Source organism: Pseudosulfitobacter pseudonitzschiae (genome assembly GCF_002222635.1).
In the GTDB taxonomy this organism is placed as follows: Bacteria; Pseudomonadota; Alphaproteobacteria; order Rhodobacterales; family Rhodobacteraceae; genus Pseudosulfitobacter; species Pseudosulfitobacter pseudonitzschiae_A.
The window spans coordinates 170866-228341 of the sequence record NZ_CP022418.1 but is presented as its reverse complement, the minus strand read 5'-3'; the positions used below and the strand labels follow the sequence as shown (position 1 = coordinate 228341).

Annotated in this window: 49 protein-coding genes and 3 pseudogenes (1 of these 52 running past the window's edge); 15 read left to right on the top strand and 37 right to left on the bottom strand. The window is 59.4% G+C overall.

The genetic code is table 11. The annotated features are described in order from the left end of the window. Positions 1-217: 217 nt before the first annotated feature. Positions 218-410: pseudogene (locus SULPSESMR1_RS21970) on the bottom strand (IS5/IS1182 family transposase); the annotation flags it as partial. 263 nt (positions 411-673) lie between these two features. On the opposite strand from SULPSESMR1_RS21970, the gene SULPSESMR1_RS21965 reads away from it, so the two are divergent. From SULPSESMR1_RS21965 to SULPSESMR1_RS21945, 5 genes are read left to right on the top strand one after another with little or no spacing between them, the layout of a single operon-like run. Continuing rightward, entirely contained in the window at positions 674-2659 is a 1986-nt protein-coding gene (locus tag SULPSESMR1_RS21965) for a TonB-dependent receptor domain-containing protein (RefSeq protein ID WP_089423195.1), read from the top strand. A 26-nt stretch (positions 2660-2685) separates the two neighbouring features. Then, positions 2686-3576, top strand: coding sequence for a siderophore ABC transporter substrate-binding protein (locus tag SULPSESMR1_RS21960; RefSeq protein ID WP_089423194.1), 891 nt, complete (start codon positions 2686-2688; stop codon positions 3574-3576). A gap of 3 nt (positions 3577-3579) precedes the next feature. Next, positions 3580-4527, top strand: a complete 948-nt coding sequence (locus SULPSESMR1_RS21955) for an ABC transporter permease (RefSeq protein ID WP_089423193.1) — start codon at positions 3580-3582, stop codon at positions 4525-4527. Further along, positions 4517-5461 carry an iron chelate uptake ABC transporter family permease subunit gene (locus SULPSESMR1_RS21950; RefSeq protein WP_089423192.1) on the top strand — a complete coding sequence of 315 codons (945 nt, stop codon included), beginning with the start codon at positions 4517-4519 and terminating at the stop codon, positions 5459-5461. The genes SULPSESMR1_RS21955 and SULPSESMR1_RS21950 overlap by 11 nt, the downstream gene beginning before the upstream one ends. After that, complete coding sequence (locus SULPSESMR1_RS21945) at positions 5458-6210, top strand: iron ABC transporter ATP-binding protein (RefSeq protein WP_089423191.1); 753 nt, start codon at positions 5458-5460, stop codon at positions 6208-6210. Before SULPSESMR1_RS21950 ends, SULPSESMR1_RS21945 begins: the two co-directional genes overlap by 4 nt. Positions 6211-6877: 667 nt before the next feature. Here SULPSESMR1_RS21945 and SULPSESMR1_RS21940 read toward each other — a convergent pair. The 13 genes from SULPSESMR1_RS21940 to SULPSESMR1_RS21880 all read right to left on the bottom strand — a co-directional run bounded on the left by SULPSESMR1_RS21940 (position 6878) and on the right by SULPSESMR1_RS21880 (position 21521). Beyond that, complete coding sequence (locus SULPSESMR1_RS21940; RefSeq protein ID WP_089423190.1) at positions 6878-7279, bottom strand: RcnB family protein; 402 nt, start codon at positions 7277-7279, stop codon at positions 6878-6880. Positions 7280-7452: 173 nt separating this feature from the next. After that, positions 7453-8850, bottom strand: a complete 1398-nt coding sequence (locus SULPSESMR1_RS21935) for an FAD-binding oxidoreductase (RefSeq protein ID WP_089423189.1) — start codon at positions 8848-8850, stop codon at positions 7453-7455. Between the two features lie 29 nt (positions 8851-8879). After that, positions 8880-10547 (bottom strand): acyl-CoA synthetase, encoded by a 1668-nt coding sequence (locus tag SULPSESMR1_RS21930; protein ID WP_089423255.1) that lies wholly within the window; start codon positions 10545-10547, stop codon positions 8880-8882. Between the two features lie 26 nt (positions 10548-10573). After that, the gene (locus SULPSESMR1_RS21925) at positions 10574-10969 is read right to left on the bottom strand and encodes a rhodanese-like domain-containing protein (RefSeq protein ID WP_089423188.1); all 396 of its coding nucleotides are present in this window, start codon (positions 10967-10969) and stop codon (positions 10574-10576) included. Between the two features lie 3 nt (positions 10970-10972). Continuing rightward, positions 10973-11542 carry a peroxidase-related enzyme gene (locus tag SULPSESMR1_RS21920; protein ID WP_089423187.1) on the bottom strand — a complete coding sequence of 190 codons (570 nt, stop codon included), beginning with the start codon at positions 11540-11542 and terminating at the stop codon, positions 10973-10975. A 12-nt stretch (positions 11543-11554) separates the two neighbouring features. Beyond that, entirely contained in the window at positions 11555-13861 is a 2307-nt protein-coding gene (locus tag SULPSESMR1_RS21915) for a molybdopterin-dependent oxidoreductase (protein WP_089423186.1), read from the bottom strand. Between the two features lie 14 nt (positions 13862-13875). Beyond that, the gene (locus tag SULPSESMR1_RS21910) at positions 13876-15429 is read right to left on the bottom strand and encodes an acetolactate synthase large subunit (protein WP_089423185.1); all 1554 of its coding nucleotides are present in this window, start codon (positions 15427-15429) and stop codon (positions 13876-13878) included. After that, on the bottom strand, positions 15426-16934 hold the full coding sequence (locus tag SULPSESMR1_RS21905; protein ID WP_089423184.1) for an FGGY family carbohydrate kinase: 1509 nt from the start codon (positions 16932-16934) through the stop codon (positions 15426-15428). The genes SULPSESMR1_RS21910 and SULPSESMR1_RS21905 overlap by 4 nt, the downstream gene beginning before the upstream one ends. A 3-nt stretch (positions 16935-16937) precedes the next feature. Further along, a complete protein-coding gene (locus SULPSESMR1_RS21900) occupies positions 16938-17615 on the bottom strand; it encodes a class II aldolase/adducin family protein (protein ID WP_089423183.1) in 678 nt (225 codons plus the stop codon). Positions 17616-17625: 10 nt separating this feature from the next. Continuing rightward, positions 17626-18684: a 2-hydroxyacid dehydrogenase gene (locus SULPSESMR1_RS21895; RefSeq protein WP_089423182.1), complete on the bottom strand. Its 1059-nt coding sequence runs from the start codon at positions 18682-18684 to the stop codon at positions 17626-17628. 9 nt (positions 18685-18693) lie between these two features. Next, positions 18694-19890 carry a CaiB/BaiF CoA transferase family protein gene (locus SULPSESMR1_RS21890; protein ID WP_089423181.1) on the bottom strand — a complete coding sequence of 399 codons (1197 nt, stop codon included), beginning with the start codon at positions 19888-19890 and terminating at the stop codon, positions 18694-18696. 48 nt (positions 19891-19938) lie between these two features. Further along, positions 19939-20709 carry a CoA transferase gene (locus tag SULPSESMR1_RS21885; protein ID WP_089423180.1) on the bottom strand — a complete coding sequence of 257 codons (771 nt, stop codon included), beginning with the start codon at positions 20707-20709 and terminating at the stop codon, positions 19939-19941. Further along, positions 20706-21521, bottom strand: a complete 816-nt coding sequence (locus SULPSESMR1_RS21880) for a CoA transferase subunit A (protein WP_089423179.1) — start codon at positions 21519-21521, stop codon at positions 20706-20708. The genes SULPSESMR1_RS21885 and SULPSESMR1_RS21880 overlap by 4 nt, the downstream gene beginning before the upstream one ends. Before the next feature lie 227 nt (positions 21522-21748). Here SULPSESMR1_RS21880 and SULPSESMR1_RS21875 point away from each other — a divergent pair, with 227 nt between their 5' ends. The 4 genes from SULPSESMR1_RS21875 to SULPSESMR1_RS21860 all read left to right on the top strand — a co-directional run bounded on the left by SULPSESMR1_RS21875 (position 21749) and on the right by SULPSESMR1_RS21860 (position 26678). After that, positions 21749-22891, top strand: a complete 1143-nt coding sequence (locus SULPSESMR1_RS21875; protein ID WP_089423178.1) for an ABC transporter ATP-binding protein — start codon at positions 21749-21751, stop codon at positions 22889-22891. Continuing rightward, entirely contained in the window at positions 22888-24681 is a 1794-nt protein-coding gene (locus tag SULPSESMR1_RS21870) for an ABC transporter permease subunit (protein WP_089423177.1), read from the top strand. The genes SULPSESMR1_RS21875 and SULPSESMR1_RS21870 overlap by 4 nt, the downstream gene beginning before the upstream one ends. A 35-nt stretch (positions 24682-24716) precedes the next feature. Continuing rightward, positions 24717-25805, top strand: coding sequence for an extracellular solute-binding protein (locus tag SULPSESMR1_RS21865; protein WP_089423176.1), 1089 nt, complete (start codon positions 24717-24719; stop codon positions 25803-25805). A gap of 117 nt (positions 25806-25922) precedes the next feature. After that, a complete protein-coding gene (locus SULPSESMR1_RS21860) occupies positions 25923-26678 on the top strand; it encodes an IclR family transcriptional regulator (RefSeq protein ID WP_089423175.1) in 756 nt (251 codons plus the stop codon). Between the two features lie 773 nt (positions 26679-27451). Here SULPSESMR1_RS21860 and SULPSESMR1_RS21855 read toward each other — a convergent pair. The 10 genes and pseudogenes from SULPSESMR1_RS21855 to nadA form a co-directional block, all read right to left on the bottom strand. Further along, on the bottom strand, positions 27452-28672 hold the full coding sequence (locus tag SULPSESMR1_RS21855; RefSeq protein ID WP_240311378.1) for a type II restriction endonuclease: 1221 nt from the start codon (positions 28670-28672) through the stop codon (positions 27452-27454). Beyond that, the gene (locus tag SULPSESMR1_RS21850) at positions 28647-29078 is read right to left on the bottom strand and encodes a very short patch repair endonuclease (protein ID WP_250161492.1); all 432 of its coding nucleotides are present in this window, start codon (positions 29076-29078) and stop codon (positions 28647-28649) included. The genes SULPSESMR1_RS21855 and SULPSESMR1_RS21850 overlap by 26 nt, the downstream gene beginning before the upstream one ends. Positions 29079-29119: 41 nt before the next feature. Next, entirely contained in the window at positions 29120-30349 is a 1230-nt protein-coding gene (gene dcm / locus SULPSESMR1_RS21845) for a DNA (cytosine-5-)-methyltransferase (RefSeq protein ID WP_240311394.1), read from the bottom strand. 167 nt (positions 30350-30516) lie between these two features. Continuing rightward, positions 30517-30754, bottom strand: a pseudogene (locus tag SULPSESMR1_RS25115) (integrase core domain-containing protein); the annotation flags it as partial. Between the two features lie 41 nt (positions 30755-30795). Further along, positions 30796-31215 (bottom strand): tyrosine-type recombinase/integrase, encoded by a 420-nt coding sequence (locus tag SULPSESMR1_RS21835; RefSeq protein ID WP_114284729.1) that lies wholly within the window; start codon positions 31213-31215, stop codon positions 30796-30798. A gap of 182 nt (positions 31216-31397) precedes the next feature. Continuing rightward, on the bottom strand, positions 31398-32285 hold the full coding sequence (gene panC, locus SULPSESMR1_RS21830; RefSeq protein ID WP_089423172.1) for a pantoate--beta-alanine ligase: 888 nt from the start codon (positions 32283-32285) through the stop codon (positions 31398-31400). Continuing rightward, positions 32282-33109 (bottom strand): 3-methyl-2-oxobutanoate hydroxymethyltransferase, encoded by an 828-nt coding sequence (gene panB / locus SULPSESMR1_RS21825; RefSeq protein WP_089423171.1) that lies wholly within the window; start codon positions 33107-33109, stop codon positions 32282-32284. The genes panC and panB overlap by 4 nt, the downstream gene beginning before the upstream one ends. A 104-nt stretch (positions 33110-33213) precedes the next feature. Next, positions 33214-34062 (bottom strand): carboxylating nicotinate-nucleotide diphosphorylase, encoded by an 849-nt coding sequence (gene nadC / locus SULPSESMR1_RS21820; RefSeq protein ID WP_089423170.1) that lies wholly within the window; start codon positions 34060-34062, stop codon positions 33214-33216. Further along, the gene (locus SULPSESMR1_RS21815) at positions 34059-35621 is read right to left on the bottom strand and encodes an L-aspartate oxidase (protein WP_089423169.1); all 1563 of its coding nucleotides are present in this window, start codon (positions 35619-35621) and stop codon (positions 34059-34061) included. The genes nadC and SULPSESMR1_RS21815 overlap by 4 nt, the downstream gene beginning before the upstream one ends. 4 nt (positions 35622-35625) lie before the next feature. After that, positions 35626-36678: a quinolinate synthase NadA gene (nadA, locus tag SULPSESMR1_RS21810; RefSeq protein ID WP_089423168.1), complete on the bottom strand. Its 1053-nt coding sequence runs from the start codon at positions 36676-36678 to the stop codon at positions 35626-35628. A 288-nt stretch (positions 36679-36966) separates the two neighbouring features. Between nadA and SULPSESMR1_RS21800 the strand changes: the two genes are divergently transcribed. The 3 genes and pseudogenes from SULPSESMR1_RS21800 to SULPSESMR1_RS21795 form a co-directional block, all read left to right on the top strand. Then, complete coding sequence (locus SULPSESMR1_RS21800; protein ID WP_089423166.1) at positions 36967-37251, top strand: Dabb family protein; 285 nt, start codon at positions 36967-36969, stop codon at positions 37249-37251. A gap of 254 nt (positions 37252-37505) precedes the next feature. Next, the gene (locus tag SULPSESMR1_RS25765; RefSeq protein ID WP_275888363.1) at positions 37506-37640 is read left to right on the top strand and encodes a hypothetical protein; all 135 of its coding nucleotides are present in this window, start codon (positions 37506-37508) and stop codon (positions 37638-37640) included. A 383-nt stretch (positions 37641-38023) separates the two neighbouring features. Continuing rightward, positions 38024-38341: pseudogene (locus SULPSESMR1_RS21795) on the top strand (IS110 family transposase); the annotation flags it as partial. A gap of 77 nt (positions 38342-38418) precedes the next feature. Here SULPSESMR1_RS21795 and SULPSESMR1_RS21790 read toward each other — a convergent pair. The 4 genes from SULPSESMR1_RS21790 to SULPSESMR1_RS21775 are packed head-to-tail and all read right to left on the bottom strand — an operon-like array spanning position 38419 to position 42110. Beyond that, positions 38419-39198, bottom strand: a complete 780-nt coding sequence (locus tag SULPSESMR1_RS21790; protein ID WP_089423165.1) for a GntR family transcriptional regulator — start codon at positions 39196-39198, stop codon at positions 38419-38421. Beyond that, positions 39195-40700 carry a tripartite tricarboxylate transporter permease gene (locus SULPSESMR1_RS21785; protein ID WP_089423164.1) on the bottom strand — a complete coding sequence of 502 codons (1506 nt, stop codon included), beginning with the start codon at positions 40698-40700 and terminating at the stop codon, positions 39195-39197. Before SULPSESMR1_RS21785 ends, SULPSESMR1_RS21790 begins: the two co-directional genes overlap by 4 nt. Positions 40701-40707: 7 nt before the next feature. Then, positions 40708-41181: a tripartite tricarboxylate transporter TctB family protein gene (locus tag SULPSESMR1_RS21780; RefSeq protein ID WP_089423163.1), complete on the bottom strand. Its 474-nt coding sequence runs from the start codon at positions 41179-41181 to the stop codon at positions 40708-40710. Then, positions 41178-42110 carry a tripartite tricarboxylate transporter substrate binding protein gene (locus tag SULPSESMR1_RS21775; RefSeq protein WP_157729094.1) on the bottom strand — a complete coding sequence of 311 codons (933 nt, stop codon included), beginning with the start codon at positions 42108-42110 and terminating at the stop codon, positions 41178-41180. Before SULPSESMR1_RS21775 ends, SULPSESMR1_RS21780 begins: the two co-directional genes overlap by 4 nt. A 262-nt stretch (positions 42111-42372) precedes the next feature. Here SULPSESMR1_RS21775 and SULPSESMR1_RS21770 point away from each other — a divergent pair, with 262 nt between their 5' ends. Next, a complete protein-coding gene (locus tag SULPSESMR1_RS21770; RefSeq protein WP_089423161.1) occupies positions 42373-44670 on the top strand; it encodes a DUF3604 domain-containing protein in 2298 nt (765 codons plus the stop codon). A gap of 316 nt (positions 44671-44986) precedes the next feature. Here SULPSESMR1_RS21770 and SULPSESMR1_RS21765 read toward each other — a convergent pair whose 3' ends face one another. From SULPSESMR1_RS21765 to SULPSESMR1_RS21725, 9 genes are all read right to left on the bottom strand, one after another. After that, positions 44987-45901: a choline kinase family protein gene (locus SULPSESMR1_RS21765; RefSeq protein WP_089423160.1), complete on the bottom strand. Its 915-nt coding sequence runs from the start codon at positions 45899-45901 to the stop codon at positions 44987-44989. Continuing rightward, complete coding sequence (locus SULPSESMR1_RS21760) at positions 45901-46752, bottom strand: phosphotransferase family protein (RefSeq protein ID WP_157729093.1); 852 nt, start codon at positions 46750-46752, stop codon at positions 45901-45903. The genes SULPSESMR1_RS21765 and SULPSESMR1_RS21760 overlap by 1 nt, the downstream gene beginning before the upstream one ends. A gap of 103 nt (positions 46753-46855) precedes the next feature. Next, positions 46856-48217, bottom strand: coding sequence for an amidase (locus tag SULPSESMR1_RS21755; RefSeq protein ID WP_157729092.1), 1362 nt, complete (start codon positions 48215-48217; stop codon positions 46856-46858). A 43-nt stretch (positions 48218-48260) separates the two neighbouring features. Beyond that, the gene (locus SULPSESMR1_RS21750; protein ID WP_089423157.1) at positions 48261-49547 is read right to left on the bottom strand and encodes a Zn-dependent hydrolase; all 1287 of its coding nucleotides are present in this window, start codon (positions 49545-49547) and stop codon (positions 48261-48263) included. Between the two features lie 13 nt (positions 49548-49560). Then, positions 49561-51393 (bottom strand): ABC transporter ATP-binding protein, encoded by a 1833-nt coding sequence (locus SULPSESMR1_RS21745; protein ID WP_089423156.1) that lies wholly within the window; start codon positions 51391-51393, stop codon positions 49561-49563. A 1-nt stretch (position 51394) separates the two neighbouring features. Continuing rightward, positions 51395-52306, bottom strand: coding sequence for an ABC transporter permease (locus SULPSESMR1_RS21740; protein WP_089423155.1), 912 nt, complete (start codon positions 52304-52306; stop codon positions 51395-51397). Then, on the bottom strand, positions 52306-53286 hold the full coding sequence (locus SULPSESMR1_RS21735; protein ID WP_089423154.1) for an ABC transporter permease: 981 nt from the start codon (positions 53284-53286) through the stop codon (positions 52306-52308). Before SULPSESMR1_RS21735 ends, SULPSESMR1_RS21740 begins: the two co-directional genes overlap by 1 nt. Before the next feature lie 79 nt (positions 53287-53365). Next, entirely contained in the window at positions 53366-54943 is a 1578-nt protein-coding gene (locus SULPSESMR1_RS21730; protein WP_198362917.1) for an ABC transporter substrate-binding protein, read from the bottom strand. 90 nt (positions 54944-55033) lie between these two features. Further along, positions 55034-55843 (bottom strand): inositol monophosphatase family protein, encoded by an 810-nt coding sequence (locus SULPSESMR1_RS21725; protein WP_089423153.1) that lies wholly within the window; start codon positions 55841-55843, stop codon positions 55034-55036. A gap of 441 nt (positions 55844-56284) precedes the next feature. On the opposite strand from SULPSESMR1_RS21725, the gene SULPSESMR1_RS21720 reads away from it, so the two are divergent. Together SULPSESMR1_RS21720 and SULPSESMR1_RS25625 are read left to right on the top strand one after the other, a co-directional pair. Next, complete coding sequence (locus tag SULPSESMR1_RS21720) at positions 56285-57067, top strand: DeoR/GlpR family DNA-binding transcription regulator (RefSeq protein ID WP_089423152.1); 783 nt, start codon at positions 56285-56287, stop codon at positions 57065-57067. 48 nt (positions 57068-57115) lie between these two features. Beyond that, positions 57116-57476: the 5' portion of a glyoxalase/bleomycin resistance/dioxygenase family protein gene (locus SULPSESMR1_RS25625; RefSeq protein ID WP_250161491.1), read on the top strand. It continues 2 nt past the right edge of the window; the window shows 361 of its 363 coding nt (coding positions 1-361); the start codon lies at positions 57116-57118; the stop codon is cut by the window's right edge — 1 of its three bases falls inside, at position 57476.

The window sequence follows — 57476 nt, the reverse complement described above, 5'->3', positions numbered from 1 at the left end:
GTGGCGGCACCGGACACACCCGGCTAATTCCAGCCACTCCGAAAAAGTGACGTGCGGCAGTGTGGCAGCACCGGAGCGACTGTCATACTTGCTGATCCGAAGTTCACTGGGCGTCGTTGGCGTGGCGGACTTGGCCACTATTTTGCTACCGTTACATTGGATCGGCGTTGGTGCATTACCCCGGCCTGAGGTGTGATTGTCTCTTTCCCCGCTGACGTCAGGCCACGCGGACGATCTCGGCTTTGCCGAGGGCGTTGAAGCGGTTCATGAGGGCGATACGGATGTGGATTTGGGCGGTCCGGGTCTCTCGCGGCGATGCGCTCGCCGAAGGATTTCAGACGGCGCATCCTCGCCTCAATCCGGCTGCGGGCATGGTAGCCTGTCCAGCGTTTCCCGAACGCCCTGCCGTACCCTGTAAAGTTGAGCTGTCCACGGCCACGTGGACTGTCAACTCAAAGCTCAAGCGACTGACGCTTTCGCAAGTGTCGGCCTGACGCGGATCTGTTGATGGCGTGGGTGCCCTTCCGACGGCATCCACGCCATCAACAGAGTCTATCAAAGCCGTTAGAGATATTTCCTTGAAATTCCCGACAGTTTCACTAAGAGAAGGGGCAGGCAGCGATGGAGTATTCCCGGCAACCTAAAAATCTATTACTTTTTCGGGAGATACGGGGTGAAGAAATCGCATGCATTGGCCTGTCTGGCTGTCGGACTGGCACCGGCCGCGGCCGTCGGGCAAAGCAACGAAGACGGGGCATTTTTGGGCACGATCGTGTTGACGATGCCGACGGTTCCTGGTCTTGAAGAAGATGAGATATCGGTCACCAGTGAAGGCCTTGCGCTGAGCAATCCCGCAGATCTGTCGGAGATGTTTGTCGCCGAGCCGACGATTTCGGTCGGCAGTTCCATCCCGATGTCGCAAAAGGTTTATGTCAACGGGATCGAGGAAAACAACCTTGCCATCACGATTGACGGCGCGCGCCAGAACAACAGGGTCTTTCACCATAACACGACAACGCTGATTGACCCCGCATTGCTGAAATCGGCACGGATCGATCCAGGTGTTGCGCCTGCAGATGCAGGTCCGGGTGCATTGGGCGGCGCGCTGGCGTATGAGACCAAGGACGCGGCCGATCTGCTGTTGCCAGGTCAGAACTTTGGCGGACGCTACAAATTCGAATACGATAGCAACGGCGACATCTTTTCCAACGGCATCACGCTTTACGGGCGCGAGGGTGGGTTTGAATACCTTGGCTTTTTCAAAGTCGCCCAAGGCGGGTTGCGCGAAGATGGCAACGGGATAAACATCGTGGGATCGGGCACCGATCTGCTGAGTGGTCTGGGCAAGATTGCTTATGAAACTGAATCAGGTGATCGGGTCGAACTATCCTACGAGCGGGTGATCGACGACGAAAGCCGCCCCTATCGGGCCAATATCGGCGCAATCGTCGGAGGCAGACCCGTCCCGCCAACCCGGCCCTATGAACTGGACCGGACCAATATCATCCTCAGCTACAGCACCACGTCGCCCACAGCCATGTGGGACCCCACCTTCCGGCTTGCCTATAGCGGGACCGAGCTTTTCAACGACGAAAGCAAGCTGTCCACCGCCCAGACCATCCGGGGCGAGACGACAAGCCTGAACGGAGAAATTTCCAACCGTTTCCAGCTTGGCTGGGGCGAGCTGAACGCCGGTCTCGATTTCTACTCGGACAAAGGCGATATGGACTATATGGATCTCGCGGGCGGTGGACTGGACGAGTTTTCCGAGGAGAAGCTGAGCAGTATCGGCGTGTTTGCACAGGTCAGAATGGACGCCGGGCCCCGTTCGCGTCTGTCCTTTGGTGCGCGCGCGGATTTCCAGAACTTTGAAGGCACGGACGGGTCCGAGCAATCGGAGTCGGGCGTATCAGGCAACATTTCCGGTGAGTTCGACGTGACCGACCGGTTCACAGTAAGCGCAGGGTACTCGCATGTGTGGGGCGGTCTGGAACTGGCTGAAAACTACATTCTCAACTCCGGCTGGACCTATCCGACAGAAGGGATCACGCCCACGACCGCAGACAACATCTACCTGGCGGCAAACTATGCGATCGGAGCATGGATCGTCGACGGCAAGGTGTTTGCCACCGACATTGATGACGCCCGCGCCGCAAGCTACAGCGTCGGGCCTGCGGAATCAGTGGACGTCGCATCACGCGGCTTTGAGTTAGGCATCGGTACGGCATGGGAAGGCGGGTTTTTTCGCGCTGGGTTCGCGCGTATCGACACCGATATCAACGGACGTCCGGCAGATTCCTACACGGGCAACTACCTGACCATGCCGATGGGTGATTTCCTCAAATTTCAGGTGGCGCACCGGTTGGACAACGGTCTGCTACTGGGTGGTGATGTCGAAGTGGCCTTTGACTTCAAGGACACCTACGATTCCACCACCGGCGGACGAGGTCCGGTCATTGATGGTTATACGGTCGCCAATGCGTTTATGGAATACTCTCCATCTCAGGTGAAGAACCTGACCCTGCGCGCAGAGGTCAACAACATCTTCGATGAGAATTACGCCAGCCGCGCGACCTATGGTCAGGAATTCGTGGGAGAGGTCGAGCCTCTGTTCGAACCCGGTCGTTCCATCCGGTTGAGTGCAGAGATCGTATTTTAATCAGGCGGATCACAAGGAAGCGTTTCATGCTCAGAGCGATTGGTTTTCTGATGTTTCTCCTCTCGGTTCCGGCCAATGCCGAAACCGTCGCGGTAGAAACTTTTGCGGGGCGCATCGTAGCACCGGTGCTGCCGGACAGGATCGCCGTGTTCGATCTGGCAGCACTGGACAGTCTGACCGCGTTGGGCGTGCAACCTTTTGGCTTGATCAGCCGTGTCTATCTTCCCTATCTGGAAGACGCGGCAGTTGGCACAGTGCCAGTCGGATCATTGTTCGAGCCCGATTTCGAAGCGGTCTTTGCAATGTCGCCCGACCTTATCATTGCTGGCGGGCGCAGTTCCGAACAGGTGCCTGAACTTGCGCGCATCGCGCCAACGCTGGACATGACGATCTGGGGCAATACCGTCGAAGAGGGTCTGGCGCGGCTGGCGGCCTACGGCCAGATTTTTGACAAACAGGCAGAAGCCGAAAGTCTGATCACCGACTTCAACAACAAACTATCCAAGGTCCGCGCAGCCGTTTCAGGTAGCGGTCGGGCGTTGATCGTGATGACCAACGGGCCGAAGATCAGCGCTTATGGTGCGGGCGGGCGGTTTGGCTGGCTGCATGATGCTTTGGAGTTGCCCGAAGCGGTCGAGAGCGTGGAAAAGGCAACACACGGAGAAGCCATCAGCTTTGAGTTCATTCGCGAAGCCAACCCCGACATCCTGTTCGTGATCGACCGCATCGCGGCCATAGGGCAGGACAGCGAAAGCGCCAGTGCAACACTGGATAACGTGCTGGTTCACGAGACGACCGCGTGGAAAACGGGGCAGGTCATACACCTGAGTGCCGGCCCGATCTATCTTGCAGGGGGAGGCATTCAATCCATGACCCTGACACTGGACGAAATTCTGGCCGGCCTCAAAGATAGGTAGACGATGGCAATTGCACTTGGCCTGACGCTGATCGTGTTGTCGCTGGCATCTCTTTTTGTCGGCGTCATCGACATCTCTTGGGCGGCACTGGGATCAGACCCCGAAGCTCTGCAACTGATGGCGATCAGCCGCGCACCACGGACAATTGCGGTGGTGATTTCGGGCGGGGCGTTGGCGGTGAGTGGTGCGATCATGCAGATGCTGGTGCGCAACAGATTTGTAGAGCCGATGACAGCGGGTACAGGGCAGGGGGCCGCGTTGGGTATCTTGCTGGTGACCTTATATGTGCCTGCCGCCTCTATTCTGGTGAAAATGGTAATGGCGTCGTTTACGGCACTGGTCGGGGGTGCGGGATTTCTGGCCATCGTCCACCGATTGCCGCCTACGCAACCCCTGCTGGTTGCACTTGTCGGGTTGATCTATGGCGGGATTATCGGCGCTTGTGTCACGTTTGTCGCCTATCAGGCCGATTTATTGCAATACGTCGAAATATGGATGAATGGAGAATTCTCCGGTGTCTTGCAGGGGCGGTATGAATTGCTTTGGCTTGTCGCGCTGGTTGCAGGGCTTTGCTATTTGGCTGCCGATCAGTTTGCGATTGTCGGCATGGGCCGTTCGGCCAGCATCAATCTGGGCTTAAACTACACCCAGACGATGATCCTAGGGCTGTTGGCAATTTCTGTGGTGACCGCGCTGACTGTCGTCACCGTGGGCATGATCCCTTTTGTCGGGCTGGTCGTGCCCAACATCGTTTCACGGTTGGCTGGTGACAATCTGCGCCACAGCTTACCGCTGACTGCAATGAGCGGAGCTGTACTGGTTCTGGCAAGTGACATTCTGGGGCGCATCGTGCGCTACCCTTATGAAATTCCGGTGGGAACGGTGTTCGGTGTCATCGGTGCCGTCTTGTTTTTGTGGTTGCTCTATGCGCCTAAACGTCATGCCTCATAAACGGATTTGCGTTCTTGCGCTGCTGCTTGGCGTTTGCGTTGCCGGCTATATGCTGCTGGGGTCGCGGGGCAATTGGGCATTCGTGCTGTCGTTTCGCGGCAATAAGCTGGCGGCTTTGCTACTTGTCGCCATGTCAGTTTCAACGGCGACCGTCCTGTTTCAGACCGTGACTCAGAACCACATCCTTACCCCTTCGGTAATGGGGTTTGATGCGCTGTACCTGCTGATCCTGTCAGTGTCGGTTTTCACGCTTGGCGCGCAAGAGTTTGTCCGCCTGCCCGAGACAGGGCAGTTTCTGCTGAACACCGCACTGATGATGGGGGTGGCCCTGATCCTGTTCGGAACCCTGCTGGGACGGGCGCGAAGCGACATGTTTCGAATGATCCTGACGGGGATAGTATTTGCAGGACTGTTCCGCTCGATCACGGGGTTTATCCAGCGCATGATTGATCCCAACGATTATGTGGTGGTGCAGTTCAGCTCTTTTGCACGGTTTTCCAGGATCGACTTCCCGCTGCTGGCCATCGCGGCCACTCTGACCTGTGCGGCTCTGCTTGCGACTTGGAGAATGCGGCACGGGCTCGATGTACTCGCGTTGGGGCCGGATACCGCCATCAATCTGGGCGTAGACCCGCGTAGGGGGATATTTCAGGTTCTGGTCATTGTTTCGGTGCTGGTTTCGGTCTCGACTGCTTTGGTGGGGCCGCTGGCCTTTCTTGGCCTGTTGGTGGTCAGTGTCGCACGCCAGATCACGCCGACAGAAACGCACGGTCTGTTGCTTCCCTCGGCGGCTTTGGTTTGCGCGATCACGCTGGTCGGTGGACAGCTTGTGTTAGAGCATCTGTTGAATTTGAGCACGCCGCTGATCGTCGTCGTCGATGTGATCGGTGGTCTGGTTTTTCTGGGTCTTTTGTTGCGGAGAAAACGCAGATGATTGTGATCACTGATCTGAACCACGACAGGGACGGTGTCGCGACGCTGTGGAATATCAATCTGTCCATCGATAGGGGCGGGGTGACCGCGCTGATCGGTCCGAACGGAGCCGGAAAGTCAACGCTGCTGTCGTTGATGTCCCGCCTGCTGCCCATTCAGCGGGGAAAGATTATGGTGGACGACCTGCAAATAGGCCGTTGTCCCAACGACGTTCTGGCCCGCAAGCTGGCCATACTGCCGCAAAGTAACGACACCGCGCCTTTGTTGACGGTGCGCGAGCTGGTCAGCTTTGGCCGCTACCCCTATCACAAGGGACGACCCGACCAGCGTGACCGCGAAAAGGTCGAGGAAGCGATCCTTGCCCTTGGGTTACTGCCGCTCGCAGAGCGGCGGTTGGGCAGTCTATCGGGTGGCCAGCGGCAACGCGCACAAGTGGCAATGACCTTTGCACAGGATACAGATTATGTCCTGCTGGACGAGCCTTTGAACAACCTTGATATCTCCGCGTCGCGCGCGCTTATGGCGGTGTTGCAAGACTTGGCACTGCGCCACGACCGGGCCATCGTGATCGTGCTGCACGACATCAATTACGCAGCTGCCTATGCTGACCGGATCGTCGCGATGAAAGACGGGCGGGTCGTGGCAATGGGGGCGCCCGGGGAGGTCCTGACCGAATCCATACTTTGGGACGTTTTTGAGACAAATCCAAAGGTTCACCGGATTGGCACCAAGGTCATGGTGGAGGTATAGGATATACGAAGTTGGACAACGCCGTTAGATTTTTGGGTGTTGCGCTTGAGGTGCCGTACCTCGGTCGAACTGTATTACCGGCGAAAGCCGGGACGCAATAGCGAGACGGCCCATCCGGTTGGTCAATGGCTAGTTTACTTCCAGCCCAATAAGTTGGTGCGGTGTGGTCCGGTAGAAGAGATCAGACATGTCACAGCCCGCTTGTTGAACGAAGAATTGGGCTGCTTGGCCAAAATCAATGGGTACTGACACTATGGAGAGCCTCCGCGATTTGCCGGATCGTAAAGGGTTGGTCGATGCGGGGTTGGCAAGTTGACACCTGAAAGTCCATTTGTTGCACAAATGGTGAGCTACCTAGTGAGCAAATGGTGATGGTCATAGTAGACAAATGGTGGAACTTCTAATATGCAACCTGTGTAAGGAACCAGACCCCTCACACGGGATGTTTTCCACAAAGCTCGTAAGGGAAGCGCCGGTCCATGAATGATACAGAAGACTAGGCCACTGGCGTCAAGCGAAGCGTCAGGGTCCGGGCGGCCCGCATATCACCCTGGCCATAAGCCACCAACAAGGTCTCATCGTCACAGTCTCTCATGGTATCCTGAGGCATTGGACGGATTCGCTGGTTAGTTTGGCGAAGATCCGACCGCCCCTGCCGTTACTCAGATCAACGCAGTGCAGACAGCGCACCGATCACCGCAGCGACAACAGCGGTCTCTGTCGAGATCTTATAGACGTCGTTCTCATAGTGAACGTAGCGATAGCCGCGGCCAGGATCGGGCAGATTGTAGTCGCGGAAGTTCGCAAAGGACTTGTAGCCTTCCTGCATACGCTGTCCGGGCGCGAAGCGACGGGCACTGGACTTGGGCGCTTGCTTGCTGGTCTCTTGCTTCTTGACCTGCCCAGGGGCGGCCTGCACCGCATTTCCACGGTTGTTACTATCTTTCTTCTGAGGTTCAGCCTGCACCACGTCGCCGCGGTGGCTGTTATCTTTCCTCGGAGGGTCAGCCTGCGCTGCGCCTGACAGGGCGATCATTGATACAGTGACGGCGAGAATGAAACGTTTCATGGCCATTTCCTTTCGGCTTTGCTTTTTTGCTTAGATGAACGTTATACGAAGCTCGAGGAGCTTTCTGTCGCTCCGCTTCATGGCTGCCGCGGAAAATGGTCGCCGCATTCAAATGACGGATCGACACAAAAAATTTTGCAGGCAAGTGATTTGGTGGCGGAAGTCGTGTCCTTTTAGAGATCGAACAGGCGCCCGCGATTTAGAATCGCTTTAGGGTCAAGAATACGCTTTATTTGTCGCATGACGGTCAGTTCGTTCGGGCTGCGCGACAACCCCAGCCACGGCTTCTTGTCCACACCAATCCCGTGTTCGGCCGAGATCGATCCGCCATATTCGGCGGTCAGGGCATAGAGCTTTTCCAGCGCGGCGGCTTTGTGTTGTGTTGTGAAAACATAATGCAGGTTGCCGTCGCCCAGATGGCCGAACATGTAAAATCCGGCATCGGGGTCAATCTGGCGCAGCGCGGTCTGGCTGGCCTGGGCAAAGGCCTCGATCCGGTTCAGCGGAATGCTGATATCGCCATTGGCCACACCATCAAGCCCGCGCACGAAATCGGCAGCACCATCGCGGATGTCCCAAAGGGTGTCGAATTCACGGTTGGATTGGCTCACGATGGCATCCAGCGCCAGATCATCCTCCAGCGCCTGCATCAGGACCTGGGTGAACCGGTCGGCCACGGCGGGGCCTGCGTCGGCGGACTGACATTCGATCAGGACGTAAAACGGCGCGGTCGTGCCCAACGGGGGCTGGCGGTTCTGGTGGGCACAGATGCCGAAATAGGTGTCTTTCCACATCACCTCGAAGGCCGACACCACGTCGCCCAGCCCCTGTCGCGCCCGCTGAAGCAGCGCCAGCGCCGCAGGCAGTGACGGCAGGGCCAGCAGCGCGTTCAACTCTGTCTGCGGGCGGGGGTGCAGGTGAAGCAATGCGCGGGTGACCACGCCCAGCGTGCCCTCGGCGCCGATGAAAAGCTGGTTCAGGTCATAGCCGGTGTTGTCCTTGGCCAGACCACGCAGCGACGACAGCACCGTGCCGTCTGCCAGCACGGTTTCCAGCCCGGCAACCTGCGCGCGGAACATGCCATAGCGCAGCACGCGGATGCCACCCGCATTGGTGGCGATGTTTCCACCGATGGTCGCGGTCCCGCGCGCGCCGATGTCGACGCCAAAGAACAGACCGGCGTCCTGCGCCGCAACCTGCACCGTCTGCAACGGCGCACCGGCCCCCGCCAGCACGGTGGCGCTGTCCATGTCCACGGGACCCACGTCGGTCATCCGTTCCAGCGACAGAACCGCCTCGCCCTCGGCAATGCGATGCGCACCGGACAGCCCCGTGCGCCCGCCCTGGATCACCAGCGGTTGCCCCGCGTCGTGACACAGCGCCAGCGCGGTTGCGGTCTGGGCCGTGTCCGCAGGGCGCAGGACAAACTGCGGGCTGGCGGAGAGCCGGTCGCGGCGGTCTTCTTGATAGCGCGGGTCGATGGCGCTGCCCGTCAGCAGAGCCTCGGGTGGCAGGGCGGATGCCAGACGGTCCACAAGGCCGGTGTCGGGCAGCGCGGGGGTGTCTTGCATCGGGGTCTCCTTTGGATGTGATGCGCAGGTCAGCTGGCCATCGCCTGTTCGGCCAACAGTTTCGCCCGCGTGCGCAGCACGAATTTTTGCACTTTGCCGGTCGAAGTCTTGGGCAGTTCGTCGAACACCACCTTTGCGGGGCATTTGAAGTGCGCAAGGGTTGCGCGGCAATGGTCCATCAGGTCGCTTTCGTGAATCACCTGTCCGGTGCGCAGTTCGACAAAGGCCACGGGACGCTCGCCCCATTTGGCGTCGGGCATGGCCACGACTGCACAGAGGGCCACAGCCGGATGGGCAAAGATCGCGTCCTCGACCTCGATAGACGAGATGTTCTCGCCCCCCGAAATGATGATGTCCTTTGAACGGTCCTTGAGCTGGATATACCCGTCGGGGTGCATCACGCCCAGATCGCCGGTGTGAAACCAGCCCCCGGCAAAGGCCTCTGACGTGGCGGCGGGGTTTTTCAGGTATCCCTTCATCACGACATTGCCGCGCAGCATCACCTCGCCCAGCGTTTCTCCATCGCGCGGAACAGGCTCCAGCGTCTTGGGATCGCGCACATCGGCCTGGGACAGCGACAGAAAGCGGACGCCCTGACGCGCCTTGTAGGCGGCCTGATCCGCCAGCGGCAAGGCATCCCAGCTGTCCTGCCAGGCGTTCATGACCACGGGGCCGTAGGTCTCGGTCAGCCCGTACATATGTTGCATTTCGAACCCGGCAGCTTTCATCGCCTCCAGCACGGCGGCAGGGGGCGGTGCGGCAGCGGTGATAAAGGTTGCCGTGTGGGCAAAGGGTGTCTTGTCGGCATCGGCGGCGTTCAACAGTGTCGTCATGACGATCGGCGCGCCGCACAGATGGGTGACGCCGTGGTCCGCGATCAGATCATAGATCGGTTTGGCACGGACCCAGCGCAGGCAGACATGGGTGCCCGCCTGAACCGCCACGCTCCACGAAAAGCTCCAGCCGTTGCAATGGAACAGCGGCAGCGTCCACAGATAGACGGGGTGCCGCCCCATCTCGCCATGGATCACCATGTTCAGTGCCATCAGCGCCGCACCGCGGTGGTGGCAGACGACCCCTTTGGGGTTGCCGGTGGTGCCAGAGGTGTAGTTCAGGGAAATCGCGTTCCACTCATCGCGCAGGGGCGGTGCCACATAGTCAGCCGACCCCGAGGCCAGCAGTGCCGCATAGTCCATGATCCCGATCAGCGGCCCTTTGGGATAGGGGGCATCGTCGGGGTAGGCCGGATCGTCATAGTCGATCACGACAGGCAGCGCGGAGGATGTCATCAGGCTCAGGGCTTCGGCGGCCAGATCCGAAAACTCGCGGTCGACGATCAGAACCTTGGATTCCGCATGGTCCAGCTGAAAGGCGATGGCACGGGCGTCCAGACGGTAGTTCAGCGAATGCAGAACCGCGCCCTTGGCCATGGCGACACCATAATGCGCCTCGATCATCGGCGGCGTATTCGACAACAGCACCGAAACCGTGTCCCCGTGACCGATGCCCAGCCCGACAAGGCCCGAGCCCAGCCGCACGCAGTTTTCCCAAAGCTGGCGATAGCTGATCCGGTCCGGCCCGTGGATCACCGCCACACGCTCGGGATAGGTCAGCGCCGCCCGTTCCAGGTAGGACAGGGGCGACATCGGTTGGTGGTTGGCCGGACAACGGTCCAGATCGGTGTCATAGATGCTCATGCGCGGAGATCCCTGGTCTGTGTGCATCAACGTGCCCGCTTTTGCAGCTCGCCGACAGGGTTGCCGTCAGATTTCCAGCCGCTGAATCCGCCGCGCAGGCTGCGGGCGTCCAGACCCATTTCCTGCGCCACTTTTGCGGCCAGCAGCGACCGCCAGCCCGAGGCGCAATAGAACACATAGGTTTTGCCCTCGGCAAAACGCGGCTTGTGATAGGGGCTGGCCGGATCGATCCAGAACTCCAGCATCCCGCGCGGGGCGTGAAAGGCGTCGGGGATCATGCCTTCGCGTTCCAGTTCACGGGGGTCGCGGATGTCGACCATCACGATATCCTCCGCACCAAGTTGCGCGGCCATATCCGCAGCGTCGACCGAGGTCACACTGGCATCGGCTTCGTCGAGCATCTGTTGGTATCCAATGGCCATGTCCTAGCGCCCCATGTTGTAGAATTCAGCGTTGGGTTTCATGCTGGTCAGGTTGGCCAGCCGGTTGGACATGCCGAAAAACGCGGTGATCGCGCCAATGTCCCAGATGTCTTCCTCGCTGAACCCATGTGATTTCAGCGTTTCCACGTCGGTCTCGTCGACCTCGTAGGCGCGGGCCGAAACCTTCATGGCGAAATCCAGCATTGCACGCTGGCGCGGGGTGATTTCGGCCTTGCGGTAGTTGATCGCTACCTGATCGGCAATCTGGGGGTCCTTGGCGCGGATGCGCAGGATCGCGCCATGGGCGACCACGCAATATTGGCACTGGTTGGCGTTCGACGTGGCCACCACGATCATTTCACGCTCGGCCTTGGTGATGTCACCGGGTTTGTCCATCAGGGCGTCGTGATAGGCGAAAAAGGCGCGGAATTCTTCCGGTCTGTGGGTCAGCGTCAGAAAGACGTTCGGCACGAACCCCGATTTTTCCTGAACCGCCAGAATGCGGTCGCGCAGATCCTCGGGCAGGTCCTTGATCTCGGGCACTGGAAAGCGGCTGATGGATGTGTTGGTCATGGTTGTCCTTTCTCAGGTCAAAAGCGCAGTCAGTTGCGCCTGATAGATTTCGATGGCATCGCCCGGATTGTCGTCATGCGGAGCGATCCGAACCAGACAGGTCTGCGCGGAACAGCCCTGTCCGAATTGCGAGGTGCCGACATCCAGCGTCAGCACGTTGGGGTTGCCGGCCAGTTCCGGCCCCTCGGCCTGTTCGGTCAGCCACGCGCCGGTGGGCAACACGGCGACGCCGGGGCGCTGGTCGGCGGTCAGCCGCGCCGTGGCAAGGCAGGCACCGCGATCGTTCCACAGGCGCACGGTTTGTCCGTCGGTGATACCGCGCGTGGTGGCGTCATCGGGGTTCAGGCGCACCTGTTCGCGACCGTTGCGTTTTTCCTCGCGGCTGGATGGGCCGGTTTCCAGCTGGCTGTGCAGCCGCCCTTTGGGTTGGTGGGACAGCAGGTGCAGAGCGTCGGACGCACCCGGTGCCCCCAGCCATTCGGCGGGCGGAATCCATGCGGGATGGGCGCGGCAATCGTCATAGCCAAGCTGCGCCAGCGCGGCGCTGCCCAACACGATCCTGCCGCTTTCCGTGGCCAGTGGCGCGGCCTGCGGGTCGGCGCGAAAGTTGGCCAGATAGGTGTGATTGTGCTGGGTCGGGCAGGCGGCGAAACCCTGCTCCCAAAACGTGTTAAAGTCGGGCATGTCAAAGTCCAGCCGCTCCCGCACATCGGTCCGGCTGAGGTCATACAGGTGCCGCACCCACCCCATTTCGTCGCGGCCTTCGTCAAAGTCCGCCCTGACGCCCAGCTTTTCCGAAATGCGGCTGAAAATCTCGAAATCCGACAGCGCCTGACCCATCGGGGCAACTGCCTGATGCATGGCAAGGATATAATCCGACCGCCGGTTTCCCGCGAGGTCGTTGCGTTCGAGCGAGGTCGAGGCAGGCAGGATGATATCGGCGCGGCGGGCGGTGGCGGTCATCATCGGGTCCTGTACGATGATGGTCTCGGGACGGGTCCATGCCTCGCTCAGCCGGTTCAGGTCCTGATGGTGGTGGAACGGGTTGCCGCCTGCCCAATAGACCAGCCGCGCATCGGGGTAATTGCGGGTCTCGCCCTGATAGGTGAACGGGGTACCGGGGTTCAGCAGCATGTCGGTGACCCGCGCCACTGGGATAAAGCTGCGGATCGCATCCATGCCCCTGCTCATCGCCGGAGACTTCCCTGTCTGGATCGGCGCACCGACCCCGCCAAGTGAGCCATAGCCATAGCCGACACCGCCACCGGGCAGGCCGATCTGGCCGATCATCGCGGCCAGCCCCAGGGCGGCCCAGAACGGTTGTTCGCCGTGATGGGCGCGTTGCAGGCTCCAGCTGACGGTCAACATGCTGCGGCTGTCGACCAGCTGCGCGGCAAGGGTGCGGATCGCGGTGGCATCCAGTCCGGTGATTTCGGCGGCCCAACCCGCATCTTTGACAACCCCGTCCTGCGTCCCGGTCAGATAGGACAGCAGCGTGTCGGCACCGCTGGTGCAGCGGTCCAGAAAATCACGGTCGTGGCGTCCGGCGGCGACGATTTCACCGGCCAGCCCCAGCATCAGCGCGGCGTCGGTGTTGGGCCGGATCGGCATCCATTCGGCGTTCAGCCAGTCGGGCAGATCATCGCGCAAGGGCGACACCAGCACGACCTTGACCCGGCGTTCGGCGATGCGGCGCAGGTGGGTTTCCAGCTGGTGGGTGCCGATGCCCCCCGCCTCGCTCTGCGAGGTGCGTGGCGACATCGCGCCGAACACCACCAGCGTCTCGGTGTGTTCGGCAATATTGTCCAGCGTGTTGGCCCCGCCGCCACAGGCGCTTTCGTTGCCCAGCGTGTGCCGCAGGATGACCGGCCCCGCGGCAATCGAATAGGTGTCGACGTGGCCGGTATAGCCACCCACCAGATTCAACATCCGTTTGAGTAGGGTCGAGGCATGGTGAAAGCGCCCGCAACTGGTCCAGCCATAGGACCCCGCAAAGATCGAGGCATTGCCATAGTCCCGCGCCACGCGCGAAATCTCGTCCGAGACCAGCGTTGTCGCCTCGTCCCAGCTGACCGGCACAAACCGGTCCGAACCGCGCTTGCGCCCGTCACTTGCGCCGCGGTCCTCCAGCCAGCCCTGCCGCACCAGCGGCTGCAAAACGCGCCGATCGCTCTTGGTCCATTCGGCCACGGAATGGATGATCGGCGACGGGGCAGGGTCGGGGCCGAACGGCTCGACGCCCACGATCCGGTTGTCATCGACAAGGATCGTATAGGCGCCCCAATGGCTGCAATGCGGCACGCGGCGGACGTTGGACATGGCGACAGGCCCTTTCATATCAAGGCTTCGATGAGGAACGGGCCACGGCGCTGGCAGGCCGCGCGCAGCAGGTCGCTGAATTCTTCGACGGTGCTGGCGCTGGCGGCCTCGACACCCATGCCCCGTGCGAGGCTGACCCAGTCCAGCGCAGGGTTGTCCAGATCCAGCATCCGGCTGGCATTGCGACCGGCGGTGCCTGCGCCCACGTCCTTCAGCTCGCCATGCAGAATCTGATAGCGGCGGTTGGCAAAGACGATGGTGACCACATCCAGTTCTTCGCGCGCCTGCGTCCACAGCGCCTGAACCGTGTACATCCCGGACCCGTCCGCTTGCAGGGTGATCACCTTGCGATCGGGGCAGGCGACAGCGGCACCGGTGGCCAGCGGCATGCCCACACCAATGGCCCCACCGGTCAGTTGCAGGAAATCATGGGGCGCCGCGCCATAGGTGTGGCGGAAGAAGTCACGTCCAGAGGTCACGGATTCGTCACAGACGATGGCATTGTCGGGCATATGATGGGCCAGGGCGACGGCGATGGCATCCGGCGTCAGCGCACCGCCCGACATATCCGGCTTGGCGCGGGACGCATGGCGCGGGGCCGGGCTGTTTGCCACCCCGAATTCATCCGCAAGCGCAGCAATGGCCGCTGGCAGATCGCTGCCTGCATCGGCCATGTCGATTACCTCGCAGCTTTCGGGCAGCATCTTGCCGGGCTTTCCGGGATAGGCAAAAAAGCCGACCGGCGCCTTTGCTCCGATCAGGATGACCTGTTCGGTTTCGGCAAAGGTCGCAAGGGCCAGATCGACCTTGTAGGGCACCCGATCAAGGGCAATCCGGCCCGCGCCGCGCATCATGCGGCCGTTCGACTGCTGTGCCATCAGCCGGGCACCGCTGCTTTGTGCAATGCGGTCCAGCGTGTCCAGTTCGGCATCGCGCAACGCCTTGCCCGAGATCAGGATCGTGGTGTTGCGCCCGTTGCGCAGGGCGGTGGCGGCCTGTGTGATGCGCGCGGCTTCCGGTGCCGTGGGTTGCGGCGGCGTAATGGCCACCGGATCGCCAGCCGGGGCGGCCCCCCACGAGGCATCGGCGGGCAGGATCAGCGTGGCGATCTGGCCCGGCGCGGTACAGGCGGCGCGGATTGCGTCCTCGGCGGTGGAGTCCAGCATTTTGGGGCTGTCCGCGCGTCCGACCCAATGTGACATCGGCCGCGCCAGGCTTTCGATATCCGAGGTCAGCGGCGCGTCAAGCTCCAGATGATAGGTCGCGTGATCGCCGACGACGTTGACCATCGGGCTGCCGGCACGCCGCGCGTTGTGCAGGTTCGCCAGCCCGTTCGCCAGCCCCGGCCCCAGGTGCAGCAGGGTCGCGGCGGGCTTTTCCGCCATACGGGCGTATCCGTCGGCGGCTCCCGTGACCACGCCCTCGAACAGGCCCAGCACGCAGCGCATCGCTGGCTGGCGGTCCAGTGCCGCGACAAAGTGCATTTCAGAGGTGCCCGGATTGGCAAAGCAGGTGTCAATTCCGTTGGCCAGCAGGGTATCGCAAAGCAGGTCGGCGCCGATTTTCATGGTGTGTCCTCGTTCAGATGTGCAGCGGCGTCCGCGATGTCGGACAATGCCGCCCAATGGGGTGATGTTGTGTCGACCAGATCGCGGAAGGATGCAAATTTTGCATCCGCATAGCGCGCGACCGGGCCGGATTGGGGTGTGATGCGGTCTTCGGACGGGCCGATCCAATGGGCCGCGACGTCGGCGGGGGATGCGTCCAGAAGATGGGGCGCTGCGATGGCGGCCAGCCCGCGCGGGCCCGCGTGGGCAGTCGGGCTGCGCACCACCGGCGTGCCCAGGCAGGTTGCCAGAAACCGCGCGAAATTCGCATCCCGCGCCAGCCCGCCACCCAGCGACAATGCGCCTTGAGCGGCACCCATCATCATGTGGCTGACCCGCGCGACAAAGGCCAGCGCCTCGCGTCCGGCCCATGCAATCTGCTGCGGTGTGGTGGCCGCACTCAGCCCGAACAGGGCGGCGCTGGCCTGCGGGTCCGTCCATGGTGCGCGCTCGCCGCCCGGCTCAAAGAAAGGATGCACCACCAGCCCTGAATACGCAGGTGACACCGACGATGGCAGGTCGCGGAACTGTCCCTGCAAATGCTGCAACAGGGTCGCGCCGTTAAAACAGGGGTGAAAGCACAGGAACCCGTCGCCCAGCACGAATTGCTGTACCATCGCCCCGCGTGGTTTCTGTGGCATCGTGTCGGGATCATCCAGCAGACAGGCGTGAATCGCACTGGTGCCAAAGACCGAAGCACGGGTGACTTCGGGACGTGTGCCCAGCCCCAGACCAATCAGCGTCGCCTGCACATCACCCGGCCCCATCAGAACCGGCAGACCCTCAGGCAGGCCGCAAGCCTGCGCTGCGGACGCCGACAATGGCGCGCGGCATTGGCCCACGGGGGCGAATTCGGGCAGAACGTCGATGCCACGGGTCAGTCCCAGCACCTTTGGTATCTCTGCCGACATGCTGCCATCGCGCCAGCTGCCCCAGACCGGCAAGGCGGCGCTTGGCTCGGCCTGAAGGGTGCCGGTGAAGGCGTAAAACAACCAGTCCTTCAGCCGCAGGATTTTTGCGATCCGCTGAAAACGGTCAGGCTCATGGCGTTGCAGCCAAAGCAGTTGCAGACTTTGCGCGGCAGCGGTGGGGCGCGATCCGGTGATGTCCTCGATCCGGTCCAGTGCACTGCCCAGTTCGCTGACCAGCCCCCGCGCCCGGCCGTCCAGCCATGTCATCGCAGGCCCGACCGGCTGGCCGTCTGCATCCAGCGGCCACAGCCCGTCACCCTGTCCCGTCAGGATCAGCCCCCGGGGTGCGTGACCGGGCGTGCGCGCCATGCAATCGCGCAGCGCCCGTACCGCCAGTTCGCGCGAGGCATCCATGTCCTGTTCAACCCGCAAGCCAGTGCGCGTCAGCGCAGTGTTGGGCAAATCCACATGCGCCAGCAGCTGTCCCGAAGCATCAAAGGCGGCGGCCTTGACCGCCGTCGTGCCGCTGTCCAGGCACAGGATCACAGGGGCCACGTGTTACGACGCATGTCGCAGACCTTCTTGAACCTCGGGAGTCTGCTGGCCGTAGGTCTTGAATTTCTCAAGCACTACGGCGATCTGCGCCTCGGACAGAACCGGCGGTTCGCCCATCGGCAGCAACGCCAGCAATTGCGTCGCCAGCTCTTCGACGGTGACCGCAAGCGCCAGCGCGCGGGCAATGGACACATGTGCCGCGATCACGCCGTGATGCGCCATCAGACAGGCGCGGCGGCCCTCCAGCGCCTTGACGACTTCGTGGGCCAGTTCCTGCGTGCCGAACAGCTCATAGGGCGCACAGCGGATGCTGTCCCCGCCGGCGGCCGCAATCGAATAGTGGATGGCCGGGATGTCACGGCCCAGTACCGACACGCTGGTCGCCTTGGTCGAATGGGTGTGCACAACGGCGTTCAGCTCGGGACGCGCTTGCAGGATGTCGCGGTGAAAGCGCCATTCGCTGGACGGCAGCACGTCGCCGGTAAACGAGGCGTCCCAATTCATCGCAACCACATGTTCGGGGCGCAGCTTGTCATAGGGGATGCCGGTGGGCGAGATCAGAAAGCCGTCGCCGTGGCGGACGCTGATGTTGCCCGCCGTGCCCTTGTTGATGCCCAGCCCGTTCATCGCGCGGCAGGCTTCGATCAGTTCGGTTCGCAAGGTCAGCTCTTGGTCGGTCATGTCTCTATCCTCAGGTGCACAGGTTGTGGGGCGTATCGCCCGCCAGAAAACGCGCGATGTCCTCTGCGATCACGGTGGCGGCCTTTTTCGCAGAAAGCCGCGAGGCACCGGCGATATGCGGCGACAGGGTGACGTTAGGCAGTTGCAACAACGGCATGTCGGCGGGCGGCGGTTCGGGGGTAAAGGTATCAAGTGCGGCACCGCGCAAATGCCCGGAGACCAGCGCATCATACAGCGCGTCATAGTCCAGGACCTGCCCGCGCGTGGTGTTCACAATATAGCCGCCGGGTTTCATCGCCGCGATCCGCTCGCGGCTGATCATGCCGATGGTTTCGGGCGTCACGCGCGGGTGCAGCGTGACCACATCCGCATCGGCCAGCAGCGCGTCCAGTTCGGCCTTGCGAAAGCCTGCGGCGGTTTCCTCGGGGGTCAGCGGTTTGAACGGGTCATAGATCACGATCTCGCACCCGAAGGGCTGCAACAGCCGCGCGACGCGGGTGCCGATGTCGCCATAGCCGACGATGCCAACGGTCAGTTCGCCCAGCTCCGGGCCTGCATTGTCATAGTGGTAATAGTCGCGGTTGAACGACCCGCTTTTCACCGCCAGATGCCCCCGGATCAGGTTGCGCGTTTCCGCCAGCAACGAGGCCACGGTGAATTCCGCCACCGCCGATGCGTTGCGGCCCGGTGTGTTGACCACGCTCAGGCCGCGGTCGCGGGCGGCAGGCATTTCGATGTTCACCGGCCCGCCGCGCGACACGGCGATCAGCTTCAGTCCGGGCGCATGGTCCAGACTGTGCGCGGTGATCGGCGCAAGGTGGGTCACCAGAAGGTCCAGATCTGACAGGAAGTCAAAGTAATCCTCGGGCCTGCCGACGAATTCCCCCACGGGCAGATCAGGATCGACCTTGGTCGATTTGACATGCAGCGGCCAATCCAGTTCCAGCTCGCGGAAGGTGATCTCGCGGTCCCCCAGCCGGGCTTCAAGCGCCTTGCGGAACAGTGCGGGCTGCATGAACCCGTCACCGATGATGCCGATGGTCAGAGGCGTTCTATCATGCGTTGTCATGCAGCTGTCCTAAGCTTTCTCGGGTGCGGCTACGGGGTCCAGCCCCGGCAGCACATCGCGGTAGGTCTCCAGGTCCAGCCCGTGTTCGGCCATCACCTCGACCGTGTGCTGGGCAAAGCGGGGCGGTGCGCTGTGATAGCTGACGGGCGTGCGCGACATCTTGATCGGGCTGCCGGTGCCGCGATAATTGCCGATGTCCACGATCATTTCACGGTGTGTCGTATGCGGGTCGGCCACGACCTCGTCGATGGTCCGTACGGCGCCGCAGGGCACGCCCATGCGGATCAGCTTTTCGGACAGGGGCGCGCAGTCAAACTCCGACATCGCGGTTTCCAGCTCCACCTTGAGCGCGTCGGCATTGGCCAGCCGGTCGGCATTGCTGGCAAAGCGGGGGTCCGTGGCCAGCGCGGGGTTGCCGATGCCTTCGCAGAGCTTGGCGAACTGGCGGTTGTTGCCGACGGTCAGGAACAGCGGTGCGGTTTTGGTCTGATAGGTGTCATAGGGGCAGATGTTGGGATGCGCGTTCCCGGTGGGGGCTGCGACCTTGCCGGACAGGTAGTAATTGGGCAGATGCGGGTGCAACAGCGACACGCCGCAATCGTACAGGGTCGTTTCGATGAACTGGCCGTGCCCGCTGGTTGCGCGTTCGTTCAGCGCCATGCACACACCCAGCGCCGCGTTCAGGCCGGTGACCATGTCGACGACAGGCAGGCCCACGCGCGTGGCATCGCCACCGCGTTCACCGTTGACGCTCATGATGCCACAGACCGCCTGGATCGCCGCGTCATAGCCGGGCAGGCCGCCCATCGGACCGTCGGCGCCAAAGCCCGACACCCGGCAATGGACCAGCTTTGGAAACCGCGCCTGCAACTCTTGGGTGCCCAGGCCCCAGCGTTCCAGCGTGCCGGTCTTGAAGTTTTCCAGGAACACGTCGGCATCGGCCAGCAGTTCCAGCAACAATGTGCGGCCTGCCGGTTGCGAGATGTCCACCGCAATGCCGCGTTTGTTGCGGTTCAGACCCTGAAAATAACTTGCCGCCCCGTCCAGAAAGGGAGGACCCCATCCGCGGGTTTCGTCACCGGCTGGCGGTTCCAGCTTGATCACATCGGCGCCGTGGTCGGCCAGGATCTGGCCGCAATAGGGCCCACCAAGCACTCGGCTGGCGTCGATGACCTTGAGGTTGGAAAGGGAGCCGGTGGGCGTCATGCAGTTCTCCGTTCAATCGGGATATGCGGCCCGCAACGGGCCGTGGTTTCAGCTGTGTTGGGTTTGGGCGGCCAGATCGCGCCGCCAGTTTTCGGCAAAGGCCGGGTAGGTTTCAGCAAGCTTGTCCAGAACCGGACCGCGCAACAAGGCAAGCGTGGCGGCATCGGGCGCGGGGGTTTGCGGCACCTCGTCGGGGTGGTCAAAGTCAAAGCCGGTCGCGTCGCGGATCGTCTCGAGCGTTTCGCCGGGGTGGACCGAGACAAGGGTGAAGCCGGGCCGCGTTTTGTCAAAGGAAAACAGCGCCTTGCCTGTCAACAGCGCGACGGGGCCGCCGGGACGATACACATCCGGCGGGCTGACACCGGGGGCCGAGATGAAATCGACCTGTTCGACCATCACGCGGGGGCTGTGTTCTTCGCGGAACAGGATCACGCGGGGCACGACGAAATACAGATAGGCTGACCCGAAAGAGCCGGGCCAGCGGACCTTGCTTTGCGGATAATCGCCCGCGCCGACAAGGTTGACGTTCGCCTGTCCGTCGATCTGCCCGCCGCCCAGGAAAAAGGCGTCGATACGTCCCTGTCCGGCACAATCGAACAGTTCGCCCGATCCGTTGGTGAAAAAGTTGTGCGCGACAGACCCAAGGATCGACAGGCGCACGTGGCGTGTCTGTTCATCCAGCGCCTGGCGCAGCATGGCACCGGCGGCGGGCATCGGAGAGGATGCGCCAACAGCCACGTGACGCACATCGGCCAGCAGGGCGGCGATGGCGGTGATCAGCGTTTCGCTGGGCAGGACGGGGGTGTCGGCGTGTGTCATGGGTGTGCGTCGTTCCGGGTGTCGGTCGCGGCCATATAGGCGTCGAACCCCTCTTGCGTGCGGGCGGCGGCGGCATAGCGTTTCAGCTCGTCGGTATCCGCCGGATAAACGCCCCACAGGCCGTAGGGCCACGCCCCTTGCGGCACATGGGCAATGCCCGACACATACAAGGCGGGCAGAACCCCCGCGGCGGTTGTCTCATCCGCCAGCAGGTTGTCGTCCACGATGCGGTCAACGGTGACATAGGTGTCGGTCGCGGCATAGGCCATCGGCGCCAGTTCACGTCGCCGCCCGATCCAGACGTTGCCCGCGCGGTCGGCCATGGGCGCGTGGAAAATGGCGACATCGGGCTTGATCGCCGGAATCAGCACCACCGGATCGCCCTGATCGGCAAAGGGATTGTCGATCATTTTCCAGTCGGGGCGGTTGCGCAGAACGTCGGTTCCGATCAGGCCGCGCATCGGGAAGAACGGCGATCCCTTTTGCGCCGCGATCAGGCCCGCGTGAACGGCGGGACAGGTGGCATCAATGACGCGAATGCGCCCTTCTTTCACAGCCGCGTTGAACCGGGGGGCGCCACCGGCCTCGCCCAGGCTGACGGCGCTGGTTTCCACCGACCGCACACAGTTCGCGCCAATCAGCTGGTCCACCTGCAAGCCGCCGGTCGGGACACAGACAAGGTCAAGATCACGCAGCCCGCGTGCGATCATGGGACGGGTAAATGCCATCGCAACGCCGGCGTAATCGACGGGCACGGCGATCCGCATTCCGTCCCTGAGCCTGTCCACCAGACTGTCCACATTCGTTAGCATTTCGGTTCGCCTGCTGCTTGGTGCGTTTTGGTCCCTGTTGTTCTGTATTGTGGAACAACATTTCAACAACAAGGTATTCAGGCAGAGGGAAATTTGTCAATCGCTCAAATTTGCCGCAGCGCAGCAACGTTTTAAGTGGTCAGCTAGGGGATTGACAGGTGATTTTTTCGATACAATGATCGTATTCGGAATAGCGTTCTATAATATGGAACACTAGGGAGGATAAGATGACATTGAAGCTGGCAGACCCTGTTGTTGTGCCCGGCGGTGCTGACGCCCGATGCGATGACGTGTCGCGTGCGGGCATCGGCTCGGGGATCACGATCGAGAATGTAACGAAACGATACGGTGCATTCGTGGCAGCGGACCGCATATGTCTGGACATCCAGCCGGGAGAGTTCGTGACGCTTCTGGGTCCTTCGGGCAGCGGCAAGACAACCTTGCTGAACCTGCTTGCCGGATTCCAACGCGTCGATGGCGGCGAAATCCGTGTCGATGGCAAGCCGATCCAGAACGTGCCTGTCCACAAGCGCGGGTTCGGCATGGTGTTTCAAAGTTATGCGCTGTTTCCCAACATGACGGTGGCGCAGAACGTCAGTTTTCCGATGCGGATGGCAGGGATCAGCCGCGCCGACAGCGACCGGCGGGTCGCCGAAACGCTGGAGATGATGCAGCTTTCGGATTCAGCGGCCAAGATGCCCTCGGAAATGTCGGGCGGCCAGCAGCAGCGGGTCGCGATTGCGCGGTCGATTGTCATGCGGCCAAAGGTCGTTTTGATGGACGAACCGCTGAGTGCACTGGACCGGCGGCTGCGCGAATCCATCCAGATGGAAATCCGCGACCTGCACCGGACTATCGGCAGCACGTTCCTGTTTGTCACCCATGACCAGAGCGAGGCACTGACCATGTCGGACCGCATTGCCGTCATGGACGCGGGGCGCATCATCCAGGTGGATCGCCCCGAAACCATCTATCGCCAGCCTTGCAACCGCTTCGTCGCGGGCTTTGTCGGGGAAAGCAACCTGATCGACGCCGAGATCGTACGCCGTGAAGGTGCGGCGCTGGTTCTGCGCACTAAGACCGGCCACACTTTCCGCAGCCCGGCACCCGAGGAAGTCTCGGGCCGCAACGTAACGGTTCTGGTGCGTCCCGAAAGGCTGATCCTGTCCGATATGCCGGGTCAGGAATCGATTCCGGCACGTGTGAAATCGGCGCTGTTCCTGGGTGAAATCCTGCGGATCGAAGTGACGCTGGACAGCGGCGAGACGCTGCTGGTGCGCTGTTCCGACAGTGCCGGTCAGACACTGCCTGCGCCCGGCAGCATGGTACATGTCAGCTGGGGCATGTCGGACGGGTGGGTTCTGGCATGACACAGACGGATACGCACCAAGGTAACCCGGGGGTTACTCCCTCTCGCAGCCTGTCGGAACGGCTGAAAGATCCGGCGCTGTTGCTGATCCCCGCCTTTGCCTTTCTGGGGTTCATGTACCTGCTGCCGCTGATCGACCTGATGCAGACCAGCGTCGAAGGTGATCCGTGGTGGGCCGATCTGCAGCGGGTGCTGTCGGTGCCCTTGTATTTCGATTCGCTGGTGCGGACGATGAACATCGCGCTGACCGTGGCGCTGTTGTGCGCGCTGATCGGATACCCCGCGGCCCTGCTGATCCAGCGCACCAAGGGGATCACGCAGGTGCTGGTGGCGATGGCGATCATCCTGCCCTATTTCATCGCGATCCTGATCCGCACCTATGCCTGGATGGTGCTGTTGGGGCGCAACGGGCCGATCAACAAATTTGCGGTCTGGATTGGCGCCTTTGACGAGCCTGTCGGCCTGTTGTTCAACCGCGGCAGCGTGCTTTTGGGTATGACGGCAGTGCTTTTGCCGATCATGGTGCTGAGCATCTATTCCAGCTTGTCACGGCTGGACCCGGCGCTGGTGCGCGCGGCGATGGCGAATGGCGCGGGGCCGCTGGCCGCATTCTGGCGGGTGCTGCTGCCGCTCACCTTGCCCGGTGTTGGTGCCGGTTTCCTTCTGGTCTTTGTTCAGGCGCTGGGTTTTTTCATTACGCCCAGCCTGTTGGGCGGACCGGGTGACATGATGTTTGCCATGCACATCACCCAACAGGCGGATTCGATCACCGGCGAGGGGTTCTTGCAGGCTTTGGCCGTTGTGCTTTTGGTGCTGACGCTGGTTGTTGTGGCCGTCGCAGGGCGCTTTCTGGGGTTCGAATTTATCTGGGGCGGCGAGCGTAAAGGCCCGATGCCCAAGGCGCGGCACGACGTGGCCCGCGTGACACCGGCACGCGGCGGGATAAAGAATGCGATTGCCGACAGGATCGGCTGGCCGCTGCTGCGCGGGCTGGGTGCGCTGAATGCCCGCTGGGGCGAATGGACCGTGCGGGTTCTGGCCATTTGCGTGATTGCGACGCTGGTCCTGCCCATCGTCGTCGTCATGATCATCTCGTTCAGCAAAGCCAGCTACCTGACCTTTCCACCGACCGAATATTCGCTGCGCTGGTACGAGAAATTCTTTTCCGACCGCAACTGGATGTCGGCGTTCTGGAATTCACTGTTCATCGCCATCATGTCCGCCGGAATCTCGGTCACGCTGGGTGCGACGGCGGCAATGGGGATCGTGCGCAGTTCGATCCGGGGCAAGTCCACGCTGATGCTGTTGCTGGTCAGCCCGATCATCGTACCGCCCGTGGTGCTGGGCCTGTCGCTGTACAGCCTGTTTCTGAAATTCGACATGGTAGGTACCTATTGGGGGCTGGCCGCGGCCCATTCCATCGGTGGCATTCCCATCGTGGTGGTGATTGTTGCGGCGGCCTTGCAAGGGGTCGACCGCAAGCTTGAACAAGGGGCCGCAGTGCATGGCGCGTCGCCGCTGACGGTGTTTCGCAAGGTGACATTGCCCGCGATTGCGCCCGGTCTGGGGGCTGCGGTGTTCTTTGCCTTTTTGCATTCCTTTGACGAATTGGTGCTGACGCTGTTCCTGTCCAGCCCCCGCATGAAGACCCTGCCGCTGATGCTGTGGGGCGACATCAACTATCAACTGAATCCGGTTCTGGCTGTCGTGTCGACGCTCGAGGTTCTGCTGGTCGTTGGTGGCATCATATTGGCGCGTCCGGTCTTTGCCCGGGCCCGCGCCGACACTTGAACGACCCAACGACAACACAGGAGGAGGAGAAGAAAATGTTTATTACTGAATTTAGAAAAATGGGCCTGTCGGTGCTTGCCGCCGCTGCCCTACTGACGGGCGGCGTTCAGCTGGCGTCGGCCGATGGTGAAGTGATCATGCAGGACCCGGGTGGCAGTTATGGCGATGCCTTGCAGTCGGTGATGTACAACGGTTTTGAAGACGAGACCGGTATTGACGTGATCACGGTGCAAGAGGCGCGGTCCGGCCCCCGGATCAAGGCGCAGGTGGATGCGGGCAAGACCGAGTGGGATCTGACGTTCATCTTTGACCAGGAGGTCAACCTGCTGGGCGATTGTTGTCTTGCCGACATTGATTATGACAAGCTGTCGGACAGCGCCAAGGAAACGCTGGCCACCATGCCCGACAACCTGAAACGTCCCAAGGGCGTGGCCTTGCAGGTAATTGGTGTGGGTCTGGTCTATAACACCGATGTCTACACCGGTGACGACGTTCCCCAAAGCTGGGCCGATTTCTGGGATGTCGAAAATTTCCCCGGCGAACGGTGTCTTCCAGCATGGCCGCGGTTTACCATGGAGGCCGCGCTGATGGCCGACGGGGTGGCCAAAGAGGACCTGTATCCGCTGGATATGGAACGCGCGCTGAAAAAGCTGGAAGAGATCAAGCCCCACGTCACTAAGTGGTGGACAACCTCGGCACAGCCGCCGCAGCTTTTGCTGGATGGCGAGGCCGATATGTGCATGGCCTATACCGGTTCAACATCGCTTCTGGCGCTGGACGGTGCACCGATCGAGGTCGAGTGGAACCAGGGCTTTGTCTACTATGATTTCTTCTCGATCCCCAAGGATGCGCCGAACTACGACAACGCGCTGAAGCTGCTGTCGTGGCGTCTGGACGCCGATCTGGCGGCAGAGCTGACATCGACCTATCCGGTGGCCCTGCCGTCGCCGCTGGTCTTTGAAAAGGCCGATCCCGAGATCAGCAAGTATTGGGCGAACAACCCCGAGAACGTGGAAAAAGCCATCGAATGGAGCCCGGAATTCTGGGGCGCGCAGGCTCCATCGGGCAACATGACCAACGAAGAGTACGGTCAGGAGCAGCTGAACAGCTTGCTGGCGAAATAACCGGCAGATGACAGGATCGGCGGCTGCGGGGCGATGTCCTGTGGCCGCCATTTCGTTACGGAACCCTGTTGCGCGATGCACTGTTCACAGCGTGATATTCAAGGTAACAGAACTGTCATGGACAAGGCATTTATCAAGGGGTTGCGCCTGATCGAAGCGCTTGCGCACAGCGAGAAGCCGCGCGGCGTCACCGAGCTTGCTGCCGAACTGGGCCTGACCAAAAGCAACGTGCACCGGCTGTTGGCGACCTTGGTGGCACAGGGATATGTCCATCAGGACCCGCAATACAGCACCTATGCACTGGGCACCAAGATTTGGGAGCTGGGCAGCCATGTGATCCGGCGGCTGGACCTGACCAAGGTGGCGCGCCCTGCAATGGAACGTCTGGCGGCGCTGACCGGCGAAACGGTGCACCTGTCGGTTCTGGACGACATGGACGTTGTCTATCTGGACAAGATCGAAAGCAGCCACCACATCCGCGCCCACACCCATGTGGGTCAACGCGCGCCAGCCTATACGATGGCGACAGGCAAGGCGATGCTGGCGCGGATGCCCGATGCCTATCTGGAACGCTATCACAACCGGTTTCAAAGCTTTACGCCGACCACCATCACGACAATGGACCAGCTTCATCGCGCCATAGAAGAGGTGCGGGCGACCGGCTTTGCCGTGGTGCCGCACGGGGAATGGCGCGCCGGAATCGCGGCCTGTGCCTGTGCGATCCTTGGACCCAATGGCGATCTGGCCGGTGCGATTGGCGTGTCCGGCCCCGACACCCGCGTCAAACGCGAAGAGCTGGATGCCTTCAGCCCGCATCTGGTTGCTGCGGCCTCTGCGATTTCGTCCGCGCTTGGATACACCGCCGAGCGTTGACACGGACGCGCCTGTGCGCGCCGTCCTGGCTTTTTCAGTCAACTTTGTTGCGCCCCGCGTCTGCCCGTTCCGTCGCGCGACAAAGGCCCGCACGGACAGCTCATAGCTTGTTGCAATGGCGAGGAGGATTAGCACGAGGTAGCTACGCGTGATTCTTGGCGCCACCATGCTAAGCCCGATCCCGGCCAGCCCAAAGCCTAGCCCATAGGCCAACACGAATACTCCGGTGCCTTACGCGGAAAGTCCAAAGGCCTGCCGCACGCCTTCGCCGAAGAAGGCAAAGCTGCCATAGAAGGCCACCGTATATTCAGGGAACGGTTGCGAAGATCGACGGCGAAAAGATCGGTTGCCCACTTTTGGCCTTCGTACATGTCACAACTGAGGGCTGGGGCATGAGCGAGCCAATCCTGGCGCTGCGGAATCTGGCTGATGTCGAAGAAATACACACCGTCGCCGGAGATACCTGCCTGGTCCTCAAACTGCGCTGCTCTGGACCTGCCAGTCTTGAACAGAGATCCTCTCGCGCATTCAGCAGACTAAGGGCGTGCGCTATACTCAGAGCTATGTGGTGCTTCCCTCCTCTAGAAGAGCCGAACGCCATGTACCGAATGCCCGTTTGACCAAATTGATGTCAGAACTAATCGTCAGCATGTATGTGGTTCTCCGGTTAAGCTTTTAGGCGTGGATAGCTATGCGTTAGATAGGATGCCTTTGATGGCTGCTGCGACGTTCTGGGCATATCTCTGAAGCAACCACAGCGACATACCAGCGTTTCAGCCTTGCCGCGCCCGAACCTCATTGATGAAATCCCCAACTGACCACAGCCAGCCGCGCTGCGCATCTGTATAGCTGCTGTGAACAGGGGAGGGGACCACGAGCTGAAGGCTGGACGCCTCCATCTGGTCGGTCTGTGGCTCTGAAATCCCCGGTTCCAGCGTCAGAAGATGTTTGCGGCTGATCTTCTCGGCCTCAGCCAGAACCTGCCGCCAGCGATCCTTGCAAGTGGATTTGGCCCCCAGCATCGTCAGGCGTGCGTCGCCCTCAGCTGGAGCTGCCTGGTAGGTCTCCAGATCGGGGAACAGGAAGTCGGGCTTGTGCTTGTGTTCTGTCATCGCGCCCCGGACATGCCGGACGTCGTGCGCCCTGAGAACAGCAGCCAGATGGTTCTCCAGTGAATGCCCCATGCGGGATTTGCGTCGGTTCTGCACGCTTAGGGAAAAACTGATGAAGCCGTCAACGTCCGTGCCGCTGTTAACCACGAACCCGGCTTCGATCCGCGATGATACAACCTTGCGCTCCAGTCGCCGGAACAGCGCCTCCTCATGGTCCAGCCACGCGATAAGTGCTGCATCCGGGTCGTCCTCGGCGCGGACCTCGGGCAGGGTGAGGCGGGCAAGATCGGAAAACTCTGCCGTCTTCGGGAAAGTGGTGCCGAACTTCTCGATGATGCTGTCCAGCTTGTCGGCCTCGGGTTCCTCGAACTCGACGCCGATTTCATCCAGGATGAAGCGGGCCGCAAAGTCCAGCTCCGGCTCCTCGTTCGAGAACTCGCGCGATACAAACGATTTGCCTTCCGGGCGCAGGCCGAACAGCCAGAAGAGTTGCTGCTCGCTGGTGGACCCCTCCGGGGCCACGATGAACCACAGGACGCCGCTCTGGTCCTTGGCAAGGAACAGGGTATCTCCGGCCTTCATGGCTACCGTGACGGGATTGGAAGGGTAGTAGAGCCGCCATTCGGCAGCACGGGGCTTGTTGAGGCGCGCGTCGTAGTGCGTGGCCCAGCTCTCCTCGGTGAAACCCTCCTGATCACCGCCCAGCCAAATATAGATCGCTGGGAACTTCTCTTGATGGTTCTCACCCAGGAAGTCGTCCCGCATCTTCTTCGTCGTGCCAACCTCATGCTGGTTCGATGTCGTCGGCTCGGCATCCACGGCAGACAGGCGCTTGACCCCTACACCTTCGAAATAGTCAGACAGTTGCCCGCGTTTTATCACCGCTCACCTCCAGTGTTCTTATATCTGATTTCAACCACATGGCGCATTGATCGACAACGTTTTCGAAGGGCAGGCGGTTTTTGCCCTTTAGGGCGCATTCCCAAACGGTTCCGATGCGCCATCCCGTCTCGATCAGGGTCTTATACTGAACCCGGTCGCGCTCCATGTTCTTCCCGATCTTCCCGCGCCAGAACTCTTCCCGGCTTTTAGGCCAGCGAAACAGATGGCAGTCGTGGCCGTGCCAGAAACAACCGTGAACGAAGATCACCGCGCCCCTGCCTGAAAAAACAAGGTCGGGTTTTCCCGGCAGGTCTTTGCGGTGCAGGCGAAACCGGAATCCGCGCCTGTGCAGCGCGGATCGAATTATCAGCTCCGGTCTGGTGTTCTTGCCTTTGATACCGGCCATCATCCGACTTCGGACCGTGGCTGTGACAGTATCGGCAGGCATTACTCGGCTGCGATACCGGGTTCGGGCAGGGGAAGCTGAACCTGCATCGTGGCTGGCACTTCTCGCCCATCCAGTTCCATTGCATCCATGATGCGCGGCTGCATGAGCCGCGCGACCGCGTTCACAACCGGCACAACAACCGCATTGCCGAACTGGCGATAGCCCTGCGTGTCGGAAACGGGGATCTTCCAGTCCGTCTGTCCGGGCTTCTCGAATCCCATCAGGCGCGCGCATTCACGCGGTGTCAGACGGCGCGGGCGGTCGCCCTTCTGCTCGATCAGGATTTCGGAGCCGTCCTTGTAGTAGCGGGCAGAAAGGGTGCGGGCTACGTCCTTGGGGCCAAAGAGCGAAAACCCGAAGCCATTACCGGCCTTCCTGTGCTTTTCCTTGTAGCCCTGAAGGTAGTTCCACAGGTTTTCCGTAAGCGTGTATTTTGGATCAATCTCTTTATCGAGGATCGAACCCAGCTTCGGGCCGTCACCTTCAGGCACGGAAAGCTGACCGAAGTCGAACTCGATGCTGTGATCCCTGAAGCCGACGATGAAGATGCGCTCGCGCTTCTGTGGCACCCAAGGCGTCGAACTGATCACCTTGTGGAATACGCGATAACCCAGCTCCTTCTCCAGCACATGGATGATCGTGGCAAAGGTCTTGCCGCCGTCATGGCGCTCAAGGTTCTTCACGTTCTCCAGAAGGAATGCTGGCGGTTTGTGATGGTCGATAATCTTGGCCAGATCATAGAAAAGCGTCCCTTGCGTATCGCAGAGGAAACCATGCGGACGGCCAAGGGCGTTTTTCTTGCTGACGCCCGCGATAGAGAACGGCTGACAGGGAAAACCGGCCAGAAGCACATCATGGGCAGGGATTTTTTCCGGAGCGTTCGCATAGGGGCGCACGTCTTCCGCAAAGATATGTTCACTGTTGGCAGGCTCTGGGAAATTGGCGCTGTAGGTCTCGCGGCTGAACCGGTCCCACTCCGCAGTGAAGACACACCGCCCCCCGATAGCCTCGAAAGGCAGGCGTAGGCCTCCGATACCCGCAAAGAGGTCGATGAAGCGGAAACCCTCCGGGCGCTCGCCCGTGCAGCGCGCATCCGCTGTCTGGCGCAGCTTCTCCAGTCGGAGCCGGTCGATCCGCTTGCCTTCGCCGTTGATATGACGCCGGACTGTCCGGGCGTTTACATCCAGAAGCTCTGCCGCCGTGTCGATGTCGAGACCGGCGCGCTCCATCAATTCTGCAAATTCTGTCCGTGGATGCGCGTTCATGTGCCTGCCCCTGTTTTGTGTCGGTTATTGACAATATGTCATAATCCGTCCCAGCGCGTTTGGAAACCCCTTTTGCCACTTGTTCATATTTTGTTCTAATGTGGCGTTAGCGGCGAAATGACTGCTATCCAATGATCATGTCCCGATGCCGCCACTAAATTGCGGGCATGGCGCAAGCTGTCGAACAGGTGCTCGTTTAGCAATTCATCGCGCATGCGACCGTTGAAGCTTTCAACGAAGCCATTCTGCATCGGCTTGCCTGGCGCGATGTAATGCCAGTCGACCTTGCGGTCCTCCTGCCATTTCAGGATGGCGTTGGAAGTCAGCTCCGTCGTTGTCAGAGACAACCATGCAGGGATATCCCTTCTGTGTCATGGCCCAATCCACGGCACACCGCCGCGCACCGGGCCTCAGAAGTTTTTTCCCAGCATTTCCTTCAACGTCGACACATCCATCATCTGCTCGGCCAGCAATTTCTTCAGCTTGGCATTCTCGGCCTCCAGCGCCTTCAGCTTCTTGGCATCCGACACTTCCATCTCGCCGAACTCCTCCTGCAATTCATGGTTCTGCACAAAGACGATCCGCTTCTTGTTGCCTTTGCCCCGGACGAGGGTCTGGCTTCCGTCCTGCGAGACATCGCGGACCTTCAGGTTTGTCAGTTCACTGATCCGCAGTCCGGTTACGATCAGCAGCTTAACGATCAGGATCGTGACATCGTTTTGCGAGGCTGGCTTAGCGTCGTCTGCGCCCGATTTCGACCGCGCAGCGATGGGGCCTTCACTGGCTTGAAGAACCGCTCTGAGGATGTCTCGATCGATGGGGCGCGGCAAGCGACGCGGGATCCTCACCGAGATACGGACGTCGGCGAACGGGGAGGACAGGGCGTTGTTCCGGTCTTCGCGCTAGGCAAAGTACGATTTGAGGGTCATTCATCTCTCAGCTTTCGTTACGATCTTACAGGCCCGCTACGTGAGAGCCACGGCCTCAACCGGAACGTCACCTTTGATAAAAATCAGACTGGTTCGACTAATTTTGCTGCAACTTTCTGGGCGGAACGTTCCGTTGCTACCGGCATATTGTCAATCAATCGAACCCCGTTCAGCCAAGCGGCAACGAACAGGCGCGCGGGCTGGTCCGCGGTCGTCAATGTCAGTAGGTCGGAATCACTGCGCAATTCAAAATAGTCCACCGCGTCAAAGCCAGCGACGAGCAATGCCTGACGGGCGGTCTCAAGCGCCAGCGCGACGTTCCCGCCCTGACGGATCACGTTGGCTGCGCTTTTAAGCACGCGCCCGATCACCGGAGCCATCTGACGTGCTTCCGAACCAAGCCGAAGATTGCGTGAAGACATGGCAAGGCCATCGTCTTCACGGACAGTGGGGCAGGCGACAATCTCGGTTTTCAAATCAAGATCGGCAACGACGCGGCGGACCACCTGAAGCTGCTGGTAATCCTTCTCTCCGAAGAACGTACAATCTGCATCGGTCTGTAACAGCAACTTGGTCACGACAGTCGCCACGCCGTCGAAATGACCAGGCCGGTCACCGCCACACAGCCCGTCGCTGACACCGGACACGGAAATCGTCGTGGAAAAGCCAGTGGGGTAAATCTCCTCAGGCTCGGGCACATAGAGCACGTCAACATCAAGTGGACCGAGGATGCGGGCGTCACTTTCTTCGGTTTTGGGATATTTTGCGAGGTCTTCGGGGTTGTTGAACTGACGCGGGTTGACGAAGATCGTCACAATCACGCGGTCGGCGCGGCTGTGGGCGGCCTTGACCAGGCTAAGGTGTCCATCATGCAGGGCGCCCATTGTTAGAACAACACCAATCGTTTCCCCCGCCCTGCGCCAGTTGCCTGTCAGAGCCTGCAGGTCTGATTTCCGACGGATGATTTTCATGAGGCGGTTCCTTGGTCAGTGAATACGTGCTCGGCGGCGGGAAAGCTGCGCGCGCGGACTTCGGCAGCATAGGTTTCGATGGCAGCGGACGCATCAGCGGCCAGATGGGCATAGCGCTTGACGAACTTCGGCTTGAAGGCGTCGAACAGGCCCAGCATATCGTCGATCACGAGGATCTGGCCGTCGCAACCAGCCGACGCGCCGATACCGACCGTTGGGATTGCAATCCGGGCGGTTATGTCATCGGCCAAAGCAGCGGGCACCTTTTCCAGAACCACCGAAAACGCACCGGCATCGGCCACGGCTTGGGCATCATCGCGAATACGCGCAGCATCTGTTCCACGGCCTTGTACCTTGTAACCACCAATGGCATTTACCGCCTGCGGGGTCAGCCCAATATGTGCCATCACCGGTATGCCGCGTTCGGTCAAAAACCGGATCGTATCGGCCATGTGCCGCCCGCCTTCCAGCTTGACTGCTCCGGCGCCTGTGTCTGCCATCAGTCGTGCGGCGTTGCGAAAAGCCTGGGCCGGGCTTTCTTCGTAGCTGCCAAAGGGCATGTCGATCACCATTAATGCCCGTTCGGTGCCCCGTGCCACCGCACGCCCGTGCAAGGTCATCATTTCCATTGTGACGTCGAGCGTTGAGGTCAGACCGTGCAGCACCATCCCCACACTGTCGCCCACTAGAACGAGATCGCAGTGTTCATCTGCGAGCTTTGCAACCGGCGTGGTATAGGCGGTCAAACAAACCAATGGCGCTGCCCCCTTGCGGGCGAGAATATCGGCGGCGTTCAGAGCTTTGTTCTGTGCGGGTCGGCTCATTCAGATTCCCCAGTTTTACGTCAGGTAAGCCGCCTAAGGAATTCATGGACGCTTTGCAAGCGCAGCGTAATATTATTGCGTTAACAGTTCCTGTTTTCGTCAGATTAGAAGTCAAGGCCGATGTCGAGGGTCTGAGCAGAATGTGTCAGCGCACCAGATGATATGTAATCGACGCCAGTGGCTGCGACCTCTGCGATGCGGTCGATGCCCATGTTGCCCGACGCTTCGAGCACCAGACGACCGGCATTTATTTTGACAGCGTCACGCAGGGCAGGCGTGTCCATATTATCGAGCAGGACCACATCCGCGCCGCCTTCGTCCAGCACCTCTTCTAACTGGTCGAGCCGGTCGACTTCAATTTCGGTTCTGACCATGTGCGACGCTTGTGCCTTTACGGCTTGCAATACAGACCGGATACCGCCTGCTGCGGCAATGTGGTTGTCCTTGATCATGATCGCATCCGAGAGGGAAAACCGGTGATTGAACCCACCGCCGTGTATCACGGCCTGCTTTTCGACCAGTCGTAAACCTGGGGTGGTTTTGCGGGTACAGGTGATGCGCGTCGCAGTGCCTTTTGCTTGCGCCACAAAGTCGGCTGTCAATGTGGCGATGCCCGAAAGGCGCCCGGCAAAGTTTAGGGCCACCCGCTCCGCCGAAAGGATAGATGCGGCGCGGCCCTCAATTTCCATCAGCATATCACCTGACGCGATACTGTCGCCGTCGCTCTTGTGGGCCGTGACCTTCAGATCCGAGTCAATCAGCCGGAACGCCAGTGCCGCAATCTGTAGGCCTGACGCCATACCGTCTGCGCGTGCATTCAGGCGCGCGGTATAGCGTGTGTCAGCGGGGATCACGGTACGCGTGGTGATGTCGCCATAGGTGCCAAGATCTTCCATCAGTGCGGCACGGACCAAAGGTTCAAGGATCAGGTCGGGCAGGGGGGTATGTGTCATGTTGTCTCCAGTCGCACATCAGCGCGCGCATCGGTGAGAGTGAGGAAAGACCGCGTGCCGGTTGGGCCGTCACTTTCGGGATGGTCGGATCGGAAATGCGCGCCACGGCTTTCGCGGCGGTCTAGCGCGGCGGCAGTAATCAATGCGGCCGTTGCGGTCATATTTGACAGCGGAACCGAGTCGGGCTGTGTCGCCTCAATCTGGGCGATGTTGCTTAGGGTGTCTTGCAGCCCTCGCGCGGTGCGTATTACGCCTGCGCCATTTGTCATGGCGTAGCGTAACTGTGCCACAAGGTCAGCGCGCGGCAGCGCGTCGGCAGGCATGTCGGGCATACATATCCCCGCTTGATGCCCCGTTACCGGGCCCAGTGCGGCGTCGATATCCATTGCGCAACGCCGCCCGTAAACCAATGCTTCGAGCAATCCGTTCGAAGCCAGCCGGTTTGCGCCGTGCAATCCGGTGGACGCGACTTCCCCACATGCCCAAAGACCTTCCAACGATGTCCTTCCCGCCGCATCTGTCGCAATGCCACCCATGTGGTAATGTGCCGCTGCTGCTACCGGTATCGGAGAGACCAGAGGGTTCATCCCTGCTTTTTTGCAGGCCGTCGCAACAGCGGGGAAATCGCGCAAGAGCCGTTTGCCCAAGGCCGTCCGCGTGTCCAACGCCGGGGCCAGACCTGCTTGGGTTTGGGCAAAGACCGCACGGGCCACGATGTCGCGCGGGGCAAGTTCAGCGTCAGGGTGGGCATCTTGCATAAACCGGATGCCTAGGCGGTTGATCAGGATGGCCCCCTCGCCCCTCAGTGCTTCGGTGGCCAATGGCGCGGGGTCCAGACCGCAGTCGATGGCTGTGGGGTGGAACTGCACGAATTCGGCATCGGCGATAACCGCGCCTGCCCGTGCGGCCATGCCAATCACCTGACCGCGCACACGAGGCGGATTGGTCGTTAACGCATACAATCCACCAGAGCCGCCCCCCGCTAGCAATACAGCAGCGCCGCGGATCAAACAGGGCGCAGACAAACCGTTCATGCAGTGTACTACCTCGACGCCGCACACGGTACCGCTAGCCACCTCAAGGCTGGTGGCCATCATACCTTCCAAGACTTGGATATGAGCGGCCGCGCGCACCTGTGCGGTGAGCGCGCGCATGATTTCAGCGCCGGCTTGATCGCCTCGAACGCGCACCACACGGGCAAAGGAATGGGCCGCCTCGCGCGACATCAGGTATCCACCCTCAGGTGTCCGATCAAAGGGGGTGCCAAGTCCTGTCAGATTCAGAATATGCGTCCGTGCTTCATCGGCTACGGCCTGCGCCACCTGCGCGTCCACTGTGCCTGCACCGGCTTGCACCGTGTCGCGCGCATGGGCCGCGGCGCTGTCCGCAGGGTTCATCGCCGCGGCCACTCCCCCCTGCGCCCACGCAGAGGATGCACCTTCGCCTAACGGTTCTGGTGAGATCATCAACACCGGGCGCGGTGCCAGGTTCAGTGCGGCATAGTGTGCTGCTAGTCCCGCGCCGATGATGACAACGCGACCCGTGTCGATACGCTTCATGCGATTAGCAGGCCAACTGCCGGGACAGATCAATCATGCGCTGTACGGCGACGCGCGCTTTGTCTGCCACGCTCGCATCCACTTCGACTGCTCCCTGCATCGTGTGCAATGACCAGAGCACTTTTTCCAATGTGATCTTTTTCATGTAAGGGCACATGTTGCATGGCCCTACAAAGTCTACGTCCGGCAGACTGTCAGAAATATTCGAGGCCATTGAGCACTCGGTTACCAACATTGCTTTCGCGGGGCGTTCGCGTTCAACATAAGCGATGATGCCACTGGTTGATCCGGAGAAATCTGCGGCGTCAACGACGTCCGGCGGGCATTCTGGATGCGCGATGATATGCGTGTCGGGGTTGTATGTGCGGAAGTCATTCAGATCCTGTGCGGTGAAACGTTCATGCACGATGCAGGCGCCATCCCACCAGACAATGCGTTTCTGTGGTACCTGTCTGGCGACGTTTTGCGCCAGATATTTGTCAGGTGTCATGATCACCGTGTCACTTTCCTGCGCAGCGACGATCTGCGCGGCATTGGACGAGGTGCAACAAATGTCTGATGCGGCCTTCACCTCTGCCGTGGTGTTCACATAGGTGACGACAGGCGCACCGGGATACTGTGCGCGCATCTGGGCGATGCCCTCCGCGGTGATGCTTTCGGCCAGCGAACAGCCTGCTTCCATATCGGGGATCAACACTGTCTTGGACGGGTTCAGTACTTTCGACGTTTCGGCCATAAAATGTACACCGCATTGCACGATCACATCCGCCTTGACCTTTGTCGCCTCGATCGCGAGCTGCAGGCTGTCGCCCACGACGTCGGCAACGCCGTGAAAGATCTCTGGCGTCATGTAATTGTGGGCCAGGATCACCGCTTTGCGCTGTTTCTTCAGCTTATTGATCGCCACAATATAAGGCGCGAATATTGCCCAGTCGGGCGGCGAGATCACCCGTTCCATCTTGCCATAAATCTCGGCATGTGCTGCCGCCAGCTCAGGTGACGGGGCAAGATCGTAGTGATTGGCAAGTTCGGTGCGCAGCGCGGTCTGATCAAGCAAGTGCCAAATATCCTCGGGTTGTTACAGTCCATTCTGGGTGGAGCGGTCGAGCCGGCAACGTGGAGATTTCCGGTGGAAGGATGTTTAGGGGGCGGGTGACGTTAGGGCAAGCCGGTTGCCATGCCACAGTCCGATTGATCCGGCGCCTGATTGTTCTGAAGCCAACGTATGAGATGCTCAGGCAGTTTTTGGAGGGGTTCGTTGCGCTTGCCTCTGGAAAGCAGGAAGTGCAAGAGATGCATTCTCTGCAACACGCCTTCCCTCACCTTCATCTAAGGATAAAGTAAATTGATCCGGCACATCGTCTTTTTCACAGCCAAATCTGAATGCGACGTTGAGGACATTCTAGAGGGGCTTTCGATTCTGAAAGAGATCCCCCATGCCATGAAATTGGAAGTGACAGCGAACCGCAAGTCCGACCCTATCAGTCAAGTCGTCGACGTGGTCGTCTACGGTGAATTCGAGGATTCCGCAGCACTCGATGCCTACAAGGCACATGATATCTATCAAGAATCCATCCGCCGGGTGCGTCCATTGCGCGAATTAAGATTTGCTGCGGATATCGAAGCGTAACGGCGTTCGCCGCGATTTTGCAGTTTCACGATGAAGCAGGCGACACGAATCCGTTGCCGGCAGTGCAACTGGTTGCTCAGCACGCGCCGTGCTCTATAACAGCTTGCGGGCGATGTGTTCTTTTAGCGAGCGCGTTCTGTGAATCGGCGAACTTACGGGTTTGCGGTCACGTTGTTACATTCATCTGATGCGGTATGTGGGTATAGGTGTGCCAATCATCTACTGTCCGGGCAATCCCAATGGGGAGACTTGCGATGAAACAAGCTATTCTGCATGAACTGACGAAACGCGGTGCTGTGAGCGCGATGGAAGCGCTTGCACCGGAAATTATTCAAGAAAGCCTCTTGCTGCGGAGCCTGCGCAGTTTGCCGCGGCTTTATCCGAGCTAACAGATTTTGAGCAGGTTGGCATGGTCGCAGGTGAGATTTATCTGCGAGAAACTTCGAATTTATAGCTGACATAAAATTGGCTTGTTTGTGTTAGACGATGCTCCGCAAGCACTTCACCATCTACTGCCCAAGAGTTATCCTCGGAAAGTGAGGATAACTCTGTCGATAAAATCAACCTTGGGGAAGCCAGATTGGACGCGCTCTTGGGTGTTCAAATTTTAAGCATTTATGACGGGTGCCGCTCAGCGTCCTTGCGGAATGCGTCCGTCCGTTTCAGTCCCATGGTCAGTCTCCTTTGTTGATGGCGTGGATGCCCCCGACCAACTGGCATCGTAATGTGCCCCTGTGGTGTTTCAGAAAGCATCAACAAAGGGAGAGTATCCATGTCAGAAGTCGCCATGATCGGCATAGACCTTGCAAAGCGTGTGTTTCAACTTCACGGGGCTTGCGCGATTGGAGCGGTTGTTTTTCGCAAAAAACTGACACGTATTCAGCTTCTTGCGTTTATGAGCCAACAATCGACCTGCGTCGTTGCGATGGAGGCGTGTGCGACTGCGCACAGCTGGGGCCGAGAGTTTGAGAAGCTTGGACATACCGTGCGATTGATTGCGCCAAACTATGTGAAACCGTTCGTTAAACGACAAAAGAACGATGTTGCAGACGCCGAAGCCATCGTTGAAGCGGCATCACGACCAACCATGCCCTCCAAGCTGGTCCCGACCACGCCGCGGACGCGCCTCTGCTGCGCCCGGAACCGCAAGAGGGTCTCAGCGGAGTATCAGAACTCCAGCGTCAGAAGCTCGGATGGGCCGTAGATGTTCTGAAAGTAAAACGGTGTGCCGTCATTCAACATCGTCCGCGCTTCGATGTGGAGCACGGGCATGTCTGGGGTCAGGTCGAACATCGCCGCATGGCGCAGGGACAGGGCCATGGCACCGACACGGGTTTCCGGTTTCTGTGTCCGCTTGCCCAGCATACCCTCGAGATGCGTGCGCAGGTTCACTCCCTCCAGTTCGCTCAGCTCGATGGCCTCAATGTTCAACAGGCTGGCGGGCAGGTACATTTCAGCTCCGACATGCACGCCGTCGCCGCTCAGCTGACGGCGGATCAGGTTGTACGGACCCTCGCCAAGATGATGGGTCCAAGCGCCAGTGTCGTTGGTCCGCAGAACCTCGATCCGGGTGGAGGTGATCCGCAGTGGTCTACCGGTCGCCTTCACGCCAAACCGAAAATGCCAGATGTTCGGCCCCATCGGCTCGGAATCGGCCACGCGGGTTCCATCGCCCCGGCGCCGTACGATCAGACCGAGATCCTGCAACTGGCCAAGGGCGTTTTGCACCGTGCCCGGTGCCAGCGACAGCCGGCTGGCCATCTCGGTTTCGGGTGGCAGCCGGTCTCCGGGTCTGAATGTGCCGTCGCGGATGGCCGACATCAGAACTAGGCGCAGCGCGCTGCGCTTGGTCTCGCGCGGATTGCGGGTCCGTTCCTGCTCTAGTCGGCGCAGCAGGAGGCCGCAGATATCTTCGTGCAGCTCCAGCACTGTGTCGCGATGATTCATGCAATCTTCTTTCGCTTGGCGGTCCCGCGCCAGACTGCACGGATCACCACCCCAATCGCAAGCAGCAGGAATACTGCCGCTACAGGGCTTGCCAACATAGACAGCCCGTCGACCTGATAAAGCTGCAGCGACTGACGCAGAGAGGTTTCGAACATCTCGCCGAGGAGAAAGCCGATAACGGTACAGACAACCGAGATTCCGGCACGGGTGAACAGCACACCGATCCCAGCAAAGACCAGCATGACGCCGACGTCCCACAGCGATTGTGACGGCAGATAAATCCCGAAGATGCAGAACATGAGCACGGGCGGCAGGATCAGACGGCGTGGGATACGGGCGAATTGCACCCAGACAGACAGGCCTGCACGACCGATGACAAGATGGAACAGGTTCGCCAGGATCATCGAAGCGAAAAGCCCGTAGATCAGATCACCATGCATTTGCAACATGAAGGGGCCGGGCACCACGCCATGCATCACCAGGGCCCCGATCAGCAGCGCTGCGGCGATATTGCCCGGGATGCCAAGGGCAATGGTCGGGATCAGGTTAGAGCCAACTACGGCGCTGTTGGCGCTTTCCGTGGCGACGATCCCCTCTGGCGTTCCCTTGCCGAAAGCTTCGGGCGTCTTAGACGCGCGCTTCGCGGCGGAGTAGGATAGGAACGAGGCCAGCGTCACGCCAAGACCCGGCAGCATACCGACAAGAGAACCCGTCAATGCGCCACGGATCAACGTCCGCCAGTGCGAGAAGAATTCCCGCGCAGGTAGCTTGCGGCCTTCGGGCGTGTCAGACTGGTTTTTCGCGAACTCATCCTCGATCCGGCCGGTGGCCAGGTCGGAAATCTGCATCACCACCGAGCCGAGTGCCAGTGCGCCGATGGCCAGTGCCGAGAGCGACAGACCGTCATACAGTTCGATCCGGCCAAAAGTTAGGCGCTGGGACGACGATACCGGGTCCAGGCCGATCGTGGCCAGGAAGATGCCGATGAAAATGGCCATGCCGCTTTTCAGCGGGCTGTCACCGGCAATGCCTGCGATCAGTGCAAAGGAAAACAACAGCACGGCAGTATATTCCACGGGACCGAACTGCAGCGCAAAGCTTGCGAAAGGGACCACGAGGAGGATCAGCAGAACGTCCGAGATTGTGTCGCCGGTGACCGAGGAAAAAAGCGCGTACTTCATCGCGCGAAAGGCTTCGCCGCGTTGGGCCATCGGATAGCCGTCCCAAGCGGTCGCGGCGGCCTCGTGCGAGCCGGGGGAATTCAGCAGGATTGCCGGAATTGCGCCTCCGGATGTGCCCCCCTTGTTGACGCCCACGAGAAACGCGATGGCAGCCAAGGGCGACATATAGAAGGTCAGCGGGATCAACACCGCCATGGCGGTGACGCTGCCGAGACCGGGCAATACACCGATCACGATGCCCAGAAATATCCCGAATGCGATGAACATCAGGTTCATAGGATCAAGCGCGGCGGCGAAGGCGTTCAGGATCAGATCAAGCATGGAGGCCTCAGGGTAGCTGGATATAGAAGGCGTGCCAGGCAAGCTGCTGGATGGCGACAGGCAGCAGGATGGATGCCATGGCGCACCAGAGCAGACGATGGCGCTGGCCGGCAAGCAGCATGGCAGCAAAGCTGGACAAGGCACCGGCCACGATGAAACCGGCTGTCGACAGGAGCAGGAGCGCCGCACCCGCCCAGACCAGCCAGGCAAGTGTCTCGATCAGGATGCGTGGGCCGGCATGGGGTGCCGGCTTGAGGGCGTGGTGACGGTTCTTGATCATCAGCGCGAGGCCAAACAGCCCGACAATCCCGGCAGAGAGACTTGGGAACACCCGCGCGGAAAGTTGTCCTGACCGGGACGTGATCTCGATCTGAGACGGGATCAGCCAGAAGATCACCAGCAGTGCGCCAACCGCGGCGACCACCCCGATCAGGAAGTCGAGGCGCCCGGTGGCGCCCCGGATATGTTCAGACGAACTCATTTCTTGGTTGTCTCGTACACCTTGACGAGGCTTTCGTTGACCTCGTTCAGCGTCTGGGTCAGTGCGTCTCCGCTGATCGCGGCAGCAGGAAAGCCCAGCTTGTCATTGAGCAGCGAGGTGAAAGCCTCGGACTGCGCAGCCGCAATGCTCGCTTTGATGAGCTTGTCTTTTAATTCCTCCGGCAGGCCCGCAGGTGCCCAGATGGTAGTGCCGGTAGGCATGGCAATTCCGTATCTGGATTGAATTGTCGGTACGTCGGGTGTCATCTGGAGCGGCGTGGCGATCATTCCGAGGACGACGTTCATATCGTCAAGGTAACGGTTATGAACGCCGCCGGACCAGGCAAAGTCGATCTTACCACCCAGCAGGAACGGCACCATTTCACCGCCGCCCTTGGTGGGCACCGCGACCCAATCAAGACCTTCCTGCGCGGCGATGTAATCGACGTATGCGCGCGAAATCGAATTTTGGTCGGCGTAGCTGAGCTTGCCGGCCTTAGAAGCCGCGACCAGGTCTTCGAAGGTCTCGATCCCGGATTTCTTTGAAGTGACAAGCGCCTGTTGCAGCAAGGCGACCGTCACCATCGGCGTGAAGCTGTCCAGATTATAGCTGACATCTTCGGCAATCGCGGGCCAGAGAATTGTCGAATCCGGGATCAACGCAATCGTATATCCGTCGGCGGCGGCGTTCGCTGTCGCTGTGGTGCCAATCTTGCCGCCGGCACCGGGCTGGGCTTTTACAAGGACCTTGCCGCCCAGTTCGTTGCCGAGCGCATCGGCAAAGACGCGTCCCATCGTCTCGACAGAACCACCGGCCTGGTAGGGGACTATGAGGGTGATCGGTTTCGTGGGGTAATCGGCTGCAAGTGCAACGCCCGGAAGCGCGAGGGCGACCGCAACAGAGGCCGCTTTGAAGAAGCTGTAAAACATGAGGATCCTGTTGGTTTGATTTATACTATGTAGTTTTGTGCCGTGTGGTCCGTCCAGCAGGCAAGTATTCTCTTTGATTTTGGCGAAAATACAGCGTTTCGCCCGCCATGCGAGAAATATATGCATAATTTTTAGGCAAAAAACGAAGTTTAGTTGTGAAATCTATGCATATTCTGCCGAATCTGGTTTCTTCAGAAAATTTCAGGTTTCCTTTACAATATAGTTTTGCAAGGTGTGCGGTAAGAGTTGTAAGGAGCCCCCCATGACAATCAAACGCAACGTCGATCCAGAGATGATCGGAGAATCCCGCTTGCAGACGGTTCCCGGCACAGATCCCGCTCTTTTTGGTACGGCAGTCATGGACGGCCCGTCCCATGTCGAAGTCCGCAGCTATCAGAGTTTCAAGATCACTTACACCACCGGTAAGCTCGGGCTGGACGACACCGGCGCGATCCGTGTGGCGTTCCGGCTGATCTCTGATGCGGGCGCGCTACAGACCAGCGATCCAACGGCGGCCAACTATGTCACGGCACGGTCCTCGGGTGACGGTCAGTTGATGCTGAAATACGACCGTAATGGTGGCCAGCGGCCCTGGAACGAAACGCTCACGATCTATCAGCGCGGCGGCTACCTGAATCCGGGCGAGACCATCGAGATCACGCTGGGTGACACCTCGCAAGGCTCGCCGGGCATGCTGATGTCGACCTTTTATGAGGGCGCGCGCGTGTTCCGGGTTCTGGCGGACGTGCAAGCAACCGGCAACTTTATCCCGCTGCCCGACACGCGTCTTGAACTCACCGTTGGCGCAGGCCCCTTGCACCGCTACCGTGCCGTGCTGCCGACACGCCGCCGCCCGGGTGAGCCATTCGTGCTGGGCCTGAAGGCCGAAGACCTGTGGGGCAACCCGACCGATCAGGGGCCAATCCGTTTCACAGTCGAAAGCACTCTTGCCGTGGAGGGCCTGCCAGAGTTGATCGACTTTTCCCCGGAAAGTGGCGCGCTGCGCCTTGAGGGCCTGAGTGTGCGAGAGACCGGTCTGCTGACCTTGAAGCTGACCTCTGACCAGGGCCATGTGGTCGAAGCGGGGCCGCTGCAGATCCGCGAGGGCATCGCGCATTATTGGGGCGACCTGCATGGTCAGACCGGTGAGACGGTCGGAACCAATTCGATCGAGCATTATTTCGATTTTGCTCGTAACAAGTCCTTCTTGGACGTGACCTCGCATCAGGCGAACGACTTTCAGATCAAGCCTGCCTTTTGGGAAAAATTGAACCAGCTCACCGCGCAGGTAAACGAGCCTGGCATCTTCACGGTGCTTCCCGGCTATGAATGGTCCGGCAACACCGCAGTGGGTGGCGATCACAACGTCTTTTTCCGCGACGAAGGCGCAAGCATCTATCGCTGCTCGCATGCACTGGTGGCAGAGCATGACGACCTTGATGCCGATGCGCACACTTTGACCGATCTCTACGAAAAGCTGCACGCAGAGCCGGTGGACTCAGTGATGTACGCCCATGTCGGTGGTCGTTATGCCAATATCTTCTTCGATCATGATCCGACGTTGGAAGCCGCGGTCGAGGTCCATTCGGCCTGGGGCAGCTTTGAATGGGTTCTGACCGATGGCTTCCCGATCCGACGCCGTGTTGGCGTTGTCGCAAACTCGGATGGGCATAAGGGCCGTCCCGGCGCGTCCTATCCGGGAGCTTCGTTCTTTGGGGCCTATGGCGGACTGACTTGCTTCCTGATGGAAGAGAACACGCGAGACACTGTCTTCGAGGCGATCCGTCGCCGCCACACCTATGGCACCTCCGGCCCGCGCGTGGCAATCGACATCGAGGCCACGCTGCCCGAAGGCGGCACGCTGTATCACCGCAACCCCATCGCGCAGCCCGATGGCACCACCGAAGAGGTCACCCGTTGCACGATGGGCGATATTGTCCGCAGCAACGGCGCTTCGGCGCGGGTCTCTGTCGCCGTCGAGGCACCCTGCGGGATCGAGAGCATCGAACTGCGTTCGGCTACCGATGTGGTGACGCTCTGGCGCGGCTTTGGCGACAAAGACCTGGGCAGCCGGCTGCGGCTGATGTGGTCCGGCGCCGAATATCGTGGCCGAGGGCGCAACACGCGCTGGCAAGGCCGAGCGCAAGTTGCTGGTGGCAAGATCGCAGAATTCGCCCCAGTGAACCGCCTGAATCCTGAGCAGCCGTTGCAACAGGTTGGCTCAAACAGCGTCATCTTCAACACGATCACTACCGGAAATCGGATGGGCTGCGACTTGTGGTTAAAGGGTGAGACGCCGACCCTGACAGTCGAGACGAACCACGGCACACTGTCCCTTGACCCGACGTCCATGGGTGTCAGTCCGGTCGTTATGGAGGCTGGCGGACTGGCGCGCAGGCTGGTGGCCCAACGGCTTCCCGATGCGCCGCTGCAGCGCAGTGCCGGCTTCGACGCCGAGGTGGAGATCGCCGCGACAGGCGATACGCCGGTCTGGCTTTGCGTCAATCTCGAAGATGGTAATCAGGCTTGGACCTCTCCGATCTATCTCCACCGGGATTGACCCCTTTCCGCCGCTGCGATTGGGCGGCGGGTCTCTAAAAATTGTGTCGGGGCATGCGCTGCATGAGGCCAGCGGAGTTAATAGACTTAACCGGCAAGTTAAGCATCCCAAGCCTATGTTTGATCGTTTTGCCCATTCAGGTCGTTGTCTTCTCACTCCCCCTTAATGTGACAACACCGCCGCGTGATATGTATGACAAAGATCTCGCAAAAAGCTTCCGTGCATTCCGCCAGAAAGGGGCCGATCACATGTGCGGTGAGTTTGCGCCGCCCGGCATGGGCAGCCCAAGGGGATCAACCCAAAAGCTGGATCCCACTTAAACGGCACTCAATGCGGCATTCCAACGATCCGGCGTCATTGCGAGCCGCGCCCGCATAAACAGAAGATCGGCATATTTTCCGAAATCGAACGGGATTGATGACATGAATTTTTGGTAGGTGGCCCAGCATCCCCATGTGAGGCTTGCTGCCCCCACATACAACGCAACTCTGGCCACCAGTTCAGGCCGAGCAACGCCGTCATACATCTCTAGAATGCTTGAAATGTCTTTGGGTCTAAAGAAGCATGATTCAAAGCAGAACATGGCAATATCCCAATAAGGGTCATTGTTTGCAGCATATTCCCAATCGATTATCTTCACTTCGGAGCGATCGTTGACCATGTAATTGGAGATGTATCCATCATTGTAACAGGCAACAATATCCATGCCTGCGGCCTCTACAGCGCGTTTTACCTTTGCGACTTCGTCGAGCATGGATTCCATGTCTGCAGGCAGGTCGGCGTTCATTTCGCGCAGGTGTGTCAGGTGCTGGTCAAGCTGATCAAATCCGGTTTTCGTACCAGATAGAACATGCTGTGAGTGCACGGTTTTGTAGCCGGTCAATATGTTCTGTCGGATTACAGGATCCTGCGTGTCACGCACACCACAGCTGCGGAACCCGTGCAGGAATTCATGCATTTCGATTCCCGCCTCCGGGTCATAAAACAGCATTGCCGGGCCAACTCCGCTTTCGGCAACTTTCAGTGCGGCATCGTAAGCGACCGGGCGATCAAGGAATCCTTCGGTTCCCGCCCCGTGAATTTTCAGAAAAAAGATCTCACCGGTGTCTTCGTCAATGATGCGCCAGTTGATGTTGGTTATCCCGGAGGTGATCCGCTCTGGGCGGACATTTCGTCCTGCCAGTGGCGATACGCGGGAAATCGCCTCGTCAATTCCAATCAGTTCCTGCATCAAATTTCTCCTAAAAGTGATGGAATATCAAAGACCTCATGGTGATATCCAAAACGGATAAGTCGATTATTGGCATATTTGTAGAGCTCGGGCCCCGAGGTTTCGGGACCATCATCCGCAAGAAGCGCCCAACAGGCCCAAATGAAGTCATCAATCAAGGTGTAGAGCTTCATGCGTGCCAGAAGCTTGGAATTGGATTGGCCCGCATAGATTTCAACCAGTTCCATCCGTTCCTGTTCGGTACGGCAAAGTTCAAGCGACAGCGCGCCGATGTCCCACCATGGATCGGCCATTACGGCACGGTCGAAGTCAAGCAGCCTCACACTGCCGTTTGGATTGATCATTACATTTGACGCTGTGTTCTCGCCATGAACCGGGCACAGATCCGCACCTGTTGCGGCAAGGGCTTGGCCGATCTTTTCAACCACCGCCTGCATCGTGGCAAAAGACAAGCCGCCTTTGAAAACCAGCGTGCCCTGATCAAGTTTTGGCTCAAGTCGTGCCGCCAGAAATTCGGCGACAGCGATTGGAGAGATTGTGGTCTGGAGAGCAGGTTGCTTGTGCCAAGAGCGTTTGGCGGCAACCACTGCCTCGCGGAATGGGCCGGTCTGAAGATCGGAGACCATTGCCATCCGCCAGTCGTCCCCGAGAAAATCGAAAACCAGCACCTGATTGGTGACATCGGTCAAAACAAGCTTTGGACCGATCCCTATTTTACCTGCCCGTTCCGCCGCCTCGGCGGCTCCGGCAAAAGTGTAGGGCGCCAATGCTCCAGTGTGAAACGCCTTGGAAAATACAGTTGTAGACCCATGTTTTACAACGGCGGCATATGAATCCAGAGCCATGTGCATGGGCATGGCAATGCCCGGAACCTCTGCCAGTTTTTCGTAACCATCGGGCCAGCGTTCGGTGAGGGCGGCGTCATGGCGCAGTATCGTATTCATTGTGTCATCCTCATTCAAATGCGGGCGGAAAGCCCGGATTGGGGCGCATGGCTTCGTAGGTCGACGAAAGACCAAGGAGCGCGGCCTCTTGCCCATGACCTGCAACGATATGCATGCCTACAGGTAGGCCCTGTTCGGAGAAGCCGCAGAAGATACTTACCGCTGGCAAACCGGTCTGGTTTGCCATTGCGGCAAACGAAACATGGGCTGAGGTCTGATCTGGATCTGGACCGGCGACATCTGCCGCAAAGCCCACCATTGGCAACACCGGTGAAAGAACGAAATCACAGGTGTTGATGACTGCCAGGTAACGCTCTCGGGCACGCTCGATGGCGGCGATCGTGTTCAGGTAAACCTTGGCGGTTACGGCATCGCCCCCGTCGCAGTACCGCGTGATGAAGTCTAATGTCTCATGCCGTTTGCCTTCGGGAAGTTCGTCGCGCTCAATGGCGGCCTTGACCGAAAAATAGGTGTCGAGGCATGCAAAAACGTCGGTATCGAAGGGTGCCACCAGTGGTAAGATATCTGCACCTTCAGCCTCAAGCGCGCGCGCCGCATTTGACACTAATTTCTGCATTTCCGGCTCAACCGTTGGGCCAAAACCCATCGAGGTCAGCAAGCCGATCTTCAACCCCTTGACCGGAAAGGGAGCGACAGATGCAGGCAATAGTGCCCCCGGTTCGCTTGCGCGGGAATCGGGCTGGGCCAAAACAGAAAGCATCAACGCTGCATCTGCGACAGTGCGGGTCATCGGCCCTGCCACGCGCGCCTCGCTGTAAGGCAGATGTGGCACGACACCGCGTCCCGGCTTCATCGCGAAAAGCCCGTTTTGCGCCGCGGGCAGGCGTACCGATCCGCCAAGGTCTGTTCCGATTGCCAGGGGTCCGATACCAGATGCAATTGCCGCACCAGCCCCGCTGGAAGACCCGCCGGTGTTCATGGCAAGGTTCCACGGATTGCGCGTGACGCCGTGTGCAGAACTTATCCCGGACGCAAGCAGACCGAAATCCGGCATCGTTGTCTTGGCAAACAGGATGGCTCCGGCCTCTTTCAACCGGGCAACCGGAGGTGAATCTTCGGCCGGGAACGGGCTGCCTACCCTAGCCTTGGTTCCCCGCCAATAGGGGTGCCCAGCCTCTGCAACGCTGTCCTTGATAAGAACCGGTACACCGTCTAGTGGGCCGACCGGTTGGCCCGTCCGCCACCGCGCCTCAGAAGCTTTGGCGGCAGCCAGCGATCCCTCGTAACGCAGATCAAACAAGGCATTGATGCTGGGGTTCACATCGTCTGCACGATCAAACACAGATTGAATCGTCTCGACCGGCGAAAGTGTACCCTCCGCAAAGGCTTCGACAAGCTCGGTCGCAGTCATTCTCCAGCTCATTTATTCAACCCTTCCCGGGTGGGCAAAACGCTCATGTGTTGACTGCCGCCGCCTTGTCGAGATCGCCTCCGGCGGCGTCAATGCGCCGGACCATGTCTGTCAGAACGTCGCCGCCTTTGACCAAATCCTCGGGCTTGGTAAATTCGTCATACCGATGGATCACGCCGTTTACGCTGGGGACGACAAAGACAATCGCGGGGATACGCCGGTTGATTGTCACCGCGTCGTGGCCTCCTACGGTATCCAGTTCGGTCCGTTTGTAGCCATGGGCATCGGCCGCAAGTTCTACCAGCCGGATCAATCGCCCATCGAAACGCCCTGCCGGACGGCGATCAATCGAGACGATTTCTCCGACTACGCCAGCCTTTGCCATCAACTCTGGCAGCGCAGCCTTGAGAGCGGCTTCGGACCAATCCAGCATGTCCTGTTCGGGAGAGCGTAACTCACAGAACAGGATGGCCTTTTCCGGCACGATATTGGGCGAATTGGGCGAAACATCCACGCGCGCTACGGAGGTATACAGCGTGTCAGCCGCTGTGTCGGCCAGGCGTTTGACCTCGGCGATGACATAGGCTGCACCCAGAACAGCGTCTTTGCGTTCTTCCATTGGGGTTGGGCCGGTATGGGCCTGATGCCCCGTCACTTCGATCTTTACCTTCAGTGCGCCCCAGTGACGAACCTGCGGGGCGACGGACAGGCCCTCGCGTTCCAGCACCGGCCCCCCTTCGACGTGGATCTCCAGATAGGCCGTGGGTTCGGGGGCGGCGTCTGTTCCGGCGTAGCCTGTGCGTGCAAGCTCTTCGGCCACGGTGCGGCCTTCGCGATCTTTGCGGGTCAGTGCAAACTCTAGGGTGTTTTCATGCGAGAATACTGAAGACCCAAGAAGGGACGGCTGGAACCGCGCGCCTTCTTCGTTCATCCAGTCGGCAACCACAAAATTGCATTGCGGTGTGATACCCTCGGTCTTGCATCGCGCACGATAGCTTTCGATCGCCGCCAGCGCGCACATCACACCATAGGCGCCATCAAACCGACCCCCCAAGGGCTGACTGTCGATGTGTGAGCCGAGCATGATCAGCGGCGCATCCGGCCCCGCCAGTTCGATCTGGCCGAAAAGATTGCCGATGGCGTCGACCTTTACGGTGTAGCCGCGTTCGGACAACTCGCCCTTGAACCAGTTCCGCGCTCCGGCATGGGCATCAGTCAGCGCGGGTCGATCCACGCCCCCATCCGGTGTTGCCCCGAACTCGGACACTTTGGTCATCAGGTATTCCAGGTAATCAGAATCAATGGCGGCAAAGCCGTTCAGATTTGACATTGGTTCTCTCTTTTCATTCCGCGGCAGTAAGCGTTGATTGGGGGTTCAGGAAGCATGCAGACAGTGCCTGATCGCCACGAGACGTCAGCGTCGGGTTCTCGATGCGACAACGGTCGAATGCATGCGGGCATCGGCTGGCAAATGCGCAGCCCGGAGGCAGGTCGATCGGGCTGGGGGGTTCGCCTTCCAACAGGCAATCTTCGGGACGGTAGCGGCGTTCCTCCAGCGTGGGTGCCGCAGAAAGCAGCGCGCGTGAATAGGGGTGGCCGGGATCGAAGAACAGACGCTCGTTCGGTGCGACTTCGACCGCTTCGCCCAGATACATCACACAGATGCGCGAACACACGCGGCGGACCATCGCAAGGTCATGTGAGATGAAAATATAGGTGAAACCATGCTGTGCCTGCAGACGCTCGAACAAATCCAGCATCTTACCCTGCTCAGTTTGGTCGAGCGCCGACAGGGTTTCGTCCATAATCAGCAACTTCGGCTCCAGGATCATGGCGCGGGCCACGTTTAATCGTTGGCGTTGTCCCGCAGACAGCCCCATCGTCAGCGAATTATAGAGCTCCTGCGGCAGGCCCACTTCGGACATCACAGCCCGCGCGCGGTCCCGTCGTTCTGTACGATCACCGATGCGGTGAATCTTCAGAGGTTCCTCCAGAATGTCGCCGATGGCCGATTGCGGCGGCAAGGAACCATAGGGGTCTTGCAAGACCAGTTGAAAGCGCCGCCGCATCGAGCGCAGTTGTGCGTTGCTAGCATGGCTGACGGTTTCGCCCTCAAACAGCACCTCGCCGGCATCAGGCCGTTCCAGACCTGTCAGCAGGCGCATCAGCGAAGATTTTCCGCACCCGGATTCGCCCACCACACCAAAATTGTCGCCCTGATAAACATCAAATTCAACATTGCGTACCGCTTGCACCAGCGATTTTCCGAACTGTCCGCGACGGCTGACTTCATAGGCTTTTGCGACACCCTTAACCGACATGATCGGGCGGGCGATTTCGCGTTCTGCGGTAGGGGAATGTGTCGATGGATCCCAAAGACGCGGCAACTCGGCGATCAGCTTGCGCGTATAATCGGTATGCGGCGCCTGCACGAGTTGCGCAGGCTTTTGCATTTCGACCACGCGGCCGCCCTTCAATACCATCACCCGGTCCGAAGCATCACAGGCGACCGGCAGGGAAGAGCAAATAAACAACACGGCGGTCTGGAACTGATCGTTCAACTCTCGCATCAGTTTCAGGATCTGGGCCGCCACCGTAACGTCCAGCGGTTGGGTGATGTTGTCGGCAATCAGCAGAGCCGGGTCCGAGATCAGGGCGTCAACGATCATCACGCGCTGCATCATACCGCCGGAATATTGGAATGGGTATTCATTGAAACGCTGAGGGGCGGCAGGAATACGAACCGCCTCCAGCAATTCGATTGCCTTGTCTTTAGCAGCGGCGGCGGAGAAATCAGGCCTCACCGCCCGCAGCTTTTCCACCAACTGCGCACCGACGGTCATCGTCGGATCCAGGGCGCCAGCCGGGTTGCCGCCGATATAGGCGATTTCACGACCTGCCAACCGCTTGGCTGCCTCGGTATCCTCCAGCAAATCAGTGCCGCGAAACCGCACCTCTCCGGCTGTCGCAATCAGGGGGGGTGACAGCCAACTGGCCAGCGCACGGGCCAACACTGTCTTTCCCGAGCCACTTTCGCCAATAACAGCAAGGATTTCCCCCGAATTCAGCTCGAAGCTGACATCGCTCAGGATCGGCTTATCCCCATTGGGGTAACGGGCGCCGATGTTGAGTCCAGTTACTTGCAGGAGGGGTTGCTCGCTTCCGTTCTCTTCCATTTCACGAGCCTCCGTAGATTGCGTTTCGGGACCGCTCTAGTGAGGCACCCATAAGGTTGATGCTGGTGAGCGTTAGGAACAGGAATACGCCCGGCATCGTGGCAATCCACCAGGCATTCATGATGTATTTACGCCCGTCAGAGATGATATTACCGAATGTCGGTGTTGGCGGTTGCACGCCAAGGCCAAGAAAGCCCAGCACGCTTTCAAAAATCATCATCCGGGCAATATCCAGCACCGCCACAAATGCCATTGGCGGCAATACGATCGGCAAAAGCAGGGTGAACATGATCCGCATGTCTGTCGCACCCAGCACCATCGCGCCGCGAACGTATTCCTTTTTGCGTTCGCTCATCACAGTGGATCGCATTACGCGGGCATAGACAGGCCAGCCAGCCAGACCCAGCACAAGAATGATGGCCGGAATGGTCGGGCGCGATACACCCAGGATCGTGATGGCCAGAATGATCATTGGGATCGCCAGTTGCGCGTCAGTCACCCGCATCAGCACCATATCCACCCGCTTGCCGAAATAACCTGCAAACATCCCGACTATGGCGCCCACAGCCAGCATCAGCATCGTGGTCGTGATGCCGATCAGCAGCGAATAACGAAGCCCGACCAGCGTGCGGGACAGCATGTCGCGGCCCAACTGATCCGTACCGAGGGGATGTGCCCAGGACCAACCTTCGCCCATGAATACCGGTGGCATCAGTTTGGAGCGGATGTTCATTTTCGTCGGATCAATCCCGCTCAGTTCGGGATAGAAAGCCGCTGCAAGAAACAACAGCACAAACACGGTCATGCCAATGCGAAACTCGATAGAGGCAAAGGCCATTCGCCAGATACGCGAGGCGACGGTATGTGCAACCTCGGCAGGCGTGCCCTGAGCGTCAATATTTATGTCGGCCATCAGTAATCCAACCTCGGGTCAATTGTGGTAGCTGCGAGATCAACCACAATGTTGATAACAACGAAGGCCGCCGCAGTTATGATCGCAATGCCCTGTATCAAGGGGAAATCGCGTTGCATGACTGCGTTGATCGTTAGAAGACCAAGGCCCGGATAGTCAAAGATAAACTCGACCACCAAAACGCCCCCAAGAAGCATCGAGAACTGTACGCCCAACAGGTTCAACAGTGGGACCGCCGCGTTTTTCATGCCGTGATGAAAGACGATCCGGTTTCGAGACAGACCGCGGATACGTGCAATGTCGATAAAGTTTTCAGACATGACAGCGGCGACGGAAACAGTCAGCGTTCGAATGATGAAGGGGGCCATCTCGATAGCCAGCACAAGGGCGGGAAGGATCATATAGGCAAAGCCCTTGTACCCAATGGCCGGTAGTAGCTGTAATTTGACCGATAACAACAATGCCAACACAATACCGAGCCAGAAGTTCGGAAGGCTCACAAAGACCGATGACAGATACAGGGCTAACCGATCTGGCCACCGGTTCGGTGCCAGCCCGCCCCCAACGCCGATCGGGATAGCGATGATTAGTGCAAAGACCATGGACAGCAATGCAAGCTGGATGGTCATCGGCGCGGTGTCCGCGATCAGGTCCAGCACCTGCGCCCGCTCGCCACGGGTGGAATCATCAAAGCTGGATCCGCCTACCGATGCGCCATTCTTCGGACGCACAAAGGACTGGCCGAAATCGCCCTGAACCACACCGGCCATGTAGCGTGTGAATTGTACCGGGATCGGATCGCGCAGACCCATTTCTTCGGCGATCTGTTCGATCAGTGCCTCAGGCGCCATGCCGCCGGCCATCAGGCGAACAGGATCGCCCGGAACAACGCGCAGTAGCGTAAAAATCAACGCCGAAACGATGAACACGATGATCGCGCCCTGGAACAGACGGCGTAGCAGGAATTTCAGTATGAACATGCGGTCCCCGGACGGGTAGATTGGTTGATAGAGCAACGAAATGCGGAGCGCGGCGTTAGCCGCACTCCGTCAGTCTGGGTCAACCCATCGTTGCTTTAGACGCATCCGTCAGGCCATCGGGATAGATGAACAACCCGTCCAGATTGGCGCGCATCCCGTGGATCATGACAGATGTGAACAACGACAGCGCCGGAACCTTGTCCGCCAGCAGCGGCATCAGGTTTGTCTGCAGGCTTTCCTGCCGTGCATCCAGCGAGGTTGCATTGCGCTCTGCATCAAGTGCCGCGTCAATTTCAGCATCATCAATGCCGCAGATACGCTTGGATGAGGAATGGAAATGCGTACGCAGGACCAGATCCGGTTCAGGCGAACCAGTGGACCAGCCGCAATCGACCATATGGCCCGGACCACCGCCCGGGCGGTCATAAAGGCGTTCATTCCAGGCCGCTACTTCCATGACGCTCAGTTTTACCGGGAAACCCTGTTCCTGCAACATCGCCGTGATGACTTCGCCATATTCTTTGGTTTTTGGATAGAACCCGCTGGAGGTGATGTATTCCAGATCCGGCAGGCCCTGCCCATTCGGGTATCCGGCCTCGGCCAGCAGACGCTGGCATTCTTCGGCATCGTATTCAGGATAGTTATCAAGGTCGATATAGCCGAACTTGATCGGCGAAACGAAATTGCTCGACGCATGACCCGCGACGCCCATCACTTCCATGATCAGTTCACGGTCAATCGCGTGGCAGGCCGCTTTGCGGACCAGCGGGTTGTCAAAGGGTGGTTTCGAGCAGCGGAACCACAGGTATTTGTTTTCGACCGAAACGCTGGTGTTCAGCTTGATGTCGGCCTCACCCTGCAAGGTTTCAACCTGTTCGGGCTCTAAACGTTCGATGATGTCGGCCTGACCGCCCATCAGTGACAGCATCCGCGTGGTTGCATCGCCAACGAAAGAAAAGGTGACGCCAGACACGGTAGGCGCGCCTTTGAAGTAGTCCGGGAAGGCCTCCATGACGGTATCGTTGCCGCGCTGTTCGACGAACTTGAACGGGCCTGTGCCATTCAGCCGCTGGGTCAGCACACCGCCCGGACCTTCGGCAATGTCTTTTGCGGACATGATCGGCAGATAGGCCGCCAGGAAGATGAACAGCGACGCGCCGTATCCACCCTTCGATGTGTCCACGATGACGGTGTAATCATCCGGCGTGGTGACGTCGAATGTGTCTGTCGCACCGGGATAGGTCTGCGCCGGGCGGTCTGGCTGAGAACCATATTCAAACGTCGCCTTCACGTCTTCTGATGTGAACGGCTTGCCATCATGGAAGGTGATATCGTTGCGCAGCTTGATCTCTAGCTGGGTCGCCGAAATCTCGTTGATCTCGGTCGCCAGTTCCATCACCAGTTCGCCTGGGTTTTCCTGTGTCATCGGCGCGCGCGCCAAATAACCCATCACAAAGCCCTGAATCGTGCTTTGCGACAGCGTGGTGTGCGCGGTGCAGTCCCAGTTACCGGTAATGTTCTCGGCCGACAGGAAAACGATCGGGCTGGTGGTTTGCGCCATGGCCGGGGAAAACAAGAAGTCGGGGTTGAGCCGGGGGGCGGCGGCAAGCACGCCCGCAGCGGCAGAATAAGTCAATAAACGGCGACGATTGATCATTGCGATTTTCCTTGTTGGTTGGTTAACATCTTATTTTATTTGGGTTGTTTCGGAGATAACCATCTTGCGTGGCTTTGCCCGTAATGAAGTTTACGTGACCGTCCGGTCCAGAAGACTGGCCAGATGCACAAGCGTTTCGGCATGAAGTTCAGGCGTGGCTGCCGCAACTACATGGCCTTCGGAGTGCAGATGCAGCGGCTGCCCGGCCCAATCGGTAATCACGCCACCCGCGCCCTCGATAATCTGAACCAGCGGCAGGTAGTCATAGGGTTGCAACCCGGTTTCAATGACCAAGTCGCAATGTCCAGAAGCAAGCAGCCCGTAGCTGTAGCAATCTCCGCCAAAGCGAACCAGCCGCGCCGTATCTGCAATGATTCCAAACACATCCCGCATCTCCCCTTCGAAGGCAAAGGGATTGGTGGTGTAAACAAAGGCCTCGGCCAGCCGAGTGCACTTACTGGTATGGCAAACAGAACCGTTAAAGGTTGACGCGACTCCGATACAGCCCTGCCAGCGTTCGTTGAGTGCCGGCATGTCTATCTGGCCCAGACAAGGCGTGCCGTCCTGGAGCAGAGCCATCAATCCGCCGAACAACGGGTGGCCTGTCACAAATGATTTCGTGCCATCGATCGGATCCACAACCCAAAGATGGAGGCTGCTCAGATTGACTGGGGCCTCTTCTTCGCCAAATATTCCGTGGTCTGGAAACCGCTCGGTGATGCGGCTGCGCAATGAGCGCTCGATCGCGCGATCGGCAATGGTTACGGGGGAGTTGTCGGCCTTATCCTCCACAGAAAGCGGGCTACGGAAATATTCCATGGCAATCTTGCGTACAGCGTCCGCGGCATCCGCCATGAACTGAACTTCCTCCACAAAACGTTCTGTGGTTTTGATAAGCATTATGTCTTTTCCTGTTGTCACCGTTACATTGGGCGTTCAAATGGGGCTTTGTGTCAACATATTTGGCAAAAAAGCAGAAAAAAACCACATAAAGCCAATCAATCGCACACAATTCTTGCTTGGCGTCCTGTTACCTTGTGCGCTCGAAGTATGGCTGGAAAGGCGTTGTCTCATTTTGACGCCCTGCCAAAAGGCTCGAAATTCACACCAACGGATTCACAAAATAATACTATTTATCAATAGGATGGGTGGATATTCCCGGAATCTGGCTTGTCGATAATCGACAGTTTTCGCTCAGAATCTGTCGCTATGTACTGTTAGCGTTGCGACTCAAACTGGGGGAAAGCCATGCATGTGCTTGCATTCTTAGCAATTTGGGTGGCAATGTGGGGATATGTGGTACCATGTGAACTTACAGCATTGATGAAGCAAGGAAGATCCATGTGGTCGCACGAACGCCAACAACGGATTATGGATCTTCTTGAAAGCAATCAAAAGGTCTCGACCAAGGCGCTTTCGGCCACGTTGGGTGTTTCTCGGGAAACGATACGCCGCGACCTGAAGGACATGGAACAGAAGGGCGTTTTGCTGTGCGTGCACGGCGGTGCCAAGCCGATTAGTTCCATCATCGAACCCGAAGCCACCTTTGCCCAGCGGCAAGAGCAGTTCCACGATCAGAAGCAAGCAATTGGTCAATTGGCTTGCGATCTTATCCCACATAATTCCACATGTTTCATTGATGCGGGCACAACCACTCTAGCCTTTGCGCGCTCGCTGGCGGCGCGAGGGAACATTCGTGTCATCACCAATTCGCTGGAAATCTCGCAGATCATAAATAGGGGGCACAATTGCGATGTGCTCCTCTTGGGCGGGCGTCCACATAGCGATGTACCCGCCACCTATGGCGAAATGACACTGTCGGAGATAGATCGCTTCCTGGCGGATTTCGCAGTGATCTCGCCCACGGGGCTTCATCAAAACCGCGGGGCTACCGATTATGAGTTGCACGAAGCCGAGGTTGCCCGGGCCATGATGCGGCGTGCGCGGGCTTGCATGATGCTGTGCAATTCCGACAAGATAGGCGCCGAAAGCCGCGTCAGCATTTGCCGGTTAGACGAGGTCGATCATCTTGTGACCGACACATTGCCGGGCGGACAAGACATTATCCTGCCGCGCGGCACAGTTCATCGCGCAAATTTGGAGAACGTCACTTCTCCGGTTTGATTTGCCGCCAAGTCGTGAGCGACGGGATCACAGGCTGTTACGTGGTAGATGCGCCGGTCCCGGGTGTGCTGGGAACTGAGGGGCGGCAGCGGTGTTGATATAGTTTCGCGCGGTAATGGCCTGCCAAATTCGGACATCTACTCAATCTGGCTGAATTTTCCCGGTGATAAAGGGTCGTTTCTTGAGATAATGGAGTACACTGGCACTGTGGAACGGCAGGTGTCTGCGGTGAATGAACCCGGTTTGCAGGAATCCATCAGCATGGTGCTGCGTTCGGGAGGCAGTCGTGGCCGCCAACCCACCAACTTTGGCATTCAGGATCGACCTTACTTGATCGTCTATTTCCGCGATCCAGAGGGCGACATCTTAGAATTGGAACAATCGGCAAACTATGAGAAAGCGGCCATTT

Bases quoted from the DNA above. Each gene is read 5' to 3' on its own strand.
- SULPSESMR1_RS21960 (WP_089423194.1), top strand. From the start codon at position 2,686: ATGCTCAGAGCGATTGGTTTTCTGATGTTTCTCCTCTCGGTTCCGGCC.
- SULPSESMR1_RS21955 (WP_089423193.1), top strand. From the start codon at position 3,580: ATGGCAATTGCACTTGGCCTGACGCTGATCGTGTTGTCGCTGGCATCT.
- SULPSESMR1_RS21950 (WP_089423192.1), top strand. From the start codon at position 4,517: ATGCCTCATAAACGGATTTGCGTTCTTGCGCTGCTGCTTGGCGTTTGC.
- SULPSESMR1_RS21945 (WP_089423191.1), top strand. From the start codon at position 5,458: ATGATTGTGATCACTGATCTGAACCACGACAGGGACGGTGTCGCGACG.
- SULPSESMR1_RS21940 (WP_089423190.1), bottom strand. From the start codon at position 7,279: ATGAAACGTTTCATTCTCGCCGTCACTGTATCAATGATCGCCCTGTCA.
- SULPSESMR1_RS21935 (WP_089423189.1), bottom strand. From the start codon at position 8,850: ATGCAAGACACCCCCGCGCTGCCCGACACCGGCCTTGTGGACCGTCTG.
- SULPSESMR1_RS21930 (WP_089423255.1), bottom strand. From the start codon at position 10,547: ATGAGCATCTATGACACCGATCTGGACCGTTGTCCGGCCAACCACCAA.
- SULPSESMR1_RS21925 (WP_089423188.1), bottom strand. From the start codon at position 10,969: ATGGCCATTGGATACCAACAGATGCTCGACGAAGCCGATGCCAGTGTG.
- SULPSESMR1_RS21920 (WP_089423187.1), bottom strand. From the start codon at position 11,542: ATGACCAACACATCCATCAGCCGCTTTCCAGTGCCCGAGATCAAGGAC.
- SULPSESMR1_RS21915 (WP_089423186.1), bottom strand. From the start codon at position 13,861: ATGTCCAACGTCCGCCGCGTGCCGCATTGCAGCCATTGGGGCGCCTAT.
- SULPSESMR1_RS21910 (WP_089423185.1), bottom strand. From the start codon at position 15,429: ATGAAAATCGGCGCCGACCTGCTTTGCGATACCCTGCTGGCCAACGGA.
- SULPSESMR1_RS21900 (WP_089423183.1), bottom strand. From the start codon at position 17,615: ATGACCGACCAAGAGCTGACCTTGCGAACCGAACTGATCGAAGCCTGC.
- SULPSESMR1_RS21895 (WP_089423182.1), bottom strand. From the start codon at position 18,684: ATGACAACGCATGATAGAACGCCTCTGACCATCGGCATCATCGGTGAC.
- SULPSESMR1_RS21890 (WP_089423181.1), bottom strand. From the start codon at position 19,890: ATGACGCCCACCGGCTCCCTTTCCAACCTCAAGGTCATCGACGCCAGC.
- SULPSESMR1_RS21885 (WP_089423180.1), bottom strand. From the start codon at position 20,709: ATGACACACGCCGACACCCCCGTCCTGCCCAGCGAAACGCTGATCACC.
- SULPSESMR1_RS21880 (WP_089423179.1), bottom strand. From the start codon at position 21,521: ATGCTAACGAATGTGGACAGTCTGGTGGACAGGCTCAGGGACGGAATG.
- SULPSESMR1_RS21875 (WP_089423178.1), top strand. From the start codon at position 21,749: ATGACATTGAAGCTGGCAGACCCTGTTGTTGTGCCCGGCGGTGCTGAC.
- SULPSESMR1_RS21870 (WP_089423177.1), top strand. From the start codon at position 22,888: ATGACACAGACGGATACGCACCAAGGTAACCCGGGGGTTACTCCCTCT.
- SULPSESMR1_RS21865 (WP_089423176.1), top strand. From the start codon at position 24,717: ATGTTTATTACTGAATTTAGAAAAATGGGCCTGTCGGTGCTTGCCGCC.
- SULPSESMR1_RS21860 (WP_089423175.1), top strand. From the start codon at position 25,923: ATGGACAAGGCATTTATCAAGGGGTTGCGCCTGATCGAAGCGCTTGCG.
- SULPSESMR1_RS21850 (WP_250161492.1), bottom strand. From the start codon at position 29,078: ATGGCCGGTATCAAAGGCAAGAACACCAGACCGGAGCTGATAATTCGA.
- dcm (WP_240311394.1), bottom strand. From the start codon at position 30,349: ATGGAGCGCGCCGGTCTCGACATCGACACGGCGGCAGAGCTTCTGGAT.
- panC (WP_089423172.1), bottom strand. From the start codon at position 32,285: ATGAAAATCATCCGTCGGAAATCAGACCTGCAGGCTCTGACAGGCAAC.
- panB (WP_089423171.1), bottom strand. From the start codon at position 33,109: ATGAGCCGACCCGCACAGAACAAAGCTCTGAACGCCGCCGATATTCTC.
- nadC (WP_089423170.1), bottom strand. From the start codon at position 34,062: ATGACACATACCCCCCTGCCCGACCTGATCCTTGAACCTTTGGTCCGT.
- SULPSESMR1_RS21815 (WP_089423169.1), bottom strand. From the start codon at position 35,621: ATGAAGCGTATCGACACGGGTCGCGTTGTCATCATCGGCGCGGGACTA.
- SULPSESMR1_RS25765 (WP_275888363.1), top strand. From the start codon at position 37,506: ATGAAACAAGCTATTCTGCATGAACTGACGAAACGCGGTGCTGTGAGC.
- SULPSESMR1_RS21790 (WP_089423165.1), bottom strand. From the start codon at position 39,198: ATGAATCATCGCGACACAGTGCTGGAGCTGCACGAAGATATCTGCGGC.
- SULPSESMR1_RS21785 (WP_089423164.1), bottom strand. From the start codon at position 40,700: ATGCTTGATCTGATCCTGAACGCCTTCGCCGCCGCGCTTGATCCTATG.
- SULPSESMR1_RS21780 (WP_089423163.1), bottom strand. From the start codon at position 41,181: ATGAGTTCGTCTGAACATATCCGGGGCGCCACCGGGCGCCTCGACTTC.
- SULPSESMR1_RS21775 (WP_157729094.1), bottom strand. From the start codon at position 42,110: ATGTTTTACAGCTTCTTCAAAGCGGCCTCTGTTGCGGTCGCCCTCGCG.
- SULPSESMR1_RS21770 (WP_089423161.1), top strand. From the start codon at position 42,373: ATGACAATCAAACGCAACGTCGATCCAGAGATGATCGGAGAATCCCGC.
- SULPSESMR1_RS21765 (WP_089423160.1), bottom strand. From the start codon at position 45,901: ATGCAGGAACTGATTGGAATTGACGAGGCGATTTCCCGCGTATCGCCA.
- SULPSESMR1_RS21760 (WP_157729093.1), bottom strand. From the start codon at position 46,752: ATGCACATGGCTCTGGATTCATATGCCGCCGTTGTAAAACATGGGTCT.
- SULPSESMR1_RS21755 (WP_157729092.1), bottom strand. From the start codon at position 48,217: ATGACTGCGACCGAGCTTGTCGAAGCCTTTGCGGAGGGTACACTTTCG.
- SULPSESMR1_RS21750 (WP_089423157.1), bottom strand. From the start codon at position 49,547: ATGTCAAATCTGAACGGCTTTGCCGCCATTGATTCTGATTACCTGGAA.
- SULPSESMR1_RS21745 (WP_089423156.1), bottom strand. From the start codon at position 51,393: ATGGAAGAGAACGGAAGCGAGCAACCCCTCCTGCAAGTAACTGGACTC.
- SULPSESMR1_RS21740 (WP_089423155.1), bottom strand. From the start codon at position 52,306: ATGGCCGACATAAATATTGACGCTCAGGGCACGCCTGCCGAGGTTGCA.
- SULPSESMR1_RS21735 (WP_089423154.1), bottom strand. From the start codon at position 53,286: ATGTTCATACTGAAATTCCTGCTACGCCGTCTGTTCCAGGGCGCGATC.
- SULPSESMR1_RS21730 (WP_198362917.1), bottom strand. From the start codon at position 54,943: ATGATCAATCGTCGCCGTTTATTGACTTATTCTGCCGCTGCGGGCGTG.
- SULPSESMR1_RS21725 (WP_089423153.1), bottom strand. From the start codon at position 55,843: ATGCTTATCAAAACCACAGAACGTTTTGTGGAGGAAGTTCAGTTCATG.
- SULPSESMR1_RS21720 (WP_089423152.1), top strand. From the start codon at position 56,285: ATGTGGTCGCACGAACGCCAACAACGGATTATGGATCTTCTTGAAAGC.